Origin of the sequence: Candidatus Pseudomonas phytovorans (assembly GCA_029202525.1) — a bacterium.
GTDB classification, from domain to species: Bacteria; Pseudomonadota; Gammaproteobacteria; order Pseudomonadales; family Pseudomonadaceae; genus Aquipseudomonas; species Aquipseudomonas phytovorans.
In genome coordinates this window covers 2,490,329-2,547,999 of sequence record CP119325.1, presented here as the reverse complement: position 1 = coordinate 2,547,999, position 57,671 = coordinate 2,490,329, and the positions used below count along the sequence as shown (strand labels likewise).

At 62.7% G+C, this 57,671-nt stretch carries 47 protein-coding genes and 2 pseudogenes (1 of these 49 cut by a window edge); 33 read left to right on the top strand and 16 right to left on the bottom strand.

The features are described 5' to 3' along the window. Positions 1-16 precede the first annotated feature (16 nt). The 11 genes from nuoC (at position 17) to nuoN (ending at position 13,793) form a co-directional block, all read left to right on the top strand. Positions 17-1,798 carry an NADH-quinone oxidoreductase subunit C/D gene (gene nuoC, locus P0Y58_11200; GenBank protein WEK32727.1) on the top strand — a complete coding sequence of 594 codons (1,782 nt, stop codon included), beginning with the start codon at positions 17-19 and terminating at the stop codon, positions 1,796-1,798. A 2-nt stretch (positions 1,799-1,800) separates the two neighbouring features. Next, the gene (gene nuoE / locus P0Y58_11195; protein ID WEK32726.1) at positions 1,801-2,298 is read left to right on the top strand and encodes an NADH-quinone oxidoreductase subunit NuoE; all 498 of its coding nucleotides are present in this window, start codon (positions 1,801-1,803) and stop codon (positions 2,296-2,298) included. After that, a complete protein-coding gene (gene nuoF / locus P0Y58_11190; GenBank protein ID WEK32725.1) occupies positions 2,295-3,656 on the top strand; it encodes an NADH-quinone oxidoreductase subunit NuoF in 1,362 nt (453 codons plus the stop codon). Before nuoE ends, nuoF begins: the two co-directional genes overlap by 4 nt. A 132-nt stretch (positions 3,657-3,788) precedes the next feature. Beyond that, positions 3,789-6,503 (top strand): NADH-quinone oxidoreductase subunit NuoG, encoded by a 2,715-nt coding sequence (nuoG, locus tag P0Y58_11185; protein WEK32724.1) that lies wholly within the window; start codon positions 3,789-3,791, stop codon positions 6,501-6,503. Further along, a complete protein-coding gene (gene nuoH, locus P0Y58_11180; protein WEK32723.1) occupies positions 6,500-7,507 on the top strand; it encodes an NADH-quinone oxidoreductase subunit NuoH in 1,008 nt (335 codons plus the stop codon). Before nuoG ends, nuoH begins: the two co-directional genes overlap by 4 nt. 11 nt (positions 7,508-7,518) lie before the next feature. Then, complete coding sequence (gene nuoI, locus P0Y58_11175) at positions 7,519-8,067, top strand: NADH-quinone oxidoreductase subunit NuoI (protein ID WEK32722.1); 549 nt, start codon at positions 7,519-7,521, stop codon at positions 8,065-8,067. Positions 8,068-8,077: 10 nt separating this feature from the next. Continuing rightward, positions 8,078-8,578 carry an NADH-quinone oxidoreductase subunit J gene (gene nuoJ / locus P0Y58_11170; GenBank protein ID WEK32721.1) on the top strand — a complete coding sequence of 167 codons (501 nt, stop codon included), beginning with the start codon at positions 8,078-8,080 and terminating at the stop codon, positions 8,576-8,578. Between the two features lie 3 nt (positions 8,579-8,581). Next, positions 8,582-8,890 carry an NADH-quinone oxidoreductase subunit NuoK gene (nuoK, locus tag P0Y58_11165; GenBank protein WEK32720.1) on the top strand — a complete coding sequence of 103 codons (309 nt, stop codon included), beginning with the start codon at positions 8,582-8,584 and terminating at the stop codon, positions 8,888-8,890. Beyond that, positions 8,887-10,740, top strand: a complete 1,854-nt coding sequence (gene nuoL / locus P0Y58_11160) for an NADH-quinone oxidoreductase subunit L (GenBank protein ID WEK32719.1) — start codon at positions 8,887-8,889, stop codon at positions 10,738-10,740. Before nuoK ends, nuoL begins: the two co-directional genes overlap by 4 nt. Before the next feature lie 43 nt (positions 10,741-10,783). Continuing rightward, on the top strand, positions 10,784-12,316 hold the full coding sequence (gene nuoM / locus P0Y58_11155; GenBank protein ID WEK32718.1) for an NADH-quinone oxidoreductase subunit M: 1,533 nt from the start codon (positions 10,784-10,786) through the stop codon (positions 12,314-12,316). 7 nt (positions 12,317-12,323) lie between these two features. After that, positions 12,324-13,793 carry an NADH-quinone oxidoreductase subunit NuoN gene (gene nuoN, locus P0Y58_11150; protein ID WEK32717.1) on the top strand — a complete coding sequence of 490 codons (1,470 nt, stop codon included), beginning with the start codon at positions 12,324-12,326 and terminating at the stop codon, positions 13,791-13,793. Positions 13,794-13,878: 85 nt separating this feature from the next. Here the strand turns inward: nuoN and P0Y58_11145 are convergent, their stop codons facing one another. Next, positions 13,879-14,133 (bottom strand): ogr/Delta-like zinc finger family protein, encoded by a 255-nt coding sequence (locus P0Y58_11145; protein WEK32716.1) that lies wholly within the window; start codon positions 14,131-14,133, stop codon positions 13,879-13,881. A 179-nt stretch (positions 14,134-14,312) separates the two neighbouring features. Between P0Y58_11145 and P0Y58_11140 the strand changes: the two genes are divergently transcribed. Beyond that, entirely contained in the window at positions 14,313-14,705 is a 393-nt protein-coding gene (locus P0Y58_11140) for a helix-turn-helix domain-containing protein (protein WEK32715.1), read from the top strand. On the opposite strand, the gene P0Y58_11135 is transcribed toward P0Y58_11140, so the two are convergent. Genes P0Y58_11135 through P0Y58_11125 form a run of 3 tightly spaced genes read right to left on the bottom strand, consistent with a single transcriptional unit; the run spans position 14,702 to position 15,663 of the window. Next, the gene (locus P0Y58_11135; GenBank protein ID WEK32714.1) at positions 14,702-15,064 is read right to left on the bottom strand and encodes a hypothetical protein; all 363 of its coding nucleotides are present in this window, start codon (positions 15,062-15,064) and stop codon (positions 14,702-14,704) included. The genes P0Y58_11140 and P0Y58_11135 overlap by 4 nt on opposite strands. Further along, entirely contained in the window at positions 15,057-15,404 is a 348-nt protein-coding gene (locus tag P0Y58_11130) for a head completion/stabilization protein (protein ID WEK32713.1), read from the bottom strand. Before P0Y58_11130 ends, P0Y58_11135 begins: the two co-directional genes overlap by 8 nt. 10 nt (positions 15,405-15,414) lie before the next feature. Beyond that, positions 15,415-15,663, bottom strand: a complete 249-nt coding sequence (locus tag P0Y58_11125) for a helix-turn-helix domain-containing protein (protein ID WEK32712.1) — start codon at positions 15,661-15,663, stop codon at positions 15,415-15,417. Positions 15,664-15,883: 220 nt separating this feature from the next. Here P0Y58_11125 and P0Y58_11120 point away from each other — a divergent pair, with 220 nt between their 5' ends. Then, a complete protein-coding gene (locus tag P0Y58_11120) occupies positions 15,884-17,956 on the top strand; it encodes a TonB-dependent receptor (GenBank protein WEK32711.1) in 2,073 nt (690 codons plus the stop codon). 53 nt (positions 17,957-18,009) lie between these two features. Here the strand turns inward: P0Y58_11120 and chrR are convergent, their stop codons facing one another. After that, a complete protein-coding gene (chrR, locus tag P0Y58_11115) occupies positions 18,010-18,570 on the bottom strand; it encodes a class I chromate reductase ChrR (protein ID WEK32710.1) in 561 nt (186 codons plus the stop codon). 157 nt (positions 18,571-18,727) lie between these two features. On the opposite strand from chrR, the gene P0Y58_11110 reads away from it, so the two are divergent. Next, on the top strand, positions 18,728-18,946 hold the full coding sequence (locus tag P0Y58_11110) for a hypothetical protein (protein WEK32709.1): 219 nt from the start codon (positions 18,728-18,730) through the stop codon (positions 18,944-18,946). Here P0Y58_11110 and P0Y58_11105 read toward each other — a convergent pair. The 4 genes from P0Y58_11105 to P0Y58_11090 form a co-directional block, all read right to left on the bottom strand. Next, positions 18,930-21,179 (bottom strand): Orn/Lys/Arg decarboxylase N-terminal domain-containing protein, encoded by a 2,250-nt coding sequence (locus tag P0Y58_11105; protein WEK32708.1) that lies wholly within the window; start codon positions 21,177-21,179, stop codon positions 18,930-18,932. The two genes, P0Y58_11110 and P0Y58_11105, sit on opposite strands and share 17 nt — an antisense overlap. 175 nt (positions 21,180-21,354) lie before the next feature. Then, positions 21,355-22,113 carry a DNA polymerase III subunit epsilon gene (gene dnaQ, locus P0Y58_11100; protein WEK32707.1) on the bottom strand — a complete coding sequence of 253 codons (759 nt, stop codon included), beginning with the start codon at positions 22,111-22,113 and terminating at the stop codon, positions 21,355-21,357. Positions 22,114-22,164: 51 nt separating this feature from the next. Continuing rightward, on the bottom strand, positions 22,165-22,611 hold the full coding sequence (gene rnhA / locus P0Y58_11095) for a ribonuclease HI (protein ID WEK32706.1): 447 nt from the start codon (positions 22,609-22,611) through the stop codon (positions 22,165-22,167). Positions 22,612-22,626: 15 nt separating this feature from the next. Continuing rightward, positions 22,627-23,400, bottom strand: coding sequence for an SAM-dependent methyltransferase (locus P0Y58_11090; GenBank protein WEK32705.1), 774 nt, complete (start codon positions 23,398-23,400; stop codon positions 22,627-22,629). Between the two features lie 85 nt (positions 23,401-23,485). On the opposite strand from P0Y58_11090, the gene gloB reads away from it, so the two are divergent. From gloB to P0Y58_11030, 12 genes and pseudogenes are all read left to right on the top strand, one after another. Continuing rightward, on the top strand, positions 23,486-24,265 hold the full coding sequence (gene gloB / locus P0Y58_11085; GenBank protein WEK32704.1) for a hydroxyacylglutathione hydrolase: 780 nt from the start codon (positions 23,486-23,488) through the stop codon (positions 24,263-24,265). 100 nt (positions 24,266-24,365) lie between these two features. After that, entirely contained in the window at positions 24,366-25,796 is a 1,431-nt protein-coding gene (locus P0Y58_11080) for a transglycosylase SLT domain-containing protein (protein ID WEK32703.1), read from the top strand. Between the two features lie 121 nt (positions 25,797-25,917). Continuing rightward, entirely contained in the window at positions 25,918-27,747 is a 1,830-nt protein-coding gene (locus tag P0Y58_11075) for an extracellular solute-binding protein (protein ID WEK32702.1), read from the top strand. Beyond that, entirely contained in the window at positions 27,744-29,579 is a 1,836-nt protein-coding gene (locus tag P0Y58_11070; GenBank protein ID WEK32701.1) for an extracellular solute-binding protein, read from the top strand. The genes P0Y58_11075 and P0Y58_11070 overlap by 4 nt, the downstream gene beginning before the upstream one ends. A 1-nt stretch (position 29,580) precedes the next feature. Then, positions 29,581-30,654 (top strand): microcin C ABC transporter permease YejB, encoded by a 1,074-nt coding sequence (locus P0Y58_11065; GenBank protein WEK32700.1) that lies wholly within the window; start codon positions 29,581-29,583, stop codon positions 30,652-30,654. A 1-nt stretch (position 30,655) separates the two neighbouring features. Next, on the top strand, positions 30,656-31,675 hold the full coding sequence (locus P0Y58_11060) for an ABC transporter permease (GenBank protein WEK32699.1): 1,020 nt from the start codon (positions 30,656-30,658) through the stop codon (positions 31,673-31,675). Position 31,676: 1 nt separating this feature from the next. Continuing rightward, a complete protein-coding gene (locus P0Y58_11055; GenBank protein ID WEK32698.1) occupies positions 31,677-33,287 on the top strand; it encodes an ABC transporter ATP-binding protein in 1,611 nt (536 codons plus the stop codon). Between the two features lie 435 nt (positions 33,288-33,722). Continuing rightward, positions 33,723-33,965, top strand: coding sequence for a hypothetical protein (locus tag P0Y58_11050; protein ID WEK32697.1), 243 nt, complete (start codon positions 33,723-33,725; stop codon positions 33,963-33,965). 156 nt (positions 33,966-34,121) lie between these two features. Beyond that, entirely contained in the window at positions 34,122-34,385 is a 264-nt protein-coding gene (locus tag P0Y58_11045) for a DUF3077 domain-containing protein (protein ID WEK32696.1), read from the top strand. Positions 34,386-34,387: 2 nt separating this feature from the next. Next, positions 34,388-34,621, top strand: a pseudogene (locus P0Y58_11040) (helix-turn-helix domain-containing protein). After that, a pseudogene (locus P0Y58_11035) lies at positions 34,618-35,192 on the top strand (PIN domain-containing protein). The pseudogenes P0Y58_11040 and P0Y58_11035 overlap by 4 nt, the downstream one beginning before the upstream one ends. Positions 35,193-35,548: 356 nt before the next feature. Further along, complete coding sequence (locus tag P0Y58_11030; protein WEK32695.1) at positions 35,549-38,479, top strand: aminotransferase; 2,931 nt, start codon at positions 35,549-35,551, stop codon at positions 38,477-38,479. A gap of 3 nt (positions 38,480-38,482) precedes the next feature. Here P0Y58_11030 and P0Y58_11025 read toward each other — a convergent pair whose 3' ends face one another. Then, entirely contained in the window at positions 38,483-39,718 is a 1,236-nt protein-coding gene (locus P0Y58_11025) for an FAD-dependent oxidoreductase (GenBank protein WEK32694.1), read from the bottom strand. A 77-nt stretch (positions 39,719-39,795) separates the two neighbouring features. Here P0Y58_11025 and P0Y58_11020 point away from each other — a divergent pair, with 77 nt between their 5' ends. The 4 genes from P0Y58_11020 (at position 39,796) to P0Y58_11005 (ending at position 45,757) form a co-directional block, all read left to right on the top strand. Beyond that, positions 39,796-40,701, top strand: a complete 906-nt coding sequence (locus tag P0Y58_11020) for a LysR family transcriptional regulator (GenBank protein ID WEK32693.1) — start codon at positions 39,796-39,798, stop codon at positions 40,699-40,701. Positions 40,702-40,866: 165 nt separating this feature from the next. Continuing rightward, complete coding sequence (locus P0Y58_11015; GenBank protein ID WEK32692.1) at positions 40,867-41,826, top strand: hypothetical protein; 960 nt, start codon at positions 40,867-40,869, stop codon at positions 41,824-41,826. After that, on the top strand, positions 41,823-45,005 hold the full coding sequence (locus P0Y58_11010) for a hypothetical protein (GenBank protein WEK32691.1): 3,183 nt from the start codon (positions 41,823-41,825) through the stop codon (positions 45,003-45,005). Before P0Y58_11015 ends, P0Y58_11010 begins: the two co-directional genes overlap by 4 nt. Continuing rightward, positions 45,005-45,757 (top strand): hypothetical protein, encoded by a 753-nt coding sequence (locus P0Y58_11005; protein ID WEK32690.1) that lies wholly within the window; start codon positions 45,005-45,007, stop codon positions 45,755-45,757. Before P0Y58_11010 ends, P0Y58_11005 begins: the two co-directional genes overlap by 1 nt. A gap of 22 nt (positions 45,758-45,779) precedes the next feature. On the opposite strand, the gene P0Y58_11000 is transcribed toward P0Y58_11005, so the two are convergent. The 6 genes from P0Y58_11000 to kdpF form a co-directional block, all read right to left on the bottom strand. Beyond that, complete coding sequence (locus P0Y58_11000; protein WEK32689.1) at positions 45,780-46,475, bottom strand: response regulator; 696 nt, start codon at positions 46,473-46,475, stop codon at positions 45,780-45,782. Then, positions 46,472-49,126: a sensor histidine kinase KdpD gene (locus tag P0Y58_10995; GenBank protein ID WEK32688.1), complete on the bottom strand. Its 2,655-nt coding sequence runs from the start codon at positions 49,124-49,126 to the stop codon at positions 46,472-46,474. Before P0Y58_10995 ends, P0Y58_11000 begins: the two co-directional genes overlap by 4 nt. Before the next feature lie 157 nt (positions 49,127-49,283). Then, complete coding sequence (kdpC, locus tag P0Y58_10990; protein WEK32687.1) at positions 49,284-49,835, bottom strand: potassium-transporting ATPase subunit KdpC; 552 nt, start codon at positions 49,833-49,835, stop codon at positions 49,284-49,286. 10 nt (positions 49,836-49,845) lie between these two features. Continuing rightward, on the bottom strand, positions 49,846-51,900 hold the full coding sequence (gene kdpB / locus P0Y58_10985; GenBank protein ID WEK32686.1) for a potassium-transporting ATPase subunit KdpB: 2,055 nt from the start codon (positions 51,898-51,900) through the stop codon (positions 49,846-49,848). Positions 51,901-51,909: 9 nt separating this feature from the next. Beyond that, positions 51,910-53,604, bottom strand: coding sequence for a potassium-transporting ATPase subunit KdpA (kdpA, locus tag P0Y58_10980; GenBank protein ID WEK32685.1), 1,695 nt, complete (start codon positions 53,602-53,604; stop codon positions 51,910-51,912). 9 nt (positions 53,605-53,613) lie between these two features. After that, positions 53,614-53,703 (bottom strand): K(+)-transporting ATPase subunit F, encoded by a 90-nt coding sequence (gene kdpF, locus P0Y58_10975; GenBank protein ID WEK32684.1) that lies wholly within the window; start codon positions 53,701-53,703, stop codon positions 53,614-53,616. Between the two features lie 315 nt (positions 53,704-54,018). Here kdpF and P0Y58_10970 point away from each other — a divergent pair, with 315 nt between their 5' ends. The 3 genes from P0Y58_10970 to P0Y58_10960 all read left to right on the top strand — a co-directional run. Beyond that, complete coding sequence (locus tag P0Y58_10970) at positions 54,019-54,516, top strand: RNA polymerase sigma factor (protein WEK32683.1); 498 nt, start codon at positions 54,019-54,021, stop codon at positions 54,514-54,516. Positions 54,517-54,570: 54 nt separating this feature from the next. Continuing rightward, positions 54,571-55,542: a FecR domain-containing protein gene (locus P0Y58_10965; protein ID WEK32682.1), complete on the top strand. Its 972-nt coding sequence runs from the start codon at positions 54,571-54,573 to the stop codon at positions 55,540-55,542. A gap of 96 nt (positions 55,543-55,638) precedes the next feature. Then, positions 55,639-57,671 carry the 5' portion of a TonB-dependent siderophore receptor gene (locus tag P0Y58_10960; protein ID WEK32681.1) on the top strand. It continues 382 nt past the right edge of the window, so 2,033 of the gene's 2,415 nt are visible here — the first part of the coding sequence; it begins with the start codon at positions 55,639-55,641; the stop codon falls past the right edge of the window.

The window sequence follows — 57,671 nt, the reverse complement described above, 5'->3', positions numbered from 1 at the left end:
CAAAGCGACCGAGACCATGACAGCGGACAACGCTATTTTTATTCCGCCCTACAAGGCTGACGACCAGGATGTGGTCGTCGAACTGAACAACCGTTTTGGCGCCGAAGCATTCGTCGCCCAGGAAACCCGCACCGGCATGCCCGTGCTGTGGGTCAAGCGCGCCCAGCTCAAAGAGGTGCTCAGCTTCCTGCGCGGTGTCGCCAAGCCTTACAGCATGCTGTACGACCTGCACGGCGTCGACGAACGCCTGCGCACCCAGCGCCGTGGCCTGCCAGCGGCCGACTTCAGTGTGTTCTACCACTTGATGTCGATCGAGCGTAACAGCGACGTGATGATCAAGGTGTCGCTCAGCGAAGGCGACCTGAACCTGCCGACCGTGACCGGTATCTGGCCGAATGCCAACTGGTACGAACGCGAAGTGTGGGACATGTTCGGCATCGACTTTGCCGGCCACCCGCACCTGACCCGCATCATGATGCCGCCGACCTGGGAAGGTCACCCGCTGCGCAAGGACTTCCCGGCCCGCGCCACCGAGTTCGACCCCTACAGCCTGACCCTCGCCAAGCAGCAGCTTGAAGAGGAATCGGCACGTTTCAACCCGGAAGCCTGGGGCATGAAGCGTCAGGGCGCCAACGAGGACTACATGTTCCTCAACCTCGGCCCCAACCACCCTTCGGCGCACGGTGCGTTCCGTATCGTCCTGCAGCTGGACGGTGAAGAAATCGTCGACTGCGTACCGGACATCGGCTACCACCACCGTGGTGCCGAAAAAATGGCCGAGCGCCAGTCCTGGCACAGCTTCATTCCCTACACCGACCGTATCGACTACCTCGGCGGGGTAATGAACAACCTGCCGTACGTAATGGCGGTGGAGAAGCTGGCCGGCATCAAGGTGCCACAGAAGGTCGACGTGATTCGCGTCATGCTGGCGGAGTTCTTCCGCATCACCAGCCACCTGTTGTTCCTGGGTACCTATATCCAGGACGTCGGCGCCATGACCCCGGTGTTCTTCACCTTCACCGACCGCCAGCGCGCCTACACCGTGATCGAAGCGATCACCGGTTTCCGCCTGCACCCGGCCTGGTACCGCATCGGCGGCGTCGCCCACGACCTGCCGCGCGGCTGGGAAAAACTGGTGAAGGACTTCGTCGACTGGCTGCCAAAGCGCCTCGACGAATACAACAAGGCCGCCCTGCAGAACAGCATCCTCAAAGGCCGTACTATCGGTGTCGCCGCCTACAACACCAAAGAGGCCCTGGAATGGGGCACCACCGGTGCCGGCCTGCGTTCCACCGGTTGCGACTTCGACCTGCGTAAAGCACGCCCCTACTCCGGCTACGAGAACTTCGAGTTCGAAGTGCCGCTGGCCCACAACGGCGATGCCTACGATCGCTGCATGGTCCGTGTCGAGGAGATGCGCCAAAGTATCCGCATCATCGACCAGTGCATGCGCAACATGCCGGAAGGCCCGTACAAGGCGGATCACCCGCTGACCACGCCGCCACCGAAAGAGCGCACCCTGCAGCACATCGAAACCTTGATCACGCACTTCCTGCAGGTCTCGTGGGGCCCGGTCATGCCGGCCAACGAGTCGTTCCAGATGATCGAAGCGACCAAGGGCATCAACAGTTATTACCTGACGAGCGATGGCGGCACCATGAGCTACCGCACCCGGATCCGTACCCCGAGCTACCCGCACTTGCAGCAGATCCCTTCGGTGATCAAAGGCAGCATGGTCGCCGACCTCATTGCGTACCTGGGCAGTATCGACTTCGTTATGGCTGACGTGGACCGCTAAGCATGAACAGCACGCTTATCCAGACAGACCGTTTCGCCCTGAGCGAAACAGAGCGCTCGGCCATCGAGCACGAAATGCATCACTACGAGGACCCGCGCGCGGCGTCCATCGAAGCCCTGAAGATCGTCCAGAAGGAACGTGGCTGGGTGCCGGACGGCGCCATCCACGCCATCGGCGACGTGCTGGGCATCCCGGCCAGCGACGTCGAAGGTGTAGCCACCTTCTACAGCCAGATCTTCCGCCAGCCGGTCGGCCGCCACATCATCCGCGTGTGCGACAGCATGGTCTGCTACATCGGCGGCCACGAGTCCGTGGTCAGCCAGATCCAGAGCGAACTGGGCATCGGCCTCGGCCAGACCACTGCCGACGGCCGTTTCACCCTGCTGCCAGTGTGCTGCCTGGGCAACTGCGACAAAGCCCCGGCGCTGATGATCGACGACGACACCTTTGGTGATGTGCAGCCGGCTGGCGTCACCAAACTGCTGGAGGGTTACGTATGACCATTACTTCCTTCGGCCCGGCCAACCGCATCGCGCGTTCGGCCGAAACCCACCCGCTGACCTGGCGCCTGCGTGACGACGGCGAGCCGGTTTGGCTGGCCGAGTACCAGGCGAAGAACGGCTACGCAGCTGCGCGCAAGGCACTGGGCGAGATGTCGCAGGACGACATCGTGCAAAACGTCAAAGACTCCGGTCTCAAGGGCCGTGGTGGTGCGGGCTTCCCCACTGGCGTGAAGTGGGGCCTGATGCCCAAAGACGAATCCATGAACATCCGCTACCTGCTGTGCAACGCGGACGAAATGGAGCCGAACACCTGGAAGGACCGCATGCTGATGGAGCAACAGCCCCATCTGCTGGTCGAGGGCATGCTGATCAGCGCCCGCGCCCTGAAGGCCTACCGTGGCTACATCTTCCTGCGTGGCGAATACACCACGGCGGCAAAAAACCTCAACCGCGCCATTGATGAAGCCAAGGCCGCAGGCCTGCTGGGCAAGAACATCCTCGGCTCCGGTTTTGATTTCGAGTTGTTCGTGCACACCGGTGCCGGCCGCTACATCTGCGGTGAAGAAACCGCGCTGATCAACTCGCTGGAAGGCCGCCGCGCCAACCCGCGCTCCAAGCCGCCCTTCCCTGCCGCCGTGGGCGTGTGGGGCAAGCCGACTTGCGTGAACAACGTTGAAACCCTGTGCAACGTGCCGGCCATCGTCGCCAACGGCAACGACTGGTACAAGTCGCTGGCCCGTGAAGGCAGCGAAGACCACGGCACCAAGCTGATGGGCTTCTCCGGCAAGGTGAAGAACCCGGGCCTGTGGGAACTGCCGTTCGGCGTTACCGCCCGCGAGCTGTTCGAAGACTACGCCGGTGGCATGCGCGACGGCTTCAAGCTCAAGTGCTGGCAGCCAGGCGGCGCCGGTACCGGTTTCCTGCTGCCCGAGCACCTCGACGCACAGATGTACGCCGGTGGCATCGCCAAAGTCGGCACCCGTATGGGTACCGGCCTGGCCATGGCGGTGGACGACAGCGTCAACATGGTTTCGCTGCTGCGCAACATGGAAGAGTTCTTTGCCCGCGAATCGTGTGGCTGGTGCACCCCATGCCGTGACGGCCTGCCATGGAGCGTGAAGATGCTGCGCGCACTGGAGAATGGCCAAGGCCGCGCCGAAGACATCGAGACGCTGCTGGGGCTGGTCAACTTCCTCGGCCCAGGCCGTACCTTCTGTGCTCACGCACCGGGTGCCGTCGAGCCGCTGGGCAGTGCCATCAAATACTTCCGCTCGGAGTTCGAGGCCGGTGTGGCGCCTGAAAGCGCTGGCACTTTGCGCCCGAACCTGGCGAAGCCGATTGTGGTCGGCGCATAAAAAGATAGAAAGCGGGTGGTCCGTGCCACCCGCCAGCCCGCTGGCCGGCCCGCATGAAGCGTGGCGTGCCGCAGGCTCACAGATTTCCATTAGCCACGCCCGCTCACGCGGGCCAACGAAGAACTTTGAACAATGGCCACTATCCACGTAGACGGCAAAGCGCTCGAAGTCAACGGTGCAGACAACCTGTTACAGGCGTGTCTGTCGCTAGGCCTCGATATCCCTTATTTCTGCTGGCACCCGGCGCTTGGTAGCGTTGGCGCCTGCCGGCAGTGCGCGGTCAAGCAGTACACCGACGAAAACGACACCCGTGGTCGTATCGTCATGTCCTGCATGACCCCTGCCTCCGACGGCAGCTGGATCTCCATCGAAGATGAAGAGTCCAAGGCGTTTCGCGCCAGCGTCGTCGAATGGCTGATGACCAACCACCCGCACGACTGCCCGGTGTGCGAGGAAGGCGGTCACTGCCACCTGCAAGACATGACGGTAATGACCGGCCACAACGAGCGCCGTTACCGTTTCACCAAGCGTACCCACCAGAACCAGGACCTCGGCCCGTTCATCGCCCATGAGATGAACCGCTGCATCGCCTGCTACCGCTGCGTGCGCTACTACAAGGACTACGCCGGTGGTACCGACCTGGGCGTTTACGGTGCCCACGACAACGTGTACTTCGGCCGCGTCGAAGACGGCGTGCTGGAAAGCGAATTCTCCGGCAACCTGACCGAGGTCTGCCCGACCGGTGTGTTCACCGACAAGACCCACTCCGAGCGCTACAACCGCAAGTGGGACATGCAGTTCGCTCCGAGCATCTGCCATGGCTGCTCCAGCGGCTGCAACATCAGCCCGGGCGAGCGCTACGGCGAACTGCGCCGGATCGAAAACCGCTTCAACGGTTCGGTCAACCAGTACTTCCTGTGCGACCGCGGCCGTTTCGGCTACGGCTACGTCAACCGCAAAGACCGCCCACGCCAGCCACACTTGGCCGACGGCTCCAAGCTGGGCCTGGACGCTGCCCTGGACAAAGCCGCCGACCTGCTGCGCGGCCGCACCATCGTGGGTATCGGCTCGCCACGCGCCAGCCTCGAAAGCAACTACGGCCTGCGTGAGCTGGTCGGCGCCGACTACTTCTACTCGGGTATGGAAGCTGGCGAACTGGCCCGCGTACGCCTGGCCCTGAACGTGCTGAATAATAGCCCGCTGCCGGTGCCGACCCTGCGCGACATCGAAAAACACGACGCCGTGTTCGTGCTCGGTGAAGACCTGACCCAAACGGCAGCCCGTGTTGCCCTGGCCGTACGCCAGGCCACCAAAGGCAAGGCCGAAGCGATGGCCGAGGCCATGCGCGTTCAGCCTTGGCTGGATGCCGCCGTGAAAAACATCGGCCAGCACGCGCTGTACCCGCTGTTCATCGCTTCGCTGGCTGAAACCAAGCTGGACGACGTTGCCGAAGAGTGCGTGCACGCAGCCCCGGCCGACCTAGCCCGTATCGGCTTCGCCGTGGCCCACGCCATCGACCCGAGCGCACCTGCCGTTGCTGGCCTGGACGACGAAGCCAAGGCCCTGGCCCAGCGCATCGCCGACGCCCTGGTCGCCGCCAAGCGCCCACTGGTGGTTGCCGGTACCTCGCTGGCCGACCCGGCGCTGATCGAAGCCGCCGCCAACATCGCCAAGGCCCTCAAGCTGCGCGAGAAGGACGGTTCGCTGAGCCTGGTGGTGCCTGAGGCCAACAGCATCGGCCTGGCCATGCTCGGTGGCGAGTCCATTGATGCCGCGCTGGACGCGGTCATCAGCGGCAAGGCCGACGCCATTGTCGTGCTGGAAAACGACCTGTACGCCCGCGTACCGGCCGCCAAAGTCGACGCAGCCCTGGCTGCGGCCAAGGTGGTGATTGTTGCTGATCACTCCAAAACCGCTACTGTCGAGCGCGCCCACCTGGTGCTGCCGGCTGCCTCGTTCGCCGAAGGCGACGGTACTCTGGTCAGCCAGGAAGGCCGTGCCCAGCGCTTCTTCCAGGTGTTCGACCCGCAATACCTGGACAGCAGCATCCAGATTCACGAAGGCTGGCGCTGGATGCACGCCCTGCGTGCCACCCTGCTGAACAAGCCGGTCGACTGGACCCAGCTGGACCACGTCACCAGCGCCTGCGCCGAAGCCGCTCCGCAACTGGCCGGCATCGTCAACGCCGCGCCAAGTGCCGCGTTCCGCATCAAGGGCATGAAACTGGCCCGTGAGCCGCTGCGTTACTCCGGCCGTACCGCCATGCGCGCCAACATCAGCGTGCACGAGCCGCGTACCCCGCAAGACAAGGACACCGCGTTCGCTTTCTCGATGGAAGGTTACTCGGGCTCCGCCGAACCGCGCCAGCAGGTGCCGTTCGCCTGGTCGCCGGGCTGGAACTCGCCGCAAGCCTGGAACAAGTTCCAGGACGAGGTCGGTGGCCACCTGCGTGCCGGTGACCCGGGCGTGCGCCTGATCGAGTCGCAAGGTGACCGCCTGAACTGGTTCAACACCATTCCGGGCGCTTTCAGCCCGGCCCGTGGCACCTGGACTGCCGTGCCGTTCTTCCACCTGTTCGGCAGCGAAGAAAGCTCTTCGCGCGCCGCCCCGGTGCAACAGCGCATCCCGGCTGCTTACGTGGCCCTGGCCAAGTCCGAAGCCGACCGCCTGGGTGTCAACGACGGTGCTCTACTGAGCCTGAACGTTGCCGGTGTAGCCCTGCGTCTGCCGCTGCGCATCAATGAAGAACTGGGCGCTGGCCTGGTAGCGCTGCCGAAAGGCCTGGCCGGCATCCCGCCAGCCATCTTCGGTGCATCCGTCGAAGGCCTGCAGGAGGCAGCACAATGAGCTGGTTCACCCCCGAAGTGATCGATGTGATCATTCAGGTCGTCAAGGCCATCGTGGTCTTGCTGGCCGTGGTGGTTTGCGGCGCCTTCCTCAGCTTCGTCGAGCGGCGCCTGCTGGGCTGGTGGCAGGACCGCTACGGTCCGAACCGCGTTGGCCCGTTCGGTCTGTTCCAGATCGCTGCCGACATGCTGAAGATGTTCTTCAAGGAAGACTGGAACCCACCTTTCGTCGACCGCATGATCTTCACCCTGGCGCCGGTCGTGGCCATGAGTGCCCTGCTGATCGGTTTCTCGATCATCCCGATCACTCCAAGCTGGGGCGTCGCCGACCTGAACATCGGCCTGCTGTTCTTCTTCGCCATGGCCGGCCTGTCGGTCTACGCGGTGCTATTCGCCGGCTGGTCGTCGAACAACAAGTACGCCCTGCTGGGCAGCTTGCGTGCTTCGGCGCAGACCGTGTCGTACGAGGTGTTCCTGGGCCTGGCGCTGATGGGCGTGGTGGTGCAGGTGGGTTCGTTCAACATGCGCGACATCGTTGAATACCAGGCACAGAACCTGTGGTTCATCATTCCGCAGTTCTTCGGCTTCTGTACCTTCTTCATTGCTGGCGTCGCCGTGACTCACCGTCACCCGTTCGACCAGCCAGAGGCAGAACAGGAACTGGCCGACGGCTACCACATCGAGTATGCCGGCATGAAATGGGGCATGTTCTTCGTCGGTGAGTACATCGGCATCATCCTCATCTCGGCGCTGCTGGTAACACTGTTCTTCGGCGGCTGGCACGGTCCTTTCGACCTGCTGCCTCAGGTACCCTTCCTGTGGTTCGCGCTGAAAACCGCGTTCTTCATCGTCCTGTTCATCCTGCTGCGCGCCTCGATCCCGCGCCCACGCTATGACCAGGTGATGGACTTCAGCTGGAAGTTCTGCCTGCCGCTGACCCTGATCAATTTGCTGGTGACCGCTGCGATCGTGCTTTACAACACGCCAGCCGTCGCGGCCCAGTGAGGATTTGACCCATGTTCAAGTATATCGGCGACATCGTTAAGGGCACCGGCACTCAGCTGCGCAGCCTGGCAATGGTGTTCTCCCACGGGTTCCGCAAGCGCGACACCCTGCAGTACCCTGAAGAACCCGTGTACCTGCCGCCGCGCTACCGTGGCCGCATCGTCCTCACCCGCGACCCCGATGGCGAGGAGCGCTGCGTAGCGTGCAACCTCTGCGCGGTGGCCTGCCCGGTTGGCTGTATTTCGCTGCAGAAAGCCGAAACCGACGACGGACGCTGGTACCCGGAGTTTTTCCGCATCAACTTCTCCCGTTGCATTTTCTGCGGCCTGTGTGAAGAAGCGTGCCCGACCACCGCGATCCAGCTGACTCCGGATTTCGAAATGGCCGAGTTCAAGCGTCAGGACCTGGTGTACGAGAAAGAAGATCTGCTGATCTCCGGCCCCGGCAAAAACCCTGATTACAACTTCTACCGTGTTGCGGGTATGGCGATCGCTGGCAAGCCGAAAGGCTCTGCACAGAACGAAGCCGAGCCGATCAACGTGAAGAGCTTGCTCCCATAAGGACAGAAAGATGGAATTCGCTTTCTACTTCGCATCCGGGATCGCCGTGGTCTCCACCCTTCGGGTGGTGACCGGTACCAACCCCGTGCACGCCCTGCTGTACCTGATCATTTCGCTGATTTCCGTGGCGATGATCTTCTTCTCCCTCGGTGCACCGTTCGCGGGCGCCCTGGAAGTGATTGCCTACGCCGGCGCCATCATGGTGCTGTTCGTGTTCGTGGTGATGATGCTCAACCTGGGGCCGGCTTCGGTCGCCCAGGAACGCGGCTGGCTCAAGCCCGGCATCTGGGTTGGGCCAGTCATCCTTGGCACCCTGCTGCTGCTGGAACTGCTGTACGTGCTGTTCGTCACGCCGAGTGGCGCAGGCATCAGCGGCACCACCGTGGGCCCGAAAGCCGTGGGCATCAGCCTGTTCGGCCCGTACCTGCTGGTGGTCGAACTGGCCTCGATGCTGCTGCTGGCTGCAGCCGTCACCGCCTTCCACCTGGGCCGTAACGAGGCGAAGGAGTAAATCATGGGTGCTATCCCTCTCGAGCATGGTCTGGCAGTCGCCGGCATCCTGTTCTGCTTAGGTCTGGTTGGCCTGATGGTCCGCCGCAACATCCTCTTCGTGCTCATGAGCCTGGAAGTCATGATGAACGCCTCTGCCCTGGCGTTCGTCGTCGCCGGTGCCCGTTGGGTGCAGCCCGACGGCCAGGTGATGTTCATTCTGGTGATCAGCCTGGCAGCCGCCGAGGCCAGTATTGGCCTGGCTATCCTGCTGCAGCTGTATCGCCGCTTCCACACTCTCGACATCGATGCTGCCAGTGAGATGCGCGGATGAACCTTATCTTCCTGACTTTCGTCTTCCCCCTCATCGGCTTCCTGCTGCTGTCGTTCTCGCGCGGGCGGTTCTCGGAGAACCTGTCCGCCCTGATCGGGGTCGGCTCGGTGGGCCTCTCGGCCGCCGTGGCCGCCTACGTCATCTGGCAATTCAACGTCGCCCCGCCTGCAGGCGGCGCGTACAGCCAGCTGCTGTGGCAGTGGATGTCGGTGGACGGCTTCGCGCCGAACTTCACCCTGTACGTCGACGGCCTGTCGGTGACCATGCTCGGCGTGGTGACCGGTGTCGGCTTCCTGATCCACCTGTTCGCGTCCTGGTACATGCGTGGTGAAGCCGGCTACTCGCGCTTCTTCTCGTACACCAACCTGTTCATCGCCAGCATGCTGTTCCTGATCCTGGGCGATAACCTGCTGTTCATCTACTTCGGCTGGGAAGGCGTGGGCCTGTGCTCGTACCTGTTGATTGGTTTCTACTACAGCAACCGCAACAACGGTAACGCGGCGCTCAAGGCGTTCATTGTCACCCGTATCGGCGACGTGTTCATGGCCATCGGCCTGTTCATCCTGTTCGCCCAGCTGGGCACCCTGAACGTGCAGGAACTGCTGGTGCTGGCACCGCAGAAGTTCCAGGCAGGCGACACCTGGATGGTGCTGGCAACGCTGATGCTGCTGGGCGGTGCGGTCGGTAAATCGGCTCAGCTGCCACTGCAGACCTGGCTGGCTGATGCAATGGCTGGCCCGACCCCGGTTTCGGCACTGATCCACGCCGCCACCATGGTAACCGCAGGCGTTTACCTGATCGCCCGCACCAACGGCCTGTTCCTCCTGGCGCCGGACATCCTGCACCTTGTAGGCGTGGTCGGCGGCGTGACCCTGGTACTGGCCGGCTTCGCCGCGCTGGTACAGACCGACATCAAACGCATCCTCGCCTACTCGACCATGAGCCAGATCGGCTACATGTTCCTGGCCCTGGGCGTTGGCGCCTGGGACGCGGCGATCTTCCACCTGATGACCCACGCCTTCTTCAAGGCCCTGCTGTTCCTTGCCTCCGGTGCGGTGATCGTTGCCTGCCACCACGAGCAGAACATCTTCAAGATGGGCGGCCTGTGGAAGAAACTGCCACTGGCCTACGCCAGCTTCGTGGTCGGTGGTGCTGCCCTGGCTGCCCTGCCGATCGTGACCGTGGGCTTCTACTCCAAGGACGAGATCCTCTGGGAAGCCTTCGCCAGCGGCAACACCGGCTTGCTGTACGCCGGCCTGGTCGGTGCGTTCATGACCTCGCTGTACACCTTCCGCCTGATCTTCATCGCCTTCCACGGCGAAGCCAAGACCGAAGCTCACGCAGGCCACGGCATCAGCCACTGGCTGCCGCTGGGCGTGCTGATCGTGCTGTCGACCTTCGTCGGTGCGTGGATTCACCCGCCACTGGCAGGCGTGCTGCCTGAAAGCGCCGGCCACGCTGGTGGCGAAGCCAAGCACTCGCTGGAAATCGCTTCGGGCGCCATCGCGGTTGCCGGCATCCTGCTGTCGGCCCTGCTGTTCCTGGGCAAGCGCAGCTTCGCCAGCGCTGTGGCCAACAGCAGCATCGGTCGCATCCTGTCGGCCTGGTGGTTCGCTGCCTGGGGCTTCGACTGGATCTACGACAAGCTGTTCGTCAAACCTTACCTGCTGATCTGCCACATCCTGCGCAAGGACCCGGTAGACCGCAGCATCGGCCTGATCCCTCGCATGGCTCGCGGCGGCAACGTTGCCATGAGCAAGACCGAGACCGGCCAGCTGCGCTGGTACACCGCCTCGATCGCCGTCGGTGCCGTACTGGTGCTGGGCGCTGTGGTGGTGGCTGCGGTATGACTATGAAGAACCTTGCGACTTTGCCAAAGGAAACCAACCCGTCATGATTTTGCCTTGGCTGATCCTGATTCCTTTCATCGGCGGCCTTCTGTGCTGGCTGGGTGAGCGCTTCGGCGCCACCCTGCCGCGCTGGATCGCACTGCTGACCATGTCCCTGCTGCTCGGCATCGGCCTGTGGCTGTGGGCTCACGGCGACTACACCCTGGCCCCGGCTCCGGGCGCTGAACCGCACTGGGCATACGAATACAAACTCGAGTGGATCAAGCGCTTCGGCATCAGCATTCACCTGGCCCTCGACGGCCTGTCGCTGCTGATGATCCTGCTTACCGGCCTGCTCGGTGTGCTGTCGGTACTGTGTTCCTGGAAAGAGATCCAGCGCCACGTCGGCTTCTTCCACCTCAACCTGATGTGGATCCTCGGCGGCGTGGTCGGTGTGTTCCTGGCCCTGGACCTGTTCCTGTTCTTCTTCTTCTGGGAAATGATGCTGGTGCCGATGTACTTCCTCATCGCGCTCTGGGGTCACAGCTCGGCAGACGGCAAGAAGACCCGGATCTACGCGGCGACCAAGTTCTTCATCTTCACCCAGGCCAGCGGCCTGATCATGCTGGTGGCGATCCTGGGCCTGGTGCTGGTCAACTACAACACCACCGGTGTACTCACCTTCAACTACAGCGACCTGCTCAAGGCCGAGCTGCCGGCTGGCGTCGAGTACGTGCTGATGCTGGGCTTCTTCATCGCCTTCGCGGTAAAGCTGCCGGTTGTGCCGTTCCACTCCTGGCTGCCTGACGCTCACGCCCAGGCGCCGACCGCAGGTTCCGTGGACCTGGCGGGTATCTTGCTGAAGACCGCGGCCTACGGCCTGCTGCGCTTCGCCCTGCCGCTGTTCCCGAACGCTTCGGCCGAGTTCGCACCCATCGCCATGGGCCTGGGCCTGGTCGGTATCTTCTACGGTGCCTTCCTGGCCTTCGCGCAAAGCGACATCAAGCGCCTGATCGCCTTCTCCAGTGTCTCGCACATGGGCTTCGTGCTGATCGGTATCTACTCCGGCAGCCAGCAGGCCCTGCAAGGTGCGGTGATTCAGATGCTGGCCCACGGCCTGTCGGCTGCTGCGCTGTTCATCCTGTCCGGCCAGCTGTACGAGCGCCTGCACACCCGTGACATGCGTCAGATGGGTGGCCTGTGGCACCGTATCGCCTACCTGCCGGCCATCAGCCTGTTCTTCGCCGCGGCATCGCTGGGCCTGCCAGGCACCGGTAACTTCGTTGGCGAGTTCCTGATCCTGATCGGCAGCTTCGCCCATGTACCGTGGATCACCGTGATCGCCACCACCGGCCTGGTATTCGGTTCGGTCTACTCGCTGATCATGATCCACCGCGCCTACTTCGGCCCGGCCAAGGCCGACACCGTGCTGGCTGGCATGGACGGTCGCGAGCTGATCATGGTGCTGGGCCTGGCGGGCCTGCTGATTCTGCTGGGCGTGTATCCGCAGCCGTTCCTCGACACCTCTGCCGCCACCATGAGTGGTGTGCAGCAGTGGCTCGGTTCCGCTTTCACTCAACTCGCTTCGGCCCGGTAAGAGCGCTATGGAATTCACCACTCAACACTTCATCGCATTGGCGCCGATGCTGATCACCACCATCACCACGGTGGTGGTGATGCTGGCGATCGCCTGGAAGCGCAACCACTCGCAGACCTTCCTGCTGTCCACCGTGGGCCTGAACCTGGCCCTGCTGTCGATCTTGCCAGCACTGAAAGTCGCACCGCTGGCGGTCACTCCGCTGCTCACCATCGACAAGTTCGCCTGCCTGTACATGGCGATCGTCCTCGTGGCCACGCTGGCATGCGTCACCCTTGCCCACGCTTACCTCGGCGAAGGCGCCAAGGGTTTCCCGGGCAACCGTGAAGAACTGTACCTGCTGTTGCTGATGTCGGCACTCGGTGGCCTGGTGCTGGTCAGCGCCAACCACCTGGCCGGCCTGTTCATCGGCCTGGAGCTGCTGTCGGTGCCGGTCTACGGCCTGGTCGCGTATGCCTTCTTCAACAAGCGCTCGCTGGAAGCCGGCATCAAGTACATGGTGCTGTCGGCCGCAGGCTCGGCTTTCCTGCTGTTCGGCATGGCCTTGCTGTACGCCGATGCCGGTAGCTTGAGCTTCGACCAGATCGGCAAAGCGCTTGCCGCGACCAACATGCCAAGCCTGCTGGCCCAACTGGGCCTGGGCATGATGCTGGTCGGCCTGGCCTTCAAGCTGTCGCTGGTGCCGTTCCACCTGTGGACCCCTGATGTGTACGAAGGCGCCCCGGCGCCGGTCGCCGCATTCCTGGCAACCGCCAGCAAGGTTGCGGTATTCGCCGTGCTGGTTCGCTTGTTCATGATCTCCCCAGCTGCAAGCAGCGGCGTGCTGAGCACCGTCCTGGCCGTGATCGCGGTTGCCTCGATCCTGATCGGTAACTTGCTGGCACTTACCCAGAGCAACCTCAAGCGTCTGCTCGGTTACTCGTCCATCGCTCACTTCGGTTACCTGCTGATCGCTTTGGTCGCCAGCAAGGGCCTGGCAATGGAAGCCATGGGCGTGTACCTGGTCACCTACGTGATCACCAGCCTGGGCGCCTTCGGTGTCATCACCCTGATGTCCTCGCCTTATGGCGGTCGTGACGCCGATGCGCTGTACGAGTACCGTGGCCTGTTCTGGCGCCGTCCGTACCTGACTGCGGTATTGACCGTGATGATGCTGTCGCTGGCGGGTATCCCGCTGACCGCCGGCTTCATCGGCAAGTTCTACATCATCGCCACCGGCGTCGAGTCGCACCTGTGGTGGCTGGTCGGTGCCCTGGTCATTGGTAGTGCCATTGGCGTTTACTACTACCTGCGGGTCATGGTTACCCTGTACCTGGTCGAGCCAAACCTGCGTCGCCACGACGCCCCGCTGAAGTGGGAACAGCGCACCGGCGGCGTCATGCTGCTGGCCATCGCCATCCTCGCCTTCGTGCTTGGCGTGTACCCGCAACCGCTGCTGGAAATGGTCCAGCAAGCGGGCCTGCAACTGATCGGCTGATCGCCCCGGCAACACAAAACACCCCGCTTATGCGGGGTGTTTTTTTATCTGCGTACTGTTTTGCCTGCCCCCAATGGCGCCTCACTCAACCGGGATGGCCTTCTCCTGCCAGCGCTGCCTTGCGCAAATCACCATTGGCCGAAGGCAGGTACACTTCCGGATTGGGCATCCCGCTAGGGGAGAGTTCATGAGTCATTTCAAATTCGGCGCGTACTGACCAGCCGCACGCCTCAGTGGTGCATTGCAAATAAGCGATACGCAGGAAAATATGGCGCCCTTCGCTAGTACGTATGCGCATCCGGCTGTGGCAGTGCGGGCAAACCAGCTTGTAAGTACTCACGGCAAGTACCTGCTAGCATTGCCCCGGCCAGCTTGTGTGTCAGTATTGGCTGCAACTGTGGGTGTATTCTTCAATTTGATGGTTCTCATTGCAGAAGTGCTCCTTAAAACGCAGGGCTGTATTCATAACGAGTAGTTTAAGCCCATGGAATATCATTAAACCAGTCATGGATATTTGTTATGAGTACTCACGTACTTGCTGCGGTGCTTACGCGCCTGAAGCTTCTGACCGGCGCCCAGTCCGATGCCGACTTGTCACGCGCGCTGTCGGTCAGCCCGCAGACGCTTAGCAGCTGGAAGGTGCGCGATAGTGTGCCGTACTCACTTTGCATAGAAATGGCCCGGCAACACGCATGCTCGCTGGACTGGTTGCTGCTGGGCGAAGTACAGCAGCACCCCGCACACCAGGCTGAAACGGGCTGGGAGTTCGACATGCTCGAACGGCTGCGCACGCTCTCACCCACTGATCGCCAGGCCATCTTGCTGCTCATCAGCGACAAGCAACGCATCCAGCAGCTGGAACTGCAATTGCGCGAGCTGACCAGCCACCCGCCCACAGCCGCCAGCGGCTAACTTCGGCGGCGCCAGCGCTGGATGATTTCGCGCGGGTCCAGCGTGTCCAGCCAGACCATGACCTTTAGGCTGATGGGGATCACCACCACGGCAGCGACGAACGCCGCCATGTCACGGGTCAGCAAAGGCACCAATGATGAAACCAGCGGTTCAAACAGGTGGCCGACACCCACGGTCACTAACACCAGTAACAGCTTCTTGCTCAGCGTCAGGCGCCTGGTTGCATTGGTGATCAACCGGTCGCGCGCTGCACTCACCAGCAAAGCCCCCAGCAGCGCGGCAAACAACACACTGCCATCCACGCCCAGCAGCGCTATCAGTTCCGGGCCCCAGCAATCGATAACAGATTCCTCAGGCATGAGCAGCTCCCCGACGCGCATTGGGCAGGTATGCGCTTGCGCCCAAGCTGTACATGACCGCAGCTTCAACAAAACGGATGTAGCACACTCGCAATGCGCGCCCTTGGTCATGCCCGGCCACATCCTCAAGCCGCTTGTATCCTCGCTCTCGCAGCGCCGCGCGCCAGCAGGCGAATTCCCGTGCTGCATCAATGGCGGCGCAGCGTGCGGCCACTTCCAGGGCGGCCTCACTGACCGGCCGCGGCAGGCTCAGGCGCTCGCGCAGCCTGCCAAGGTCCACCCGCGGCCAGAACGGGTCATGGCTGTCGGCATAACGCGGTAACAGCAGATCGTTGCTCATGCCGCACTCCTTACTGCTCAGCCAGCATGCCGTAGCGAATGGCCTTGATGACCGCCGCCACCCGGGTTGGCACATCGAACTTGCGCAGGATGTTGGACACGTGAAAGTTCACCGTAGACTCCTTGCACTCAAGGATCCGGCCGATCTCCCACGAGCTCTTGCCGTAGGCACACCACAACAGCACTTGCCGTTCACGTGGCGTCAGGCGAACCGGGGCGTCCGCCGGGGGTTGCTGCTGGTGTCGTGCGTTGTCAGTCATGCTTGTACTCCACGGGTGATTGAGCGAGGCATCGCTGCCGATCTGCAATCACCTTACGAAGCCCATGCCGCGTGGCTCCACCGCTGCGGCTTGTAAAGAACTTTCGTACAAAACCGTCTGACGAAAGCCACGCAAGATTTGCTGACTTTCTTCGTGCTCCAAAGGGCATTTCGCTCGTCTCAACGCCGTTGCCCATTCGTCTTTCGCCTGGAGTCGTACAATGCGTGCCGTTTTCCCCCCATCGCCCTGCCTCGGCCTGCTGGCTGCCTTTGCTGCCACCCAGCCCGCCCTGGCAGCATCCTCGGTCGAATTGGGCCAGGTGCTGATCACCGATGAGGCGCAGAACGACCTGACAGCGGCCAGCGAACGCCTGCGCGAGGTTCCCGGCGCCAGCAACCTGGTGGACATGCAACGCGTGGGGCAAGGCCGAGTGGCCAGCAACCAGGACGTGCTGGCTTACCAGCCCGGCGTATTCGCCCAATCGGCGGGCAACGATGGCATCAAGCTGTCGATCCGCGGCTCGGGTATCAACCGCGCACCGGGGGCGCACGGTTCCGGGGTGTACACGATGTTCGACGGCCTGCCACTGACTGGCCCGGGCGGTACGCCCTACGAGCTGTTCGAGCCACTGTGGCTTAGCCGTGCCGAAGTGCTGCGCGGCGCCAACGGCTTCGACCAAGGCGCCTTGGCGCTGGGCGGCGCGATCAACTACGTTACCCACACCGGCTACGACGCCGCGCCACTGCAGGTGCGCTACGAGGTCGGCAGCCGCGGTTACCAGCACCGGCACATCAGCTCTGGTCAAGTGCTGGGCAACCTCGACTACTACGTGGCCCTGACCGACTCGGAATATGACGGCTACCAGGCGCACAGCAGCGGCAGCGCCAAGGGCATTGCCGCCAATGTCGGCTACCGCTTCAACCCGAACCTGGAAACCCGCTTCTACCTGCGCTACCGGGAAACCGAAAACGAACTGGCCGGGCGCCTGACCAAAGACCAGATCAAGCACCACCCGCGCGCGGCCAACCCGGCGTACCTGGCCCGCGACGACAGCCGCCCGCAACCAGGCAGCACCTGGGTCGGCAACAAGACCACGTTTTACCTCGATGACGACGCACGCCTGGAAGCCGGCCTGGTCTACCACGACTACCCGATGGATCTGCGCGAAGGCCCGATGCGCCTGAAAGTGGCCTACACCGATGTCAGCGGCACGCTGAACTATTTCCGCCGTGACACCCTGTTCGGCCATGAAAGCAAGACCACCCTCGGCTGGCGTACCACCAAGCACCTGCCCAACAGCGGCGCCTCGCAGTTCGCGCGCAATGGCGACGTGTTCGGCGCACGTACCCGCGATTTCACCTACCAGGGTTCAGACACCGTGGTGCACGCCGGCAACGACCTGGAGCTGGCCCCCAACCTGTGGCTGACCACCGGCCTGGCGATGATCTACACCCGCCGCGAAAGTGACGTCACCTACCCCGCTGAAGGTGGCAAAGTGAGCATGCATGACTGGGACTACGCGCCACGCGTGGGGCTGCGCTACGACATTCGTCCGGACCTGCAGGTGTACGGCAACCTCAGCCGCTCGGTCGAGCCGCCACACCCATGGTCACTGATCTGGAGCGCGCCAAGCACTGGCGGCAAGCAGATCCAGCCGATCGAGATGCAGAATCAGACTGCCACTACCCTTGAGCTGGGCGCACGTGGCGACTCGGCGCTCGGCCGCTGGGACCTTGCCTGGTACTACTCGCAAGTGCGCCACGAACTGCTGGCCGTGGAGGTGGTGCCAAACTTCACCTCGGAGTTCAACGCCAGCGCTACGGTGCACCAGGGCGTGGAGGCCGGCCTCGACAGCACCGTGTGGGAGCGCGCAGACACCGGCAAACTGAGCTTGCGCCAGGCCTACACCTTCGGCGACTTCCATTACCGTGATGACGATAAATTTGGCGACAACCGCCTGCCCGGCATCCCCATGCACTACTACCAGGCCGAACTGCGCTATGACTGGCCGAGCGGCTTCTATGCCGGGGTGAATACGCAGATGGCCTCAAAGGTGCAAGTGGACTATGCCAACAGCTACCACGCTGATGAATATGCCCTGCTCGGCGCACGGGTTGGCTGGGACTCGCCGAAACAGGACTGGCAGACCTGGCTGGACCTGCGCAACCTGACCAACAAGCGGTATGCGGCGACGGTGACGCCGGCCTACAACGATGCCGGCAACGACAATGCCCGCTCGACGCCGGGCGAAGGATTTGGCGTGTACGCCGGGGTTTCCTACAGCTTCCGCTAAACAATCGGGGCCGCTGAGCGGCCCCCATGGTTACGGGTACGAATGAACAGGACTCAAACCGCCCTGTTCAACTTCACCCACGAAGCAAACTTGTCGATGAATGCCTGCAAGAACGGCCGGGTCTTGTCGTTGAGCTTGCCCGAGTCCTCGAACAGGCTTGCCGCCCCGCCGATGTACGCCTCGGGCATCTGCATGCACGGCATGTCCAGAAACACCAGCGATTGGCGCACGGCATGGTTGGCACCGAAGCCCCCAATGGCCCCGGGCGATACACTTACCACCGCTGTCGGCTTGCCACCCCAGGCACTTTGGCCGTAGGGCCGCGAGCCCACATCGATGGCATTTTTCAGACAGCCCGGTACCGATCGGTTGTACTCTGGCGTGACGAACAGTACTGCATCACTGCCGCGGATCTCCTCGCGAAAACGCTTCCACGCCGCCGGCGGCGCTTCAGCCTCGACGTCTTCGTTGTACAACGGCAAATCGCCAATTTCGACGATCTTCAGGGCTAAGCTGGACGGCGCCAGCTCTGAAAGTGCGCGGGCGACCTTGCGGTTGTAGGACTCCTTGCGCAAGCTACCCACGACAACCGCTACCGAATACACCTGGCTCATGGCAATTTCCAACCTTTGCTGGGTAAAGGGACGTTGTAGTTATAGATGACCGTTCCTCGGCGCTTTGGTTTTTTTTCCGCAAAGGGAAAACTTCCGGGGCTGTTCAACGGTCTATGCCTTCAGACATTTTCTACGTAATTCAGAGGTTTCCACCCAAATGGCAGCAGTAATGGTCGGCCAATTCCACGCCCGTGACGCCGAAGGCCGTATCTACCCCGTGCACGAGTTCCAGGAGTCCACCCTGCAAGTCGACGGCAGCATGCTGGGCGCCCCTATCACCACCTACCGCCTGGCCATCGGCGACAAGGTCAACCACCTGGGCGAAAACCGCTTCGAACTGGCGCGCAGCGGCGTCGAGATCATTCGGATTCCGTGATGCAGTCCACGGTGTAACAGCCGCTTTCGTTTTGCAGGCCGTGCACATCGGCGACAAAACCAGGAAAGCCCTGATTGAATGCCCGCGCAAAAGCCAGGTAGTCGAGTATCGAGCGGGTCGCCTCGGTGAACCGCTCTCCCGGCATGATCAATGGAATTCCAGGGGGATACGGCACCAGCATCACCGCCGCCACACGCCCCAGCAGCGCCTCGATCGACACTGCCTCCACCTCGCCACGCACCATCTGGTCATAGGCCCGGGCCGGGCTCACCGCCACCTCCGGCAAACGGGTGAACAGCCGCTTCAATTGTTTGGCCGTGGCATTGGCGCGGTAGCAGTCGTGCAACTGATCACACAGGTCACGCAACCCCATCCGCTGGTAGCGTGAAGCATCAGCTGCCACCACACTCGGCAGGCAATTGCTCAAGGCTGTATTGCCATCATAGTGGCGCTTGAACTCCAGCAACTCGGTCAGCAAAGTGCTCCACTTGCCTTTGGTAATGCCCATCGAGAACAACACCAGAAAGCTGTACAGGCCGGTTTTTTCCACCACCAGCCCCCGCTCCCAAAGAAACTTGCTGACCACCACCGCCGGGATACCGTACTCGCCGAGCACACCGTCGGCGTTCAGGCCCGGCATTACCAGGGTCACCTTGAGCGGGTCGAGCAGCACATAGTCATCCGCCACTTCACCAAAGCCGTGCCACTGCGCCGCGGGTTGCAGCAGCCAGTCCTGCCCGGCCAGTTGCCGGATACCTTCGGCACCCGGCGGCTGCCAGATACTGAACCACCAGTCATCGGCAGCGATGTGCTCGCGCAGGTTGGCCAAGGCACGCCGAAAGCTCAGCGCCTCGTCGAACATCTCCTGCAGCAACGAGCGCCCGGCCGGCCCTTCCATCATGCTCGAAGCCACGTCCAGCGAGGCCAGAATGCTGTATTGCGGCGAAGTCGAGATGTGCATCATGAACGCTTCGTTGAAACGGTCACGGTCCAGCTGACGCCTGGCCCCGTCCTGCACATGGATCATCGAGGCCTGGCTGAAGGCCGCCAGCAGCTTGTGGGTGGAATGGGTGCTGAATACCAGCGGGCTGTCTGCTGCGCAGGCGGTGCCCATGGCATAGCGTCCGCTGAAGAACTCATGGAACGCCGCATAGGCAAACCAGGCCTCATCGAAATGCAGCACCTCGACACTGGTACCCAGCGCCTGCTTGATCATCCCGGCGTGATAGCACAGGCCGTCGTAAGTGCAGTTGGTCACCACCGCCAGCTTGATACGCTGCCCGCGATCACGGGCAAGCGGGTTGGCCTGGATCTTCGCGGCAATCGACTCGGCGCTGAACTCGCTGAGCGGGATCGGCCCGATGATACCCAGCTCGTTGCGTTCCGGGCACAGGTACAGCGGAATGGCGCCAGTCATGATGATTGCGTGCACCACCGACTTGTGGCAGTTGCGGTCGACCAGTACCAGGTCGTCGCGCCCGACCATGGCGTGCCAGACGATCTTGTTGGCCGTGGAAGTGCCGTTGATGACAAAAAACGTGTGGTCAGCGCCGAAGTTGCGCGCTGCCCTGGCTTCGGCTTCGGCCAAGGGGCCTGTGTGGTCGAGCAGCGAGCCTAGTTCTGGCACTGAAACGGACAGGTCCGAGCGCAGGGTATTTTCACCGAAGAACTGGTGAAAAGCCTGACCCACCGGGCTTTTATGGTAGGCCACGCCGCCACCGTGGCCTGGAGTGTGCCAGGAATAGTTGGATTGCGCGGTGTGTTGCACCAGTGCTTTGAAGAATGGCGGCAGCACGCCGTCCAGGTAGCTGTGTGCGGCACGCGCCACCTGGCGCGCAAGAAACGGCACGGTGTCTTCGAACAGGTAAAGAATGCCACGCAGCTGGTTGAGCTCGCTCATGGCCTCGGCGGGGGCGTTCTCCAGGGTCACCTGCTCGCCCAAGGCGAAGATCGGCAGGTTGGGCGCGCGCAGGCGAGCCAGGCGGATAAGCTCGGCCATGTTTTGCAGCAGGTGGGTGTTTTCGCCAACCCCTTCGGCTGCGATCAGCATGCAGGCCAAGCCGTGGTGGGTGGCGGCGACCAGACGGGCTTCGGCGTGATCGGCGGCCTTGATGACGGTGAAACCATCCTGGGCCAGCTCTTCGGCGATACCCCGCACCCGCTCGCCGGCTACGCTGTCGGCCTTGATGGCGCGGTGGACGATGAGGATCGGGAACTTGAGGTCCTTGTACATCAGGTGGCTACCTCCGAAGGACAGGGTGTCCATTTCAGGGTAGTTGAGCCTTGTATTGCCTGTAAGGGCCCTTTCGCGGGTAAACCCGCTCCCACAGGTTTAGCAATAGCCTTGCGGGCGGTGCGATACCTGTGGGAGCGGGTTTACCCGCGAAGAGGCCAGCACAGGCTACAAATCAGCCGGCAGGCGTCTCGGTCAGGGCCTGCCACATCGAGGGCCCGCCCGCCGACTTGGCAACGGCGGCCAGCCGCTCGGCATGCGCCTCCAGTTCCTCGGCACTGGCCATGATCACCCGCCCCGGTGCACGCCCGGTAATCCGGCGAATTTCACTGCCGCCAGCTCCGTGCCCGTCACCCTCGGCGTCAGCCCCATGGCCAGCCAGCGACAGGCTGGTCTGGCCACCGGTCATCGCCAGGTAAACGTCAGCCAGCAGTTCCGAGTCGAGCAGTGCGCCGTGCAGCTCACGGCCCGAGTTGTCGATGTCGTAGCGTTTGCACAGCGCATCGAGGCTGTTGCGCTGCCCCGGGTGGCGCGAACGCGCCAGCAGCAGGGTATCGAGGATGGTGCAGTACTGCGAAGCGTCGGTGCGATCCCGCTGGCCCAGCAAGGCGAATTCGTTGTTGATGAAGCCAACGTCGAACGCCGCGTTATGGATGACCAGCGTTGCGCCCTGGATGAACTCGAAGAATTCGTCGGCTACATCACCAAAGCGTGGCTTGCCCACCAGGAAGGTGTCGGTGATGCCGTGGACGTTGATCGCGCCCTCGTCACTCTCGCGGTCCGGTTGCAGATAGACGTGGAAGTGCCGCCCGGTCAGGCGCCGGCCGATCACCTCGACACAGCCGATCTCGATGATCCGGTGGCCTTCGCCTACCGGCATACCCGTGGTTTCGGTATCGAGAATGACGAACCGTTTATCTTGCTGCTGCTCCACGCGGGGCGCTCCAACTTGCATCAGTTACAAAGGCCGCAAGTGTAACTCAGCTCAACGCTGGGCGCGTACCTCATCGACCCCGCGGTTGGCCAACTGGTCGGCGCGTTCGTTGCCGGGGTGGCCGATGTGCCCGCGTACCCACTTCCAGCTCACCTTGTGGCGGTTGACCTGCTCATCGAGCTGCTGCCACAGGTCGGCGTTCTTCACTGGCTCTTTGGCGGCGGTCTTCCAGCCGCGCTTCTTCCAGTTGACCATCCACTCGTTGATGCCCTTCATCACATACTGCGAGTCAGTGGTCAGCACCACATCGCACTCACGCTTGAGCGACATCAGGCCCTGGATTGCCGCCATCAGCTCCATGCGGTTGTTGGTGGTTTCACGTTCGCCGCCCCACAGTTCCTTCTCGACGCCCTTGTAGATCATCAGGACCCCCCAGCCACCCGGGCCAGGATTGCCTTTGCAGGCACCATCGGTAAACATTTCGACGCTATCGCTCATGTACCACTCTTGAATTCAGTGCTTGTCAGTTTCGGGGTTGGCCGCCGTGCGGTTCACCTTGGCCAGCGGCAGCGGCAGCAGCTTGCCCATCGGCTCGCGGCGCTCCGGGCGCAGCGGCCGCAGGCCCACCACCATCTTGCGTGCCACCAGCAGGTACACCCCGCCACCGGAGCTCTGCCAGCCGCCGGCCACCCGCTCCCAGCCCGCCAGGCGCTGCTGCCAGGCCGGTGAGGCAAGCGGCGGACGATAGCACCCGAAGCGGCGTTTCTCCAGCGCGAAGCCCAGCAGGTTGAGCCAGTCACCTACCCGCGACGGCGAGATGCAGCGCGCCTTGCGCAAGGCGCCGTGGCTGAAGAAATGGCGCATGCCCCAACTGCTCCACGGGTTGATCCCCACGATCAGCAGATGCCCGCCCGGGCGCACGGCGCTGGCGGCCTCGCGCAGCAAACCATGGGGCGACAGGCTGAAATCCAGGCCATGTTGCAGCACCACCACATCGGCGGCGTGCTCACTCAGTGGCCAGGCCTGCTCCTCGCAGACAATCTCCACCCCTGGCAACGGCGCGCCCAGGCGCACATTACGCTGCACCTGCGGGGCACTGGGCGGCGCGTCGGCGCAAGGTCCGTAGTGCACAAGGTAACCCCCGAAGAAGCGGCCGAGCTCTTCTTCAAGCAGTTTTTCCTCTTCCTTGAGCATCAGTTGGCCGATCGGGCCATTGAACCACTCACGGGCCAGGCTGATCAGTTTGACCCAGTCCGGGTCGGCCTGGGCAAAGGCTTGGTCGGTCATTGCGCTCTCCCTCGAAGGTTCTCGCACCGCGCCATCGCGGCTAAGATGCCTTCATGTGCCACGCTTGGCGAATCGGATCCGCACCATGATACAGATCGATGCTCTCCCCGCTTTCTCCGACAACTACATCTGGTTGTTACAGGATACTGCCAAACGCCGTTGCGCGGTGGTCGACCCCGGTGATGCCGGCCCGGTGGAACGCTGGCTCTCGGCCAACCCCGAGTGGGTGCTCAGTGACATCCTGATTACCCACCACCACAACGACCATGTCGGCGGCGTGGAACGGCTCAGGCAACTGACCGGCGCACGGGTCTGCGGCCCGGCCCACGAGCGTATCCCCTGCCGCGACCTGGCGCTGGATGAAGGCGACCAGGTGACGGTGCTGGGCGTGACGTTCCAGGTGCTGGCGGTGCCAGGCCACACCTTGGGTCATATCGCTTTCTTCAGTGACCAACCGGCAACACCCGTACTGTTCAGTGGCGACACCCTGTTCGCCGCAGGCTGCGGGCGCATGTTCGAGGGTACACCCGAACAGATGCAGCCGGCCCTCGCCCGCCTGGCGGCGCTGCCAGCATCCACCGAAGTGTACTGCGCCCACGAATACACCCTCAGCAACCTGCGCTTTGCCAAAGCGGTAGAACCTGGCAACCAGCACGTTCTAAAGCGGTTCGAGGACGTTACCCGTTTGCGTGCAGATAATCGCATCACCTTGCCATCAACGATTGGCCTGGAACGCCTGACCAACCCCTTCCTGCGTACCTCTGAAACATTAGTTAAACAAAAAGCAGACGAATGGAAGGGACATCCAAACGACTCGCAGGTCACTGTTTTTGCTGCCTTGAGGTCTTGGAAGGACACCTTCTGATAACCTCAAGATATATCGCAATCGATGGTCAAAGGTTGACCAGGCCCGGAGCGGTTCCTAGAATCGCCGAAATTTTTCGCCCGGATACCTGTCTCAGCCGATGTCTTTCCGTAGCCGCAGAACCTCTCATTCCGTTGCCCTGACGCGCCTGGCCCAAATCAGTGCGCTGGCTCTGGCCGCCACCTTGGTGGGCTGCCAGAGCACCCGTCAGGTTGACGAATCCGACAGCGTTCGCGCGCACAGCTATCAGGCGCGGATCAAGCACAAGCCTTCACCGCTGCTGGTCAAGCCGGCCGAGCAGGCGCCGCAGGATGTCTGGGAGCGCATGCGCCAGGGCTTCGCCCTGCAGGACAGCATCGACGTCAATCCGCGCATCGAGCAGCAGCGCCTGTGGTTCGCCAGCAACCCGACGTTCATCGAAAGCGCCGGCGAGCGTGGCAGCCTCTACCTGCACTACATTGTCGAGCGCCTTGAAGAGCGCGACATGCCGCTGGAGCTGGCGCTGCTGCCAGCCATCGAAAGCGCCTACAACCCGATGGCCTATTCACGCGCCAGCGCTGCCGGCATGTGGCAGTTCATGCCAGCCACAGGTCGCCACTTCAACCTGCGCCAGACCAACTTCTACGATGGCCGCCGCGACGTCACCGCATCGACCAACGCTGCGCTGGACTACCTGACCCGCCTGCACGACATGTTCAACGGCGACTGGCTGCTGGCCCTGGCGGCCTACAACGCCGGTGAAGGCACGGTCAGCCGCGCCATGGAGCGCAACGAAAAGCTCGGTCTGCCAACCGACTACTGGAACCTGCCGCTGCCACAGGAAACCCGCGACTATGTGCCCAAGCTGCTGGCCCTGTCGCAGGTGGTGCTTACGCCTGAAGCTTATGGCGTGAACCTGAACCCGATTGCCAACGAGCCCTACTTCGAGGCGGTAGCCATCAATGATCGCCTGGACCTGTCGCGGGTGGCAGCCTTTGCCAACATTGACGAAGACGAGCTGATCCAGCTAAACCCGGCGTTCAAGAAGCGCATGACCGTGGACGGGCCCAAGCAACTGCTGGTGCCGACAGCCAAGGCACAACTGCTGAGCAACAGCCTGTCCAACCTCAACCCCGAGCAACTTGTCGCCCTGCAACCGAACAAGGCTGTGTTCGCCCGTGCCGTTGCTGAAAACAGGGCACCCGTGGCTGCGCGCAGCTATCGGGTAAAACGTGGCGACAACCTTGGCGCCATTGCCAAGGCAAACCGCGTTTCGGTCGGTGACATCAAGCGCTGGAACCGCCTGTCCGGCAGCAGCCTGCGGGCCGGCCAGGTCCTGGCCCTGCGAGGCAGCAACGCACCGAGCGCCGCTGGCAACCGGGTTGCGGCATCCGGCAAGCGCTCCACGCAATACAAGGTACGCAAGGGCGACTCGCTGTACCTGGTGGCCAAGCGCTTCAACGTCGAAATGCAGCACCTCAAGCGCTGGAACCCACGCAGCGGCCACGCCCTCAAGCCAGGCCAGACCTTGACCGTCTACCTCTCGCATTGATGCAACTCCGAGGGCTGCTTCGCAGCCCCTCGCAATCCCTCTGAGCCACACTCTTTTTCCAACCCCACCAAGCTGTTACTGTACCCGATCAAAGCCCAACGCCTCTGGATCGGATGCCGACTTGATACGTCCCCTCCTGCTGTCACTCAGCCTGGCCTTGAGCTTTCCCGCAGTCGCGATGGTGAGCGAAAGCCACGGATACGCGCAGTTCGGCACGCTCAAGTACCCAGCCACATTCACCCATTTCGACTGGGTCAACCCGCAAGCGCCCAAGGGCGGCACCTTGCGCGCCATGGCTTTTGGCACCTTCGATACCCTCAACCCCTACACTTTCAAGGGTTCGAGCCCGATCACCACGCCCAATTTCCAGCAATACGGCATCAGCGAGCTGAACGAGCCACTGATGGTCGGCACCGGTCAGTACGACCCGTCGGGTGACGAGCCTACCTCCAGCTATGGCCTGATCGCCCGTTCGGTCGAATACAGCGAGGACCGCAGCTGGGTGGTGTTCAATCTGCGCCCGGAAGCCCGCTGGCATGACGGCCAGCCCATCACGTCGACAGACGTGGCCTTTTCCTACCGCACACTGCTCAAGGACGGCCACCCGATCTACCGCACCAACCTGCAGGAAGTGCAGCGGGTAGACATCCTCGGCCCGCTGCGCATCCGCTTCGTGTTCAAGCGCGCCGGCAACCCGCTGCTGATCCTGCGCCTGGGCGAGATGCCGGTGCTGCCCAAGCACTACTGGCAAAAGCGCGACTTCAAGGCCACCACCTTCGAGCCCCCCTTGGGTAGCGGCCCCTATCGCATCACCGAAGTACAACCCGGGCGCCGTCTGGTATTCGAGCGGGTGAAGAACTACTGGGGCAAAGACCTGGCGGTCAACCGTGGCAAGTACAACTTCAAGCGCGTGGAATACGAGTTCTACCGCGACGCCACGGTAGCCTTTGAAGCGTTCAAGGCTGGGGAATTCGACATTTACATCGAGCACCAGGCAAAGAACTGGGCCAACGGCTACAACTTTCCGGCCGTGCGCCGCGGCGAAGTGATCAAGGCCCAGATCCCGCACCGCATCCCCACGCAAACCCAAGGCCTGTTCATGAACAGCCGCCGGGCCACCTTCAGCGACCCACGGGTACGCGAGGCGCTGGGGCTGATGCTCGACTTCGAGTGGACCAACCGCGCCCTGTTCAGCAGCGCCTACCGCCGCTCGACCAGTTACTACCCCAACAGCGAATTCGCCGCCAGTGGCCTGCCCACCGGCAAGGAGTGGCTGCTGCTGGCGCCGTTCCGCGACCAATTGCCGGCCAAGCTGTTCAGCGAACCCTACAAGGTCAGCCAGACCGATGGCCGCGGCATCAACCGCCAGACCCTACGCCAGGCGTTGGGCCTGCTTGCCCAGGCTGGCTGGAAGCTGAACGGCCAGCGCCTGGTCGACAGCAAGGGCCAGCAGTTGCGCATGGAACTGCTGCTGGTAAACCCCAACCTTGAACGCATCCTGCAACCTTATGTCGAAAATCTGTCCAGCATTGGCATCGATGCGCGCTTGCGCACCGTGGACCGTGCCCAGTACAAACAACGCCTGGACCAGTTCGATTTCGACATGATTCTGATGACCCTGAACCAGACCCTGAGCCCCGGCCTTGAACAGTGGCTGTACTTTCATTCCAGCCAGGCCGCGACCAAGGGCAGCAAGAACTATGCTGGGGTCAAGGACCCGGTGGTCGACCACCTGCTCGACACCCTGCTGGCCGCACGCACGCGCGACGACCAGGTCGCCGCCGCCCGCGCCCTGGACCGCGTGCTTTCGTGGCAGTACTACATGATCCCCAACTGGTACCTCGACAATCATCGCCTGGCCTACCGCAACCGGTTCGCCTTCGTCACCACACCGCCCTATACCCTTGGGCTGAACAGCTGGTGGATCAAGACTTCGGAGAAAGCCCAATGACGCCAACGCACCGTCTGCGCCGGCTGGCAGGCAGCCTGTTACTCGCCTGCCTGAGCCTTCCCGCCCTGGCCGCACCGCAACATGCGCTCACCCTGTACGACGAGCCACCCAAGTACCCTGCCGATTTCAAGCACTTCGACTACGTCAACCCAGACGCACCCAAGGGTGGCACTTTCCGCCAGTCCAGCTTTGGCGGTTTCGACAGCCTCAACCCGTTCATCAACAAAGGCGTACCGGCCGAGAACATCGGCAACATCTACGACACCCTGATGCGCCAGAGCCAGGACGAGCCTTTCACCGAATATGGCCTGGTGGCCGGCAAGATCGAGAAGGCCCCGGACAACAGCTGGGTGCGCTTCTACCTGCGCCCCGAAGCCCGCTTTCACGACGGCCACCCGATGCGTGCCGAGGACGTGGTGTTCACTTTCAACGCCCTGATCAAGGACGGTGCGCCGCTGTACCGCCAGTACTACGCCGACGTTGCCGAAGTGGTCGCCGAAGACCCGCTCAAGGTGTTGTTCACGTTCAAGCACAAGGGCAACCGCGAGCTGCCGCTGATTCTCGGCCAGCTGCCGGTACTGCCCAAGCACTGGTACGAAAACCGCGATTTCAACCGAGGCAACCTGGAAATCCCCCTGGGCAGCGGCCCATACAAGGTCGCCGAAGTGAAGGCCGGGCGCTCGGTGCGCTACGAGCGGGTCAAGGACTACTGGGCCAAGGACCTGCCGATCAACCGTGGGTTCTATAACTTCGATGCCATGACCTTTGACTCCTACCGTGACACTACCGTCGCCCTGGAGGCGCTCAAGGCCGGGGCGTTCGACTATGCGCTGGAAGTCAGCGCGAAGAACTGGGCCACCGCTTACAACGTGCCCGCCGTGCGCGACGGCCGCCTGATCAAGGAAGAACTGCTCAACGGCAACCCCACCGGCATGCAGGGCTTCATCTTCAACATCCGCCGCCCGCTGTTCCAGGACGTGCGTGTGCGCCAGGCGCTGAGCCTGCTGCTGGACTACGAGTGGACCAACAAGCAGCTGTTCAACGGTGCCTACACCCGCACCGGCAGCTACTTCGACAACTCGGAAATGGCCGCCCATGGACTGCCTGGCGCCAACGAGCTGAAAATTCTCGAACCGCTGCGTGGCAAAATCCCCGATCAGGTATTCACCGAGGCTTACAAGAACCCGGTCAGCGACGGCAGCGGCATGATTCGCGAGCAGCAGCGTCAGGCCTACAAGCTGCTGCAGGAAGCCGGCTGGAAAATCGTCGACGACAAGATGGTCGACGCCCAAGGCAAGCCGGTGACCATCGAGTTTCTGCTGGCGCAGACCGAGTTCGAACGCATTTTGCTGCCGTTCAAGCGCAACCTCGCCGACCTCGGCATCGACCTCAGCATCCGCCGGGTCGACGTTTCCCAGTACATCACCCGCCTGCGTTCACGTGACTACGACATGATCGTCGGCGGCTACCCGCAGTCCAACTCGCCGGGTAACGAACAACGCGAGTTCTGGTCCAGTGCCGCTGCCGACAACCCCGGCAGCCGCAACTTCATCGGCCTGCGCGACCCGGCTATCGACCAGCTGGTGGAAGAGCTGATCAACGCCGACTCGCGCCAGAGCCTGATCGACCATTGCCGTGCCCTCGACCGCGTGTTGCTGTGGGGCTACTACGTGATCCCCAACTGGCACATCAAGACCTGGCGCGTGGCCTACTGGAACCACATCGGCCACCCGAAAGTGTCGCCCAAATACGACATCGGCATCGACACCTGGTGGATCAAGCCTGGGGTAACCCCGGCGGTCAGCGAAGCCCCTGCGGACGAGGCGAACTAAGATGCTGGCCTATATCCTGCGTCGCCTGCTGCTGATCATCCCGACGCTGCTCGGTATCCTGATCATCAATTTCATCATCGTCCAGGCCGCCCCCGGTGGCCCGGTCGAGCAGATGATCGCCAAGCTCGAAGGCTTCGAAGGCGCCACCAGCCGCATTGCCGGAGGCGGCGCCGAGGTTTCAGTGGCCGGCTCCAACTACCGCGGCGCCCAGGGCTTGGACCCTGCACTGATCGTCGAAATCGAGCGCATGTACGGCTTCGACAAGTCGCCGCCCGAGCGCCTGTGGATCATGATCAAGAACTACGCCCAACTGGACTTCGGCGACAGCTTCTTCCGCGATGCCAAGGTTATCGACCTGATTATCGAAAAGATGCCGGTGTCGATCTCGCTGGGGCTGTGGAGCACGCTGATCATGTACCTGGTGTCGATCCCGCTGGGGATTGCCAAGGCGGTGCGCCACGGCAGCCACTTCGATGTATGGACCAGCTCGGCGATCATCGTCGGCTACGCCATCCCGGCGTTTCTGTTCGCCATCCTGCTGATCGTACTGTTCGCCGGTGGCAGCTACTTCGACTGGTTCCCGCTGCGCGGCCTCACCTCCAACAACTTCGACGAGCTGAGCACCACCGGCAAAGTGCTGGACTACTTCTGGCACCTGGTGCTGCCGATCACCGCGCTGGTCATCGGCAACTTCGCCACCATGACCCTGCTGACCAAAAACAGCTTCCTCGACGAGATCAACAAGCAATACGTGGTCACCGCCAAGGCCAAGGGCCTCAGCCGGCCGCGGGTGCTGTACGGCCACGTGTTCCGCAACGCCATGCTGCTGGTGATCGCCGGCTTCCCGTCGGCGTTCATCGGCATTTTCTTCACGGGTTCGCTGTTGATCGAGGTGATCTTCAGCCTCGACGGCCTGGGCCTGATGAGTTTTGAAGCGGCCATCAACCGCGACTACCCGGTGGTCTTCGGCACCCTGTTCATCTTCACCCTGCTGGGGCTGGTGGTGAAACTGATCGGCGACCTGACCTACACCCTGGTCGATCCACGCATCGACTTCGCCAGCCGGGAGCACTGACATGGCCTTGTCCCCCCTCAACCGCCGGCGCTTCGAGCGTTTCAAGGCCAACCGCCGTGGCTGGTGGTCGCTGTGGCTGTTCCTGATCCTGTTCGGCCTGAGCCTGGGCGCAGAGCTGATCGCCAATGACAAGCCCGTTGCCGTGCGTTACGACGGCGAATGGTACTTCCCGGCATTCAAGCGCTACCCGGAAACCACCTTCGGCGGCGAATTCCCGCTAGAGGCCAACTACAAAAGCCCATACATCCGCGAGCTGCTAGCGAAGAAAGACAGCTTCGTGCTGTGGGCGCCGATCCCGTTCAGCTACCAGAGCATCAACTACGACCTGCGTGTCCCCGCCCCGGCACCGCCGTCGGCGGACAACTGGCTGGGCACCGACGACCAGGGCCGCGATGTGCTGGCGCGGGTGATCTACGGCTTTCGCATTTCGGTGCTGTTTGCCCTGACCTTGACCGTGGCCAGCTCCATCGTCGGCGTCATCGCCGGCGCCTTGCAGGGTTTCTATGGCGGCTGGGTCGACCTGGCCGGGCAGCGCTTTCTGGAAATCTGGTCCGGCCTGCCTGTGCTGTACCTGCTGATCATCCTGGCCAGCTTCGTGCAGCCCAATTTCTGGTGGCTGCTGGGCATCATGCTGCTGTTCTCGTGGATGAGTCTGGTGGATGTGGTACGCGCCGAGTTCCTGCGCGGGCGCAACCTGGAATACGTGCGCGCTGCCCGCGCCCTGGGCATGCGCAATGGCGCGATCATGTACCGGCACATTTTGCCCAACGCCATGATCTCGACCATGACCTTCATGCCGTTCATTCTCACCGGCGCGATCGGCACCCTCACCGCCCTGGACTTCCTCGGCTTCGGCCTGCCCGCCGGTTCGCCATCGCTGGGCGAACTGGTGGCGCAGGGCAAGTCCAACCTGCAAGCGCCGTGGCTGGGCATCAGCGCCTTTGCCGTGCTGGCGCTGATGCTGAGCCTGCTGGTATTTATCGGCGAGTCCGCCCGCGATGCCTTCGACCCGAGGAAGTGACATGAGTGAACAGAACCTGATCGAAGTGCGCGACCTGGCCGTGGAATTTGTCACCGGCGACCAGGTCAACCGCGTGGTGGACGGCATCAGCTTCGATATCCGCAAGGGCGAGACGCTGGCACTGGTGGGCGAAAGCGGTTCGGGCAAATCGGTCACCGCGCACTCGATCCTGCGCCTGCTGCCCTACCCTCTGGCCCGCCACCCCAGCGGTAGTATCCGCTTTGAGGGCAAGGACTTGCTGCAGCAGAACGAGAAGACCCTGCAGCGCATCCGCGGCAACCGCATTGCGATGATCTTCCAGGAGCCGATGACTTCGCTCAACCCGCTGCACTGCATCGAGAAGCAGATCAACGAAATCCTTTTGCTGCACAAGGGCCTGACCGGCAAGGACGCGACTGCACGCACCCTGGAGCTGCTGGAGCTGGTGGGCATTCCCGAGCCACACAAGCGCCTGAAGGCCCTGCCCCATGAATTATCGGGCGGGCAGCGCCAGCGGGTGATGATCGCCATGGCACTGGCCAACGAGCCGGATCTGCTGATTGCGGATGAGCCGACCACCGCGCTGGACGTGACCGTGCAGCTGAAAATTCTCGACCTGCTCAAGGAACTTCAGGCGCGCCTGGGCATGGCGTTGCTGCTGATCAGCCATGACCTGAACCTGGTACGCCGCATCGCCCACCGCGTGTGCGTGATGCAGCGCGGGCAGATCGTGGAACAGGCCGAATGCGCCACGTTGTTCAGCGCCCCGCAGCACCACTACACGCAGATGCTGATCAATGCCGAGCCCAGCGGGCTGCCGGCGCACAACCCGCTAGGCGCGCCGTTGCTGGAGGTAGACGACCTCAAGGTGTGGTTCCCGATCAAGAAGGGCTTTCTGCGGCGCACGGTTGACCATGTGAAGGCAGTAGACGGGGTCAACTTCAGCTTGCCGCAAGGGCAGACGCTAGGGATTGTCGGGGAGTCCGGGTCGGGCAAGTCGACGCTCGGCCTGGCGATCCTGCGGCTGATTTCCAGCCAGGGCGGCATCCGCTTCCATGGGCAGAACCTGCAAGGGTTGAAGCAGCAGGCCGTGCGACCGCTACGGCGGGAAATGCAGGTGGTGTTCCAGGACCCGTTCGGCAGCCTGAGCCCGCGCATGTGCGTGGCGGACATTGTGGGTGAAGGGCTGCGCATTCACAGTATTGGCACCGCACAGGAACAGGAGGCGGCGATTATCGCGGCCCTGGAGGAAGTAGGCCTGGACCCGCGCACTCGCCATCGCTACCCCCATGAGTTCTCCGGGGGGCAGCGCCAGCGCATAGCCATTGCCCGGGCGCTGGTGTTGAAGCCTGCGCTGATTCTGCTGGATGAACCCACGTCCGCGCTGGACCGCACCGTACAGCGGCAGGTGGTGGAGTTACTGCGGAATTTGCAGCAGAAGTACAACCTGACCTACCTGTTCATCAGCCATGACCTGGCGGTGGTCAAGGCGCTGAGCCACCAGTTGATGGTGATCAAGCATGGGCAGGTGGTGGAGCAAGGGGATGCGCAGGCGATATTTCATGCGCCGCAGCATCCGTATACCCGGCAGTTGCTGGAGGCGGCGTTTTTGGAGGTGGATGCCGTTAGCTAGCTTTTTGGGGCTGCTGCGCAGCCCATCGCCGGCAAGCCAGCTCCACACCCCGACCGCGCAGTCTTCAAGACTTGTGCTATCCCTGTGGGAGCTGGCTTGCCGGCGATGGGCCGCATAGCGGCCCGCTTCTGGAGGAATAAAATCAGATTTACCCCCTTCCTTGTAGTCCATTTCCCAAACATACTCCTGCCGCGTATTTTCCGTTGCGGCTGCTCTGGCAGAGCTCTAGTCTCGGCCTGTCGTTGCACATCAACGACACGGCTTTGACAGGCCGTAACGGTATTATGCGTACGGCTTGCCTGTTATGGCAGCTGTACTTGGGGCACGCTTGCGTGCGCCGGAACTTGCATAGTCCGCCGGTCTGTCAACCCATGTACAGCTGCCACCCAACTGTTTGACAGCAGGAAGGGGCAGCCCCATCAAAGGTACTATGCGATGTTGAAGATTGTCCCTGATCCACCCCACAACCCCTATTCCCTCGAAGACACCCTGATCCAGGCCACCGACTACGCGCTGTGTGCCGCCACCGTGGTACATCAGGCCTTACTGCTCCAGCCCAAATCACCGGTTTCAATCCTGATGATGACCTCAATGCATGAACTTGAGGCGCTGCGGGCTTTGCTTGAGTCGGCGTTGGTTCAGGTGCAGATGCCTGCGGAGCCTCGGACTTCGCACTGAGGCTTGATTGATGTGTTGCCTGGGCTGGCCTCTTCGCGGGCACGCCCGCTCCCACAGGTACTCTGCAAGCCTTGAAGCCTGTGGTGATCCTGTGGGAGCGGGCTTGCCCGCGAAAGGGCCAGCCCAGGCAGTCGAGAATTTTCAGGGGATACAACAATGACCACAGAAGACACCCACTTCACCGTCGGCAAAACCACCTTCTGCCAAGGTGAACACGGCACCCACCCACTGTTCCGCATCGAACCCGGCATCCCCTGCCGCAACGCCCGCGAGCAATCGTCAGAGCTGATGGGCTACGTCCGCGAACTGACCATCACCGGTCTGATGGACGAAAAACCGATGATGATCTGGGCTGCTCACTATCTGAGCGCAATGGCCAAGGCGCTGATGGATGACGCCGAACTGGGGATGATGCGCTGAAACCAATTCACGCCGAACTGACCACCCAAGAGGCTGCAGACCTGCTCAACGTCTCTCGGCCGCACTTGGTAAAGCTGCTAGACGCAGCTGTAATCCCTCACACCAAAACGGGTCGCCATCGTCGGGTCAAATTCTCCGACCTGGTTGCCTACAAGGACAAACGCGACCAAGTGAGCTGTGCCGCGACGGACGCACTGGCAGCCCAGGCACAGGAGTTAAGGATGGGGTACGAATGAAGCACTCACCCTTCACGGCCGTATACGACGCGAACGTACTTTATCCAGCTCCGTTACGTGATTTCCTGATGAACCTCGCATTGACTGGTATTTACCGGGCACGTTGGTCAGCGGACATCCACGACGAGTGGAAGCGCAATCTACTACTCAACCGGCCCGACCTCACGCGCGAACATGTGATCGCACGTCAGCGCTGATGGATGCTGCGGTACCTGATGCACTCATCACTGATTACGAGTCTCTGGTCGCAGGGCTGGAATTGCCAGATGAGGATGATCGACATGTCCTCGCAGCTGTAATCAAGTGCAACGCTTCCGTCATCGTCACCTTCAATTTGAAGGATTTCCCCAAAGCGTCTCTCGGTTTATTCGATATCGAGCCGTTGCATCCGGATGATTTCATCGCCGATCTGTGGGACTTGGACAAGGCTGCAGTCCTTGAAGCGGCCCAGCGACAGCGAATGTCATTGAAAAACCCACCTCACACCGTGCAGCAGTATCTCGACAGGTTGCTTCAGCAGAAGCTTCCCGAGTCGGTGAAACTGCTTTCAGAATTCAAATTCCTCCTCTGATTGCTCTATGCATGCGCTTTGCGTGGGAACGACCCTGCGTCGCGAAAGGCCGCCTCTCAGGAACAGCGCACCCGTGAGACGGGTGCCCGTTGTGCGATAGCCCATATAACTTCCAATGCCAAGACGCCCCAAATCAGCGCTGAAGCCCCATTGAGCAACGCATACAACTGCCAAGCCTGGGGTAAAAGCGTGCCTTGGCTTTATTCGGTTTTATGGCTTACCAATAATTATTGGCTGCATATAATTTCTATAATTCAGCCTTGTCATCAATTTTTCTGACAACAATCGTCTTCCATCATCAACCGAATCGGGCATAAATTCTCCACCGTCAACTCCCAGCATCAACGGTAGCCCCCATGTCCAGCCCAGAAAACCAGCCTGCCTCCCCTGCCCTGGCCACGCTGATCCAGCGCTCCGGCCTGCCCAGCCCGACGCTGAGCGAAGCCCAGGCACATGCAGTGCTGCAGGCCCACTACGGCCTTGCCGGCACCCTTTCGGTACTGGGTAGCCAGCAGGACCTGAACTTCCGCGTGGACGCGCCACAAGGCCGCTATGTGCTCAAGGCCTGCCACGGCAGCTATGCCCAGCTTGAGGTGGAGGCACAACACGCCGCACTGGCCTACCTGCGCGAACACGGGTTGCCGGTACCCGCCGTGCGCCACGCCGGCAACGGCGAAGGCTTGCTGGCATTGGACATCGACGGTCAACCCCTGCGCCTGCGCCTGCTCGACTACATCGAAGGCCAACCGTTGACCCGCCTCAAACACCTGGAACCACGCCTGATCGCTGAACTGGGCGGGCTCTGTGCGAAGCTGGACAGGGCGCTGGTCGACTTCGATCACCCCGGCCTTGTGCGCACCCTGCAATGGGACCCGCAGCATGCCCAGGCGCTGATCGATCACCTGCTGCCGGTGCTGAACGACAGCGGACAACGCGCCCGTATCGAACACGCCACTCGCCAGGCCTGCGCGCGCCTGACGCCGCTGGCGGACCAACTGCCGATTCAGCCCGTGCACCTGGACATCACCGACGACAACACCGTCTGGGCTCGTGATGCCCAGCGCCAGTGGCAACTGCAAGGTGTGATCGACTTCGGCGACCTGCTGCGTACCTGGCGCATTGCCGACCTGTCAGTGACCTGCGCAGCCTTGCTGCACCACGCCGAGGGCAACCCCCTGCGCATCCTGCCGGCGATCAGCGCCTATCAGGTGCTCAACCCGCTGACCGAGGCCGAGCTACGCGCCCTTTGGCCACTGGTGATCAACCGCGCTGCGGTACTGGTGTTGAGCAGCGCGCAGCAACTGGCCGTGGACCCCGGCAACCAGTACACCCGCGACAACGTGGCCCATGAATGGGAAATCTTCGACACCGCCACCGCCGTGCCTTTCGCGCTGATGGAGGCCGCCATCCTGCAAGCGGCAGGCTTGCAGCTGGACGTTCCAGACCTGAACCCTTGCAGCGTCCTGCTCCCCGAGCTGGCCGGGCAGCCTGTAACACGGGTGGACCTGGGTGTACTCAGCATCCATTGCGAAGCGGGCAATTGGGAGCAACCCGGTTTTGACCAGCGCCTGCTGACCTCGAAAGCGGCGCCGGCGTGCAGCCTGCACGGGCAATATCGCCTGTCGCAAACCCATATCGACCGGCCCGAAGAGCCCGCCACCTGCGCCCTCGGCGTTGAGGTGCATGTACCCAACGGCAGCCAGGTGCAAGCGCCAGAAGCCGGCACCTGGCAGCGCCATGGCGACGGCCGCGGTTGCCTGCGAACCGCACACTGGGCGTTGTGGCTGCTGGGCCTGGAAGATGCCCCCGCTGATGGACAGCACGTGGCAAAGGGCCAGTCGCTGGGCAATAGCTGCGGTTTCCTCAGCGTACAGCTGTGCCTGGACCTCAGTATCCAGCCACCCTTTTTCGCCACCCCGTCCCAAGCCGATGCCTGGCTGGCCCTGTGCCCGTCGCCAGCCGCACTGCTGGGCTTCGATTGCGACGCCGAGCCGCTGCCCGATCCGGATGCCCTGCTGGCTCGCCGCGATGCCAGCTTCGCCCGCTCGCAGAAGCACTACTACGCGCAGCCGCCTCACATCGAACGCGGCTGGCGCAACTACCTGATCGACATGCAGGGCCGTTCGTACCTGGACATGCTCAACAACGTCGCGGTGCTGGGCCATGGCCACCCGCGCATGGTCGCCGAGTCGGCGCGGCAATGGTCGCTGCTGAACACCAACTCGCGCTTCCACTACGCAGCAATCACCGAGTTCTCCGAACGCCTGCTGGACATGGCGCCCGAAGGTTTCGACCGGGTGTTCATGGTCAACAGCGGCACCGAAGCCAACGACCTGGCAATTCGCCTGGCTTGGGCCTACAGCGGCGGGCGTGACCTGCTCAGCGTGCTGGAGGCCTACCACGGCTGGTCGGTGGCCACCGATGCCATTTCCACATCCATCGCCGACAACCCGCAAGCCCTGGAAACCCGCCCGGACTGGGTACACCCGGTCGAGGCGCCGAACACCTTCCGCGGTCGTTTCCGCGGTGCCGACAGCGCCGCCGGCTACCTGCAGGACGTCGACGCCAAGCTGGCCGACCTGGATGCCCGTGGCCGCCAGCTGGCAGGCATCATCTGCGAGCCGGTGTACGGCAATGCCGGCGGCATCTCGTTGCCGGCCGGCTACCTGAGCGACGCCTACGCCAAGGTCCGCGCCCGTGGCGGGGTGTGCATCGCCGACGAAGTGCAGGTGGGTTATGGTCGCCTGGGCGAGTACTTCTGGGGCTTCGAAGAGCAGGGCGTGGTGCCCGACATCATCACCATGGCCAAGGGCATGGGCAACGGCCAGCCGCTGGGCGTGGTCATCACCCGCCGCGAAATCGCCGAGGCACTGGAGGCCGAGGGTTACTTCTTCTCCTCAGCCGGTGGCAGCCCGGTCAGTTGCCGCATCGGCATGGCGGTGCTGGACGTGATGCAGGAAGAAGGCCTGTGGGACAACGCCCGCGACACCGGACGCTACTTCAAGGCCCGCCTGCAGGCGCTGGTGGACAAACACCCGCTGGCAGGTGCTGCACATGGCTCGGGCTTCTACCTGGGGCTGGAACTGGTGCGCGACCGCGCAACCCTGGAGCCGGCCACCGAAGAAACCATGACGCTGTGCAATCGCCTGCGTGACCTGGGCGTCTTCATGCAGCCAACCGGCGACTACCTGAACATCCTCAAGATCAAGCCACCGATGTGCACCAGCCGGGCAAGCGTGGACTACTTTGTCGACAGCATTGACCGGGTGCTGGGCGAAGGCCTGTAACGATCAAGGCGTGGGGCCGAGAGCGGCGGCCCACGCCTGCAATGCTTCAGTTGCTGCGATGGCGATCTGCTCATCAGTGCGCCCGCTGAACTGCCGCTCTATCGCGTCAGCGGCAATCAGGCCGGCAATGGTGGGTTTGCCTACGGCATCGGTGAGGTCCAGCCATTCACCCCAACTGGCAGGCACGTCATACCAGCGCAGGTAACCTGAGGGTGAACACGGCCACCAGCGTTCATCGAATTGCAGAATCACCTTCTCCAGCCTGCCCATGCCCAGATGTGTCAGCGCTTGTTGATGTGTTTCAGGTAACGCAGGGGTGAACTGCAACGCCTTCAACACCCCCACTGGGACTGTGCAAATGCAGAAATCGCACACTTCTTCATTTACTGTGACGCGCTCGCTCGACCAGTCGATGTGGGTGACCGCCGTGTTCAGGCGGATATCCAGATTCCTCGCCAGCACGTCGACAAGCGCGCTGTAGCCGCCTGGCAGCATGTGATCACCCTGCCCAACGCCCTCTTCGTCCAGCGCACTGACCGACAGTTGCGCCACTGGCAAACACGCTTCCAGCACAAGGTTGGCGTCGATGGCGAACTGTGTGGCTCGCACGCGCGCAGGGTCGAGTGTGGCCATGTAGCAGGTAATTGCCTCTGACAACGGCAGCCGCCGATCAATGCTTTGGGTCAAGGCCACCCAGGCGCCGTCGACATCGGGCAGCACCCCGCCTCTTGCCGCTGCAAGCGGGCGGCTGAAATCGGTCTCGATGCAAGCCAAACCCTGTTGCTGCGCAACGGTGGCCAATGGGTTTTCAGCGAAATGCTGAAGCCATGCAGCACCCTCATCCGCCTTTACGCCGCCCAGATCGACAGAGTGCGTGCGCCCACCTGTTCGCCCCCGTGCCTCCAGCACAGTGCAATTGATATCCCGGGCCCGCAGGCGTTGTGCGGCAGCCAGGCCTGCACAACCCGCCCCGATCACGATCACCTTGCGCGCTCCGGCACTCAAGGCGGCCTCGGCGGCACGCAGCCCATCATTCCAGGCACCATGAGTCATTGCTGGCGCGGCGGCGCTACACGCTTCACCGGCTATGACCAAACGCTGTTGCAGCACTTGGCCCAGTGCACTTCGATGTTGCGACGTCCCTCCTGACAACAGCGCGCTGTAGGCGCCGAGGCTGAACGGGTCTGCACTCCAGTGTGTGACATGCCACGCGGTTGGTCTATGCACGCTGCTCTCCATCGGGGGACTGTCCTGTAAACGCATTAATGTTCATAATTTCTCGCAACAAAAGATGATCATCATCAGGTTTACTGACAATGGCGTTTACCAGCGACTCCCTGGCAATTTTCCTCGCGGTGCTGGATGCCGGCTCGTTCTCCGCCGCCGCCCGCAAGCTGGGCCGTGTGCCTTCGGCGGTAAGCATGGCAATTGCCCAACTGGAAGCGGAGCTGGACATGCCGCTGTTTGACCGGGCCACGCGCAAAGCCTTGCCCACCAGCGCCGCGCTGGCGCTGGAGCCCCAGGCCAGGCAGGTGATCTGCCAGCTCAACCTGCTGGATGCCCAGGCGCTGCAACTGCACAAAGGCCTGGAAAAACGCCTGACCATCGCCATGGCGCCCGAGTTGCAGACCGGCCGCTGGAGCCAGCCACTGGAAGTCCTCGCCCAGGAGTTTCCCAGCCTGGAAATCGAGGTACGTTCGGCCACCCAGACCGAGGCCATTCGTCTGCTGCACGACGGCAGTGTGCAACTGGCGCTGGTTTTCGAACGGCCCGGCATCGACGAGCGCGAGTCGTTCCTCGAAGCCGGCAGCCAGCTGCTGGTGGCCGTCGCCTCCCCGCGTCATCCGGCCGGGCAGAACAGCGGCACGCCACTGCCCGAAGAGGCCTTCGCCGAGCAACGGCAGATCATCGTGGCCTCAGGCAAAGCCACGGGGTCGGACCCGCGCATGGTGCTGTCGCGGCGCATCTGGCTGACCGACAGCTACCTGGCGACGCTGGACCTGGTGCAGTCCGGCCTGGGCTGGGCGTACCTTCCGCAACCGCTGGTTGAACCGCTGATTGCATCAGGGGCACTGGCCGAGGTGCGCTTTGACAACATGGCCAGTCGCCTGCGCCTGTGGGTCGACATCATCTGGATCAAGTCGCGCCCCTTGGGCCTTGGCGCCAGGCGTTACCTGGATGTCATGCGCCAATGCTTTGAAACAGAATCCCCGAGGTCCTGAGCAATACCCAACTGCGCCTCATACGAGCCAATGGCCGCCCGTTTTCGAGTGCAGCCTCGCTCGAAACAGACAAGTCCTACAACTCATTAGGAAGCCAGTAGCTCCCTGCTGAATTGATTCCTCGTTAGATTCCTGCTCGCCATCAAGAAGAAAAAGGAACTTCTCATGTCGAGCCAGGCCGCGCAGGGCTACCTGCAGTGGGTCGATCACTTCGCGAACCAGCAGCGCCAGCCAGCAGAAGCCCTTTACCTGCTGCTGGACCCGTTTGCCGGTTGCCCACCAGACCACCCGCTGGGCATCGACGCCCTCACCGAAGCACTGGGCAGTGATGCCGTAACGCGCGTAGACAGCAGCGGGATGGTGCAGGACCCTGAAAGCTGGCCCGCCCTGGTCCGCCTCACCGGACCCGGCGAGGCGCCAACAGCAGTGACCACACTAAGTGCAACGTACGCCGCACGTGAGGCAACGGCTACCTGGCACTACGTGTGTGGCTGGCTGCTAAGCGATCAACCCGCCAACCTGATCGCCCGACACATCAGTCAGCAGTGCCATGTGCTGCATCAACCGAAACCGCACGGCATCACCGCCTGGTTCGAGCCCGTGCGCCTGGGGTTGCTGCGCGTGACCCTGAAAAACGCAGGCGAAATCCTTGGGCCGGTTCGAAGCTGGTTGCACCCCGATGGATGTGGCAGTTGCAAGCGATTCGAGCGGCAGCTGCCGGCTGGCGAGCTGATCGTTCCCGAGGCCGTAAGAGCTACCCAGCACGTCGCACCGCAGATCATTCAACTGCTCAGCGCCTGGCGACGTCTGCTTGCCACGCAGTCTACCGGCGCGCCACGGCACCTCGCAGGTGCACCCGGTTTGCCGGAAAACGCGCTCGCCCATACCATGAACCTCATCATCAAGGCCTTCAAGCAAGGCCTGCGCGACCGTGCCGATATCCAGTGCATGTGCCTGCACATGCTCATGATCCACCCGCTACTCCTTCAACACTCGACCATCCAGCGCGACGTGGCACAGGCGGCAGCTGGCGAGCAACGCCTGACGGAGCGCTTTGCCAGCTACAGCGAGCGCACCTGGTCGCGCATCGTCGCCGACCTGCCCCAGGCAAGGAGCTACTCATGAGCATCAGCAACGCCATCCACGTCGCCATGCAGGAAGAAATACCCAACACCTACGGCAGCTGCAATGCCTGCGGGCGCTCCGGCCTGCCCATCCTGCTGCTGCGCGAGGCCTATGCGCCGCGCCCCGATACCGGGCGTCCGTATCGCCAGGCCGATAACAGCGAAATCACCTTCCACCCGATGCACACCGACCAGTTGCGCCTGCTGCGCCAAGGCTATGTATACGTGCTGCTCGACAAGGAAATCTGGCAGGCCTATGCGGTGGCGGCCGAAGGTACCTTGCAGCGCTTTCCGGTATCGCAGATGCCGCTGGCGCCGCCCAGGCCGTTGCCCAAGTGGTGTGCCACCGAAGGCCATGACGTGATCGCCTCGTTCATCAACATCAATACCCTGCTACACCGCAAAGCCTGGATCGCCTTCGCCAACGACCCCTGGCCGCGTGCGGTACTCGACCGCTACCGCAAGGGTATCGCCGATAGCGACCCGGGCACCCTTGCCCGCTTCGTCGAAGTAGACCTGGACACCGCGCGCAACGACCCCGCCAGCATCGGCATCGCCATGACCGACAGCTTCCGCTTCGGCATGGAGAACGTGCTGGAGTTCTCCACGTTTTCCTCTACCAGGTTTGCCAGCGCTCATGGCTTTTACAGCCGCTTTGGCCGGTGGACTGAAACCAACAACCATGTGCGCAATGCCATCGCGCAGGAACAACTGCCCAACGGCGTGCTGGCGCTGACGCTGCCCGACCCGGTCGGCATGGTGATGGAGCTGAATGCGCAACGCACGGGCTGGGTACAGGCCATGCAGGAATGGCGGGCGCAACCGCAACGCCACTTCGAGTACTTCACCTCACAGGCGTTGTTGGGTATTCAGGCATTGCACGCAGCCAGCGCCGCCGCGCAAGGGGCCGAGGACGCACAGCGCGAGGCCCAGCGGGTCAAACAATGGAACAAAAGCCCGTTAGGGGTCAAAACCCACTTCCCTCCGGTGGATCTGCAAGCACAGACCGACCGCGACATCGCGCGCAGGCAAGAGGAGGCCCGTAAGCGGCTGGAGCAGCGTTACGACGAAAGCGCCCGCGCTGCATTCCAGGCGGACTACGACCGCGAACTGAAAAACTGGCAGTCGATGATCGACCAGGTTGGCAACCTGTATGCGCACCACTATGCCAAGCGGACGTTCCAGCAGATCGGTTACTTAGACTACGACGCGACGGATCCTGTTTCGGTCGAGTACTTCATCCAGATGATGGCCGCCTGCCTGGCCGGTGGCCCGACTGAGCTTTTGCCTCAGGAGGGTCAGGCGCTGGGGATGACCCAGCATATCTGGCAGCAACTGCTGGAAGACGATCACAGCCTGCTGTACCAGGCACTGCTGGCCAAGAACCAGAAGCTGATGCAGGAGGTGATCGGTGCGTTGTCCGGGGACGACTTCGGCAAGGTGTACGACATCATAAAAGGCATCGCCGGTACGCCCGATGGCCAGCTGTTGATGATCAAGCCGATCCAGGATGCCGTTGGCCAGTTGCTGGCTGCGACCAACAGTGCTGGGACTGCACTTGGCCAGCACCTCAATGAGCGGACCAGGACGCTGATTGGCCATGTACACCGCTCCGCCTTTGCACTGTTCGCCGGGCAGCAGGTGACCCCGCTGCGGGTGTCGCTGACGTTGGGCGAATACATGGGGCTGCTCAACGAAGGCTTGCAGGTGCGGACCGATGCGTTTTTGCAGCAGGTCGACAAGCAGTTCCGTGATCCCGTGGGGCGCAAGGTGCGGGCCATGGTGTTGAGCGGGGCGATCAATCTCGCGGCAGCGGGTAACCGCAACCAGATAATCGACGTAGTGCTGTGGACGTTCGAAAGTGCCGAGAGTTTGCAGGCGCGGCTGATGCAGTTTCGGGAAGGGGCAGCGGGTGGTCTCGGGGCGCTGGTACGCAACGTTGCGATTGGTGCAGGTACGCTGGGAGCGCAGTTTTCCGGCGGGGTGCGAGTCAGCGCAATGGCCGCGCAAAGCCTGGCGGGCGATGCCATGCGCAGTTTGCGGGATGGCGCAGCCAGCAGCGCAAGCCCCGGGCTACTGCTTGCCTTGGGGGGGCTGTGGTTCCATCAGGACAGCCTGGGCAAGAACTACCGGGCTTTGCAAGAAACCCATCAGCACGATCCGGAGGCGCTTGCGGCAATCTGGTCGTCATCGTTTGGGTTGTTGGGTGTAGGTCTTGAAGCAGCAGGCCTTGCTGTCAAATTTCTAAGTCCGAAGATACCTTGGTCCGGAATGGTAACAACAACTTCACTGGGAAGCAGCCTTGCCAGGTATGGCGGCGCCATAACCGCACTCGCAAGTGCTATGGATGCAGCGCAATACGTGAATGCGCTGGCCCGAACTGATCGCCAAGGGGACAGGGCTTCAAGCTACAGATACATGGTTGCGGCCGGGGCAGCCACATTCTCCGCAGGTTCTGGCGTTTACGCCGCGCTATTCGCAAACACGCTACTCGGCCCCTTAGGCATTGCGATTATCCTTGGTTTGGCAGCCTACACGCTCGCGATGGATGCCAAAAATCAAGAGTCTTCACTGTTAGAACTGTGGTCCCGACACAGTAGATGGGGAACACCAGAGGAGCATCGGCGCTGGATAAAACCACAAGATCTGGATGCCTCGATTGGCGCCCTGAACGCGGCAGCCCTGGGTATTCAGGCACTCACCTCGATTGAGACAAGGTTTCAATCCTCTCAAACTGCACAAATTCCATACCAAACTGGGGCTTTGATCAGCGATGGAGATGCTGTCGCGGCAGGCTTCTATCTTGATCTCCACATAAGCCTGCCAAACTTTAATGCCGAAGTAGCACAATACCAATGGCACCTTACTATCGTCCCATCAGGGCTTAACGGACTGCCATCCATCCTCGCAGGCAACAGTTCAGTCCCGGGAAAAATTGAATACACCCCGGGAGACACAAAAAGCATCTACGCCGATCCTGAGCGCCTCAGCGGCTACATACACTCGAAAACCACCGACAACACACTCCACATCAGCGGCTCACTCCCACTATTGGAAAACCACAGCATAGAGTGTATTGAACTGACACTCACTTACTGGCCCGACAGCCATGACCAGTCAGGCTATGCAAAAGTATCAACAAGAGAAAACAAAATGAGTTCCTTCTGGAGTTTATTCTAATGCCCGGCCCGCATCTTAATCCCCCTTGCACCAGCTGGAAGGAGGATCTGCCCCACCCAGACACTCCCGCTACCATTGAGCCCAGCCTGGGTTATCTGGGTGCAAACCAGCAAAACCTGATCTACCTTGAAGTACCCAGAACAATCGGTTGGGCGAGAGAAATAATGCCATTGTTCTCACTATCTTCTTTCGCTTTTACCGCTTGTCTACCTACCGCAATAAAATTCAGCTTTGAGTACCAAGATTTCGAATTTGCATTCATTAGCATGTTACTACTGGCCTGCGGCATATGGGCATCTACCTTTTTCCTTCGCGTAAGCATATCCCCACCCCGAGACGAACCCCTTCGCTTCAACCGAGCACGAAAAAAAATCTATGCCTACAACTTCAAATACTGTTGGTGGAACCCCTTCACGACCTGGAAAGTAGAGACCGTTTGCTACGACTGGTCGCAAGTCCGCGCTGAGCGTTGGTCACAAACCGTAGCCATTTCAAAATGGGGTGTCATGCTCTCCATTGTCGCGCCGGGCACAAACAACGTCATCGACCGTTTTCCTCTGGTCACGATGGGCGCAAACCAGCACGTCTGGGCCTACATCTGCACTTATATGCAGCAGGGCCCCGCCGCCCTGCCACCACCCGGGGAACCCAAGGATCACAACGATGTGCTCTGGTGCGAGTTCGCCCTGCGCCTGGCGCCCAAAGTGCAGTGGCCAACCGAGATGGATCTGGAATCGAGAACAGCCCCCTAAGCTCATCAGGCTCCCACAGGGGTTAAAGGGTCGGCGCCACCAACCTGTACCCCACCCCCGCCTCGGTAATGATGAAGCGCGGCGCCGTGGGGTCATCGCCCAGTTTCTGCCGCACGTGCCCGACCACAATTCGCAGGTAATGGGTGTCCTCCACATGGGTAGGCCCCCAGATGTCCTTGAGCAGTTGCTGCTGGGTAATCACCCGCCCCGGGTGCCCGGCCAATAGCGCCAGCAAGGCATACTCCTTGCGCGTCAGTGCCACCTCCAGGCCATCGAGGGTCACTCGGCGAAACGCAAAATCCACCGTCAGCGGCCCAAAGCTCGCCGCCACTTCCGAGCCCCCGGCCTGTGGCACCTGGCGCAACAAGGCGCGCACTCGGGCCAGAAACTCCTGGATACCAAACGGCTTGGTCACGTAGTCGTTGGCGCCGCCATCCAGCGCATCGACCTTCTGCACTTCACTGGCGCGCACCGACAACACCATCACCGGCACTGCGCTCCATTCGCGCAGTTCGCGCAGCACCTGCTGGCCGTCCATGTCTGGCAGGCCCAGGTCGAGCACCACCAGGTCCGGCTTGCCCAGCGCCGCCTGGGCCAGCCCTTCAGCGCCAGTAGCCGCCTCAAGCACCTTGTAGCCTTGCGAGGCCAGGCTGATGCGCAGGAACTTGCGGATCTGTGGTTCATCGTCGATGACCAACAGGGTGGCGGACTGGCTCATGGGGTTTCGCTTTCGGCTTCAGGTTGAGGGGGTAGCGGCAAGCATAGAGTGATGCCGGTGCCCTGGCCATCGATGCCTTCGCCCACCAGAATCTGCCCGCCATGGGCGCCGATCATGCCCTGGCAGATGGCCAGGCCCAGGCCGGTGCCCTGCCCACCGCGATCACCACGGGCGGCGGTATAGAACATGTCGAAAATCTTCTCGCGGTCGGCTACCGGAATACCGGGGCCCTGATCGCTGACGGTAAACCGCAACTGCTCATCATGCACAGCCACCTGCAGCTCAAGCCGACCATTGGCCGGGGAAAAACGTGCGGCGTTTTCCAGCACGTTGACCAGCGCCTGCTCGATCAGCGCCGCATGCACGAACAGCAACGGCAGCTCGGCTGGCACGTTGGTGTGCACCCGCAGCGCAGCCAGCACAACGCGCAAGCGGTTGAGCGCACTGCCGACGATGTCCGCCGGGGCTACCCAGTCGCGGGCCAGCTTGAGCCCACCATGGCCCAGGCGGGTCATGTCCAGCAGGTTCTGGATATAGCGGTCAAGGCGTTCCGCCTCGTTGCGGGTGCCCTCCAGCAGCTCGCGGCGGTCTTCAGTCGGTATCGCTTCGCCCAACGCCAGCAGGCTGTCGATGCTCCCGCGCATGGCGGTCAACGGCGTGCGCAGGTCGTGGGACACGGAAGCCAGCAAGGCGCTGCGCAATTGCTCGGTTTCGCCGTGCAGGCGCGCGGCTTCCAGCTGTTCGGCCAGGCGGGCGCGTGCCAGGGCCTGGGCCAGCGGCTGGCCAAGGGCGGTGAGCAGGCGCCGGCGGGGGTCGCTGAGCGGCTGCCCGTTGCGCGGGCGCACGCCCAGCAGCGCCATAGGCTGCTCGTCCACCGCCAGCGGCCACCACCACCAGCGGCCATTGGGCAGGGTGTCACTGCCCTGGCCGGCGGCCTGACCGTGCTGCCAGGCCCAATCGGCAGCGGCCCGTTCGTTGTCACTGAAGGCGTGGGCTTCGCCGCTCGCCACCTGCAACTGGCCTTCGCCGTTGCGCTCAAGCAGGCACACTTGCATGTCCTGCCAGCCGTTCAGATGCTGGCCGGCGGCGCTGAACACGGCCTGGCGGTCGGTGGCCACCGTCAGCCGGCGCGACAGGTCGAGCAACTGGCTGGTCTGCGCCTGGGTTTCGCGCAGCGCCTGCAACTGTCGGCGCTGGCGGGCAGCCAGGTTGCCGGTAAGCGCGGCCATCAGCAGGAAGAACACCAGCGTCAGCACGTCTTCTTCGCGCTGGATGCTGAACGAGAAGTTGGGCGGGATGAACAGAAAGTCATAAGCCAGGAACGACAGCGCAGCGCAGGCCAGCGCAGGCCCCAGGCTGCTGCGCACTGCCACCAGCAACACCGCAGCCAGAAACACCAGCGAGATGTTGGGCAACGCCAGCACACTCGATACCGCCCAGGCCAGCCCCGCCGCCATCACGGTGGCCAGCAACGCCAGCAGGTAATGGCGCCATACCCACACCCGCCTCACTACAGATCGCGGCGCTTGCGGCTGCACGTCGCGGTCCAGCACGTTGATTTCCAGGCCATGGCTTTCGCGCAGCAGCCGTGCCGCCACGCCGGCACCGAACAGGCGCCGGCGCAGGCGGTCACGGGACTGCCCCACCAGCACCAGGCTGGCCCGCCGTTCGGCGGCATGCTGGATCAAGGTGCGCGCCACTTCACCCGCCCTTAACAGCACCACCTCACCGCCCAGGCGCTCGGCCAGTTGCTGGGCTGCCTGCAAGCGATGCCGTGCGGTTTCGTCGCGCAGGCGACCGTTGTCCACATGCACCAGGCTCCAGGGCAGGTGACGGCGTTGCGCCACGCGGCTGGCATGGCGCACCAGGCGCTCGGCCTGGTCGTCGCCATCCACACCCACCAGCAGCCGCCCGCGCAAGGACGGGGCCTCCTGGCCGCGTTGGCGATAGCCGTGGGCCAGGTCAGCATCGACCTGCGCAGCGGCGGTTTGCATGGCCAGTTCGCGCAGGGCGGTAAGGTTGGTTTGCGAGAAATAGGCGTCGATGGCTGCACGCGCCTGCTCGGGCACGTACACCTTGCCTTCGCGCAGGCGTTCGAGCAGTTCGCGCGGTGGCAGGTCGATCAGTACCAGCTCGAAGGCTTCCTGCAGCACCCAGTCCGGCAGGGTTTCACGCACTTGTACGCCGGTGATGTCGCGGACCTTGTCGTTGAGGCTTTCCAGGTGCTGGACGTTGACCGTGGTGTACACGTCGATGCCAGCGGCCAGCAGCTCCTGCACGTCCTGCCAGCGCTTGGCGTGGCGGCTGCCGGGGGCGTTGGTGTGGGCCAGTTCGTCGACCAGTACCAGCGTTTTTACGGCCTTGAGCAAGCCGTCGAGGTCCATCTCTTCAAGGGTGACGCCTCGGTACTGGCTGCGTAGCAGCGGCTGCTGTTGCAGCCCCGCGAGCAGCGCTTCGGTTTCGGCACGGCCGTGGGTTTCCACTACCCCGGCCAGCACCTGAACGCCCTGGCGTTGCTGGGCGTGTGCGGCCTGGAGCATGGCAAAGGTCTTGCCGACGCCGGGGGCGGCGCCGAGGAACACCTTCAGCTGGCCCCGGCCGGTGCGCGGGAGATTAGCCAACAGCGCATCTGCGCGAGCGGAATCACTCATGTTTCATCCTTCAGAATCTGCAACGGTCGACCAAAGGGCCTGCTTTGCAGGCCTTCGCGGGCACGCCCGCTCCCACAGGTACAGCGCCCCCTTCGAACATGACGCTGGACCTGTGGGAGCGGGCGTGCCCGCGAAGGGCCGCAGAGCGGCCCCAATATCAGTGGTTCAAATGCTCAAGTGCCTGGTTCAACGCCAGCACATTGACCACTGGCGGGCCGATCAATGGGTGGAGGGTGGCCTCTTCCTGCAAGGCTTGCAAGCGCTCCACCGGCAGTTGCCGCGCCGCCGCCACCCGCGGAATCTGATAGGCCACCGCCTCCGGCGGCAAGTGCGGGTCAAGGCCACTGCCCGAGGTGGTCAACAGCGCCTGCGGCACCGGGCCTTGCTGCGCCTGATACAACGCAGCCGCCTCCCCCTTGACCCGCTCGGCCAGCGCCGGATTGCTTGGCGAAAGGTTGCTGGCACTGCTGGCCACCGTGGCGTAAGCGCCTGCCGAAGGCCGCGCATGGAACCAGCCATCGCCTTTGAATTCCTGGGCGATCAATGCCGAACCGCGTACCTGACCCTGGTCATCGCGTACCAGGCTGCCATTGGCCTGTTGCGGGAACGCGACTTGAGCGATACCCGTCACCACCAGCGGATACAGCGCGCCAGTCACCAGCGTCATCAACAAAGCCAGGCTCAATGCCGGGCGTACATAAGTATTCATGGTGGCCTCCTCAGACCAGGTGCAAGGCATTGAGCAGCAGGTCGATCAGCTTGATCCCGGCAAACGGCACCATAATGCCGCCCAGCCCGTAGATCAGCAGGTTGCGCCGCAGCAGGTGCGCAGCACTCGCCGCCTGCACCCGCACGCCACGCAGCGCCAGCGGGATCAGCACGATGATGATCAGTGCGTTGAATACGATGGCCGACAGGATCGCGCTCTGCGGGCTGGCCAGCTGCATCAGGTTGAGCACGCCCAGCTGCGGGTAGATGGCGGCGAACAGCGCCGGCAGGATGGCGAAATACTTGGCCACGTCGTTGGCAATGGAGAACGTGGTCAGCGCACCACGGGTCACCAGCAACTCCTTGCCGACCTGCACCACATCCAGCAACTTGGTCGGGTCGCTGTCCAGGTCGACCATGTTGGCCGCCTCCCGCGCGGCCTGGGTGCCGTCGTTCATGGCCATGCCCACGTCAGCCTGGGCCAGCGCCGGGGCGTCGTTGGCACCGTCGCCGCACATCGCCACCAGGCGGCCGTCATTCTGCTCCTGGCGGATGCGCGCCAGCTTTTTCTCCGGCGTGGCCTCGGCCAGCACGTCATCCACCCCGGCTTCGGCGGCGATCGCGGCGGCGGTCAGCGGGTTGTCGCCAGTCACCATTACCGTGCGAATGCCCAGCTTGCGCAGCTCGGCAAAGCGCTCGCGGATACCCGGTTTGACCACATCCTTGAGGTGGATCACGCCAAGCAGGCGCTTGTCGATGCACACCAGCAACGGTGTGCCGCCGCTCTGGGCAATGCGCTCCACTTCACGGGCCAGTGCCGGCGGCATCTCCAGCCGTTGCATGCCGATGAACGCCAGCACCGCATCGACTGCGCCCTTACGGTAGCGGTGCTGCTGCAAGTCGATGCCCGACAGGCGCGTCTCGGCACTGAAGGCCACCGCGTCGAATTGCCCGGCAGGCGGTTCGACGAAGTCGTGCAATTGGCGCAAGTACTCGACAATCGACTTGCCTTCGGCCGTGTCGTCAGCCAGCGAGGCCAGCAAGGCGCCCTCCCCCAACTCTTTGGCAGTGATGCCGGGCGCTGCATGCAGGGCGCTGCAGCGGCGGTTGCCGAAGGTGATGGTGCCGGTCTTGTCGAGCATCAGCGTGTGCACATCACCGGCCGCCTCCACCGCACGGCCCGAACGGGCGATGACGTTCAGCCGCACCAGCCGGTCCATGCCGGCGATACCGATGGCCGACAGCAGGCCGCCGATGGTGGTGGGGATCAGCGTCACCAGCAATGCAGCCAGGAAAATCAGCGGCAGGCTGCCACCGGCGAAGTGGGCGAACGGCTGCAAGGTCACTACTACGATCAGGAAGATCAGAGTCAGGCCGATCAGCAGGATGTCGAGGGCGATTTCGTTCGGGGTTTTCTGCCGTTTGGCCCCTTCGACCAGGGCAATCATACGGTCCAGAGTCGACTCGCCCGGGTTGCTGGTGATGCGGATCAACAGCCAGTCGGAAACCAGCCGCGTGTTGCCGGTCACCGCCGAGCGGTCTCCGCCGGACTCGCGGATCACCGGCGCGGACTCGCCCGTGATGGCCGCCTCGTTGACCGCCGCAATGCCTTCGAGCACCTCGCCGTCACCGGGGATCATTTCGCCGGCCACCACGCGCACCACGTCGTCCTTGCGCAGCGCGCCGGCTGCAACCGTCTCAAAGCTGCCATCACGCTGGCGACGCTGGGCGGTGAGGCCTTGGCTGCCCGCCTTGAGGCTGTCGGCGCGGGCCTTGCCACGGCCTTCGGCGAGGGCTTCGGCGAAGTTGGCGAACAGCACGGTAAACCACAGCCACAGGGCGATCTGCACCGCAACGCCAGTGCTTACGCCACTGCCGGGGGCAACGCACAGCACCGTGGTCAGCAGCGCAGTCAGGGCCACCACCAGCATCACCGGCGAGCGTTTGAGCTGGCGCGGGTCGAGCTTGACGAATGCCTGTACCAGCGCCGGGCGCCACAGCGCGCTGAAACGGGTCTGGTCCTTGGCGTTGTGCCGGGCGTTCATTTCAGGGATGGGCATGTTCATGATTGGTCCTCAAAAACCCAGGCTCAGGTGTTCGGCGATTGGCCCCAGGGCCAGGGTCGGCAGGAAGGTCAGGCCACCGACCAGCAAAATGGTCACCAGCAGCAGGCCGGTGAACAGCGGGCCGTGGGTGGGGAAGCTGTTCTGCCCCTGGGGCGCGCTTTTCTTCGCCGCCAGGCTGCCGGCCAAGGCCAGAATCGGCAGGATGTAGCCGAACCGGCCAATGAGCATGGCCAAGCCGATCATCAGGTTATGGAACACCGTGTTGGCACCAAAGCCGGCAAAGGCCGAACCGTTGTTGGCCGTGCCCGAGGTGTAGGCATACAGCAGTTGGCTGAAGCCATGCGCCCCAGGGTTGCTGACCGCACCTGCCGGGCCTGGCAGGCTGGCGGCAATGGCTCCCAGCACCAGCACACCGACCGGCATTACCAGCAAGGTCGCCACCAGCAGCTGTACCTCGCGTGCCTGCAGCTTCTTGCCCAGGTACTCCGGGGTGCGGCCAATCATCAGCCCCGCCAGGAACACCGCAATCAGCACGAACAGCAGCATGCCGTACAGCCCGGCGCCGACGCCGCCGAAGATCACCTCACCGACCATCATGTTGACCATCGCCACCATGCCGGTCAGCGGGTTGAGGCTGTCATGCATGGCGTTGACCGAGCCGTTGGAGGCGGCGGTGGTGGTCACCGTCCACAACACCGAACCGGTAGTGCCGAAGCGGCTTTCCTTGCCCTCCATGGGGGCGCTTTGCTGTACCTGTGCGCTTTCAAGGGCCGGGTTGGGCTGGTGCTCGGACCACAACGCCGTGCCGCCGCCAATCAGGAACAAGGCAAGCATGCAGGCCAGGATGGCGCGGCTTTGGCGCAGGTCCTTGACGTAGTGACCGAAGGTGAACACCAAGGCCACCGGAATGAGGATGATCGACGCCACCTCGAACAAGTTGCTCCAGGCGGTGGGGTTTTCAAACGGGTGCGCCGAGTTGACGCCGAAGAAGCCGCCACCATTGGTGCCCAGTTGCTTGATGGCGATCTGGCTGGCGGCCGGCCCCAGCGGGATGGTCTGGTCAGTGCCTTGCAAGGTCAGCGCATGAGCGTAGTCGGCAAAGGTCTGCGGCACGCCCTGCCATACCAGCAGCAGCGCCAGCAGCAGGCACAGCGGCAGCAGGCCATACAGGGTCGCACGGGTCATGTCGACCCAGAAGTTGCCCAACGTCGTTGCGCTGCGCCGGGCAATACCACGGCACAATGCGACCAGCACGGCCAGGCCGGTGGCAGCGCTGACAAAGTTCTGCACGGTCATGCCGAGCATCTGGCTCAGGTAGCTGACCGATGCCTCACCGCTGTAGGCCTGCCAGTTGGTGTTGGTGACGAAGCTGACGGCAGTGTTGAACGCCAGCGACCATTCCTGGCCGGGCAGGTGCTGCGGGTTGAGCGGTAGGTAGCCCTGCAGCAGCAATACGGCGAACAGCAGCAGGAACCCGACCAGGTTGAAGGCCAGCAGGGCCAGGGTGTATTGCCGCCAGTTCTGTTCCTGGTCGGCGCGCACGCCCGCCAGCCGATAGCACACTCGCTCGACCGGGCCGAGTAGCGGCGATAGCCAGGTGCGCTGGCCTTCCATGACCTTGAAGTAAAACCGCCCGAGCCAGGGTGCCGGTAGCAGCACGATGGCGAAAAATGCCAGGAGCAAGGCGAAATCGTAACTGTGCATGGCCACTCCTTAGCTGCGATCGGCGCGCAGCAGCGCCACCAGCAGATAAAACGCCAAGGCCACTGCCAGCAGCAGTGACAACCCGTCGAGCATGTTCATGAGTGGTTCTCCCCGTGGTACGGCTTGGGCCGCTTGGGGAAATTGTCCGTGGGAGGGGCGTAAAGGGGCGAGACCGGGGGGTGGGGGTGGGTATAAAGAATGCGTAAAGATCAGGGTTTCAGGTTGCCTGTACTGGCCTCTTCGCGGGCGCGCCCGCTCCCACAAGTACAGCACCGGCATTGAGGTCTGTGCTGTACTTGTAGGAGCGGGCGCGCCCGCGAAGAGGCCAGTACAGGAAAAACAACCGCATCAATCAAAACAATTCTCATTTGTGGTATTTTGCCGCCCTCGCTCGCACGTCCGCCAAGGTGGCCCATGTCCGGTTCAGATTTGAAGGCACTGTATCTCGCCCACCGCGAAGAGATTCAGGAGTACCTGGACCGCCGCCTGCGCTGCAAGGAAACCGCCGCCGACCTGACCCAGGACGCGTTCATCCGCCTTTCCGAGCAGATGGGCCGCAGCCGCATCGAGAACTTCCGCGCCTATCTGTTCTCCAGCGCGCGCAACCTGTTCATCGACCACACCCGCCGTCAACAGCACCGCAAGAGCGAGCCACTGGATTCGCCCGAGGCCAGCGCAGTGGCGCAGCCAAGCGCAAACCTGGAACAGGCCGCCATCGCCAACCAGCAACTGGCTGCCTTGAACACCGTGATCCAGAACATGCCCGAGCCCTGCCGCGAAGTGTTCCTGATGGTTCGGGTCGAAGGCATGACCTATGTAGACATCGGCGCCCGCCTGGGGATTTCCCCCAAGACCGCCTACAGCCGCATGGTCAAGGCCCTGGAACTGTTGAAACAAGGCATGTCCCGGTGACCGCCGGCCTGCCACAATGCACCCTCCGTGCGCTCCCTGTGAAACGTTGAACCGATGAATCGCGAACCGCCATTTACCGACCCTGCCACGCCTGCCGATGACATCGATCATCAGGCCAGCGCGTGGTTCGCGCTGTTTCATGGTGCCACCCTCACCGCGGAGCAACGCGAGGCTTGGGCCGCGTGGATGGCGGCGGATGCGCGGCATGCTCAAGCCTACGCCGAGCTGGAGAACCTGTGGGCAGCGTCGGCTTTGCTGATACCGCCCACCTCGGTTGCAACGCCTACCCCCGCGCGGCTTTCACGCCGGCGCTTCGTCGGCATGGGCCTGGCCGCCAGCGCGGCAGCAGCCAGCGCAAGTGCCGGCCTGTTCTGGCTCAAAGGCATGGACACACCCTTTGCTGACCTGAGCACGGCAGTGGGTGAGCGCCGCATCGCCCGCCTGCCAGATGGTTCGACCGTGGAGATGGCCGGGCACACCGCGATGAACCTGGATTTCTCGCCAACCCGCCGGGTTGTCGAGTTACTGCAGGGGCAGGCGTTTTTCATGGCGCGACCCAGTAGTGCCGGCCCGTTCACCGTTGTCAGCCGGGCAGGTGAAGTGCGTTGTGGCGAAGCCGAGTTCTCCTTCTCGTGCCACGGTGAGGCTGCGCAAGTCGCAGTACACCGGCATCGTGTACAGGTGCTGGCGGCCACCCAACAGGCCGAACTGGATGAAGGCCTGGCGCTGCGTTTCAGCCCGCGGGCGACCGGTGACATCCAGCGCGCAGAACTGGAGCAGGTACTGGCCTGGCGCAGCGGACGCCTGGTGTTCTTCAACGAACCGCTGCAATCAGTGGTCGAGGAACTGCAGCGCTGGCGTGAAGGGCGCATTTTCATCATGGACAAGCAACTGGCGGCCCGCCGGGTGAGCCTGATCCTGAACCTGGAACAACCCGAGCAGATGCTCGACGTGCTGTCCCGGGCGCTGGCCGTGCGCACGGCGCGCTACACAGAGCTGGTTACCCTGCTCTACCCCGCGGCCTGAAAATAATTTCACGCCCCATCAGACATTCAAATGCTTCATGCGTCTTAACGGCACTGAGAGTTATTCGCATATCTGCACTTGCATGGGGCACTCCGAATGGCAACGCGACACAACCCACACACCACTTTCCTGCCACGCTGCCAGCGTAGCGTGCTGAGCACAGCAATGGCTTGTGCCTTGCTGGCCGGCGTGGCCCAGGCACAGGCGGCCACCACCCAGCCGGCCGCAAGCGCTCACAGGCTGTCGCTGAACATCCCGGCCCAGCCCCTGCGCCAGGCCCTGTTGGTATTCAGCCAGCAAACCGGTCAGAACGTACTGCTGGATGGCAACGTCGATACCACCCTGCGCAGCACGTCAGTGGTTGGCAGTTACTCGGCTGAAGACGGGCTGGCCAGGTTGCTGCAAGGCAGCGGCTTCAATTTTGCCCGCACAGATGCAGCCACCCTGTACCTGTTACCCAGCGAGACGCAAGGCGCCGACCGTGAAGTAACCTTGGCGCCCACACAGGTGCAATATCAACTGGCCGCCGACAGCCAAAGCCGTAGCTACCAGGCCAGGCCTGCTTCCAGCACCACGCGCCTGGGCCTGAGTAATCGGGAAACCCCGCAGGCAATATCGTCGGTAACCCGCGAGCAGCTCGACGACTTCAAACTCAACAGCGTGAAAGACGCGCTGCGCAATGCACCCACCGTCACCGTCGAACAATTCGAAACCGACCGCACAGCCTTCACTTCGCGCGGTTTCACCATCGATAACTTCGAGTACGACGGCATGGGCATGCCATTCTCGTCCGGCGTGATGTTGGGCGACCAGGACCTTGCCGAATTCGAACAGATCGATGTGCTGCACGGTGCCAACGGCCTGATGAGCGGCGCGGGCAACCCGTCGGCAACCGTCAACTTCGTGCGTAAAAGGCCGACCGACACCTTCCAGGCCAGGGTCGGCACCAGCATCGGAGCATGGGACAGCCGCCGCGCAGACGTTGATGTCAGCGGCCCGTTGAGCAACAGCGGCAACGTACGTGGGCGCTTCATCTACGCCCATGACAAAGGCAACTCGTACCTGGACCGCTACAGCCACGAACTGAATGTCATGGCGGGCTTGCTGGATGTCGACTTGAGCGACGCCGATACCCTGACCGTGGGCTTCTCTGAACAGAAGAGCGACGCCAACGGCAGTACCTGGGGTGCGCTGCCGATGGCCGATTACCAGGGTAACCCGATCCACTACAGCAGCCGCAGCGCGAGTATCGGCCAACCCTGGACTTACTGGAATATCCACACGCAACGGGCCTTCGCGGAACTGGCGCATGACTTTGGCGAAGGGTGGCAAGGCAAGGTCACCGTAACCGGGGTCAACCAGCATCAGGATACCCAGATGCTGTACGCCATCCCCTTCACCGCCGACGACGTGTTCGCCTACATCAACCGCACCACCAGCACCGAGCACCAACTGACGGGAGAAGCGCAGTTGTCGGGCCCGTTCGCATTACTTGGGCGCCAGCACGAGCTGACCCTGGGTGCCAACTATGGCCGCAGCCGCCATGACGAACGTGGCTATTACCGCAACAGCTCCGGCAGCGAACTCGTCAGCCTCGCCGATGCACTGGCCGGCGCCGTGGTAAAACCGCCACTGACCTACACCGACGAACTCAATACCCAGCACTTCACCGACCGCCAGAAAAGCCTGTATGCCGGCGCACGTTTCAGCCTGGCCGATAACCTGCACTGGATTGCCGGTGCGCGTATGCTCAGTGCCGACGGCGAAGGCATGGGTTACGGTTCGGCCCACGACACCCGGGTGCACGGCAAGGTCACGCCCTACACCGGGCTGGTGTATGATCTGAATGGGCAATGGAGCCTGTATGCCAGCTGGACCGAGATCTTCAAGCCACAGTACCTGCGCAGCAGCGCCGGGGGCGTGATCGAGCCGCTGGAAGGCAAAAGCACCGAGGTAGGCATCAAAGGCAGCCTGCTGGAAGATCGCTTGACTGTCAGCGCCGCCCTGTTCAAGACCGAGCAGCAGAACGTGGCGGTGACCACTGGCGAAATCATCAATGGCCAGTACGCCTACCGTGGTGAAGACAACAAGAGCCATGGCGTGGAATTGGAGGCGTCGGGTGAAGCCAT

Coding starts and splice junctions, on each gene's coding strand:
- P0Y58_11045 (WEK32696.1), top strand. CDS start 34,122: ATGACCACAGAAGACACCCACTTCACCGTCGGCAAAACCACCTTCTGC.
- P0Y58_11130 (WEK32713.1), bottom strand. CDS start 15,404: ATGAGCAACGATCTGCTGTTACCGCGTTATGCCGACAGCCATGACCCG.
- nuoN (WEK32717.1), top strand. CDS start 12,324: ATGGAATTCACCACTCAACACTTCATCGCATTGGCGCCGATGCTGATC.
- P0Y58_11090 (WEK32705.1), bottom strand. CDS start 23,400: ATGACCGACCAAGCCTTTGCCCAGGCCGACCCGGACTGGGTCAAACTG.
- nuoL (WEK32719.1), top strand. CDS start 8,887: ATGAACCTTATCTTCCTGACTTTCGTCTTCCCCCTCATCGGCTTCCTG.
- P0Y58_11015 (WEK32692.1), top strand. CDS start 40,867: ATGTCGAGCCAGGCCGCGCAGGGCTACCTGCAGTGGGTCGATCACTTC.
- chrR (WEK32710.1), bottom strand. CDS start 18,570: ATGAGCCAGGTGTATTCGGTAGCGGTTGTCGTGGGTAGCTTGCGCAAG.
- P0Y58_11105 (WEK32708.1), bottom strand. CDS start 21,179: ATGTACAAGGACCTCAAGTTCCCGATCCTCATCGTCCACCGCGCCATC.
- P0Y58_11070 (WEK32701.1), top strand. CDS start 27,744: ATGACGCCAACGCACCGTCTGCGCCGGCTGGCAGGCAGCCTGTTACTC.
- P0Y58_11080 (WEK32703.1), top strand. CDS start 24,366: ATGTCTTTCCGTAGCCGCAGAACCTCTCATTCCGTTGCCCTGACGCGC.
- kdpF (WEK32684.1), bottom strand. CDS start 53,703: ATGAACATGCTCGACGGGTTGTCACTGCTGCTGGCAGTGGCCTTGGCG.
- nuoH (WEK32723.1), top strand. CDS start 6,500: ATGAGCTGGTTCACCCCCGAAGTGATCGATGTGATCATTCAGGTCGTC.
- nuoK (WEK32720.1), top strand. CDS start 8,582: ATGGGTGCTATCCCTCTCGAGCATGGTCTGGCAGTCGCCGGCATCCTG.
- P0Y58_11050 (WEK32697.1), top strand. CDS start 33,723: ATGTTGAAGATTGTCCCTGATCCACCCCACAACCCCTATTCCCTCGAA.
- P0Y58_11025 (WEK32694.1), bottom strand. CDS start 39,718: ATGGAGAGCAGCGTGCATAGACCAACCGCGTGGCATGTCACACACTGG.
- nuoJ (WEK32721.1), top strand. CDS start 8,078: ATGGAATTCGCTTTCTACTTCGCATCCGGGATCGCCGTGGTCTCCACC.
- nuoI (WEK32722.1), top strand. CDS start 7,519: ATGTTCAAGTATATCGGCGACATCGTTAAGGGCACCGGCACTCAGCTG.
- P0Y58_11055 (WEK32698.1), top strand. CDS start 31,677: ATGAGTGAACAGAACCTGATCGAAGTGCGCGACCTGGCCGTGGAATTT.
- kdpB (WEK32686.1), bottom strand. CDS start 51,900: ATGAACATGCCCATCCCTGAAATGAACGCCCGGCACAACGCCAAGGAC.
- P0Y58_11065 (WEK32700.1), top strand. CDS start 29,581: ATGCTGGCCTATATCCTGCGTCGCCTGCTGCTGATCATCCCGACGCTG.
- kdpA (WEK32685.1), bottom strand. CDS start 53,604: ATGCACAGTTACGATTTCGCCTTGCTCCTGGCATTTTTCGCCATCGTG.
- P0Y58_11110 (WEK32709.1), top strand. CDS start 18,728: ATGGCAGCAGTAATGGTCGGCCAATTCCACGCCCGTGACGCCGAAGGC.
- rnhA (WEK32706.1), bottom strand. CDS start 22,611: ATGAGCGATAGCGTCGAAATGTTTACCGATGGTGCCTGCAAAGGCAAT.
- P0Y58_11140 (WEK32715.1), top strand. CDS start 14,313: ATGAGTACTCACGTACTTGCTGCGGTGCTTACGCGCCTGAAGCTTCTG.
- nuoM (WEK32718.1), top strand. CDS start 10,784: ATGATTTTGCCTTGGCTGATCCTGATTCCTTTCATCGGCGGCCTTCTG.
- P0Y58_11060 (WEK32699.1), top strand. CDS start 30,656: ATGGCCTTGTCCCCCCTCAACCGCCGGCGCTTCGAGCGTTTCAAGGCC.
- P0Y58_11010 (WEK32691.1), top strand. CDS start 41,823: ATGAGCATCAGCAACGCCATCCACGTCGCCATGCAGGAAGAAATACCC.
- P0Y58_11000 (WEK32689.1), bottom strand. CDS start 46,475: ATGAGCCAGTCCGCCACCCTGTTGGTCATCGACGATGAACCACAGATC.
- nuoE (WEK32726.1), top strand. CDS start 1,801: ATGAACAGCACGCTTATCCAGACAGACCGTTTCGCCCTGAGCGAAACA.
- P0Y58_10970 (WEK32683.1), top strand. CDS start 54,019: ATGTCCGGTTCAGATTTGAAGGCACTGTATCTCGCCCACCGCGAAGAG.
- P0Y58_11030 (WEK32695.1), top strand. CDS start 35,549: ATGTCCAGCCCAGAAAACCAGCCTGCCTCCCCTGCCCTGGCCACGCTG.
- P0Y58_11125 (WEK32712.1), bottom strand. CDS start 15,663: ATGACTGACAACGCACGACACCAGCAGCAACCCCCGGCGGACGCCCCG.
- P0Y58_10995 (WEK32688.1), bottom strand. CDS start 49,126: ATGAGTGATTCCGCTCGCGCAGATGCGCTGTTGGCTAATCTCCCGCGC.
- nuoC (WEK32727.1), top strand. CDS start 17: ATGACAGCGGACAACGCTATTTTTATTCCGCCCTACAAGGCTGACGAC.
- kdpC (WEK32687.1), bottom strand. CDS start 49,835: ATGAATACTTATGTACGCCCGGCATTGAGCCTGGCTTTGTTGATGACG.
- P0Y58_11135 (WEK32714.1), bottom strand. CDS start 15,064: ATGCCTGAGGAATCTGTTATCGATTGCTGGGGCCCGGAACTGATAGCG.
- nuoG (WEK32724.1), top strand. CDS start 3,789: ATGGCCACTATCCACGTAGACGGCAAAGCGCTCGAAGTCAACGGTGCA.
- gloB (WEK32704.1), top strand. CDS start 23,486: ATGATACAGATCGATGCTCTCCCCGCTTTCTCCGACAACTACATCTGG.
- P0Y58_11005 (WEK32690.1), top strand. CDS start 45,005: ATGCCCGGCCCGCATCTTAATCCCCCTTGCACCAGCTGGAAGGAGGAT.
- P0Y58_11120 (WEK32711.1), top strand. CDS start 15,884: ATGCGTGCCGTTTTCCCCCCATCGCCCTGCCTCGGCCTGCTGGCTGCC.
- P0Y58_10965 (WEK32682.1), top strand. CDS start 54,571: ATGAATCGCGAACCGCCATTTACCGACCCTGCCACGCCTGCCGATGAC.
- nuoF (WEK32725.1), top strand. CDS start 2,295: ATGACCATTACTTCCTTCGGCCCGGCCAACCGCATCGCGCGTTCGGCC.
- P0Y58_11020 (WEK32693.1), top strand. CDS start 39,796: ATGGCGTTTACCAGCGACTCCCTGGCAATTTTCCTCGCGGTGCTGGAT.